This window comes from Enterobacter sp. N18-03635 (assembly GCF_004006055.1).
GTDB classification, from domain to species: domain Bacteria; phylum Pseudomonadota; class Gammaproteobacteria; order Enterobacterales; family Enterobacteriaceae; genus Enterobacter; species Enterobacter vonholyi.
Window position 1 is genome coordinate 4008589 of record NZ_CP034769.1, and the last position, 57186, is coordinate 4065774.

55 protein-coding genes, 2 tRNA genes and 1 pseudogene (2 of these 58 cut by a window edge) are annotated in these 57186 nt (G+C 54.4%); 24 read left to right on the top strand and 34 right to left on the bottom strand.

Translation table 11 applies throughout. The annotated features are described in order from the left end of the window. From ELK40_RS19935 to ELK40_RS19985, 10 genes and pseudogenes are all read right to left on the bottom strand, one after another. A protein-coding gene (locus ELK40_RS19935; RefSeq protein WP_111964959.1) for a DEAD/DEAH family ATP-dependent RNA helicase crosses the window boundary here: on the bottom strand, nucleotides 1-981 show its 5' portion. 915 nt of this gene lie to the left of the window's left edge; only the first 981 of its 1896 coding nucleotides appear in the window; it begins with the start codon at nucleotides 979-981; the stop codon falls past the left edge of the window. A gap of 180 nt (nucleotides 982-1161) precedes the next feature. Next, nucleotides 1162-2046 carry a lipoprotein NlpI gene (gene nlpI, locus ELK40_RS19945; protein ID WP_023309331.1) on the bottom strand — a complete coding sequence of 295 codons (885 nt, stop codon included), beginning with the start codon at nucleotides 2044-2046 and terminating at the stop codon, nucleotides 1162-1164. Nucleotides 2047-2096: 50 nt separating this feature from the next. Next, a pseudogene (gene pnp / locus ELK40_RS19950) lies at nucleotides 2097-4293 on the bottom strand (polyribonucleotide nucleotidyltransferase). Between the two features lie 242 nt (nucleotides 4294-4535). Next, on the bottom strand, nucleotides 4536-4805 hold the full coding sequence (rpsO, locus tag ELK40_RS19955) for a 30S ribosomal protein S15 (RefSeq protein ID WP_003861789.1): 270 nt from the start codon (nucleotides 4803-4805) through the stop codon (nucleotides 4536-4538). Nucleotides 4806-4959: 154 nt separating this feature from the next. After that, nucleotides 4960-5910, bottom strand: a complete 951-nt coding sequence (gene truB, locus ELK40_RS19960) for a tRNA pseudouridine(55) synthase TruB (protein WP_115876345.1) — start codon at nucleotides 5908-5910, stop codon at nucleotides 4960-4962. Further along, nucleotides 5910-6314, bottom strand: a complete 405-nt coding sequence (gene rbfA, locus ELK40_RS19965) for a 30S ribosome-binding factor RbfA (RefSeq protein WP_003024988.1) — start codon at nucleotides 6312-6314, stop codon at nucleotides 5910-5912. The genes truB and rbfA overlap by 1 nt, the downstream gene beginning before the upstream one ends. 89 nt (nucleotides 6315-6403) lie before the next feature. Continuing rightward, a complete protein-coding gene (gene infB, locus ELK40_RS19970; RefSeq protein ID WP_115876346.1) occupies nucleotides 6404-9091 on the bottom strand; it encodes a translation initiation factor IF-2 in 2688 nt (895 codons plus the stop codon). 24 nt (nucleotides 9092-9115) lie between these two features. Then, nucleotides 9116-10618, bottom strand: a complete 1503-nt coding sequence (gene nusA, locus ELK40_RS19975; RefSeq protein ID WP_003861798.1) for a transcription termination factor NusA — start codon at nucleotides 10616-10618, stop codon at nucleotides 9116-9118. A 28-nt stretch (nucleotides 10619-10646) separates the two neighbouring features. Then, nucleotides 10647-11099: a ribosome maturation factor RimP gene (gene rimP, locus ELK40_RS19980; RefSeq protein WP_014833432.1), complete on the bottom strand. Its 453-nt coding sequence runs from the start codon at nucleotides 11097-11099 to the stop codon at nucleotides 10647-10649. 207 nt (nucleotides 11100-11306) lie between these two features. Continuing rightward, nucleotides 11307-11383, bottom strand: a tRNA-Met gene (locus ELK40_RS19985). A gap of 287 nt (nucleotides 11384-11670) precedes the next feature. On the opposite strand from ELK40_RS19985, the gene argG reads away from it, so the two are divergent. Then, entirely contained in the window at nucleotides 11671-13017 is a 1347-nt protein-coding gene (argG, locus tag ELK40_RS19990) for an argininosuccinate synthase (RefSeq protein WP_127732399.1), read from the top strand. 187 nt (nucleotides 13018-13204) lie between these two features. On the opposite strand, the gene ELK40_RS19995 is transcribed toward argG, so the two are convergent. From ELK40_RS19995 to rlmE, 6 genes are all read right to left on the bottom strand, one after another. Further along, nucleotides 13205-13291 (bottom strand) — tRNA-Leu (locus ELK40_RS19995). A 9-nt stretch (nucleotides 13292-13300) separates the two neighbouring features. After that, the gene (gene secG / locus ELK40_RS20000; RefSeq protein WP_127732401.1) at nucleotides 13301-13633 is read right to left on the bottom strand and encodes a preprotein translocase subunit SecG; all 333 of its coding nucleotides are present in this window, start codon (nucleotides 13631-13633) and stop codon (nucleotides 13301-13303) included. 223 nt (nucleotides 13634-13856) lie between these two features. After that, a complete protein-coding gene (gene glmM / locus ELK40_RS20005; RefSeq protein ID WP_023309339.1) occupies nucleotides 13857-15194 on the bottom strand; it encodes a phosphoglucosamine mutase in 1338 nt (445 codons plus the stop codon). After that, entirely contained in the window at nucleotides 15187-16035 is an 849-nt protein-coding gene (gene folP, locus ELK40_RS20010) for a dihydropteroate synthase (protein ID WP_127732403.1), read from the bottom strand. The genes glmM and folP overlap by 8 nt, the downstream gene beginning before the upstream one ends. A 98-nt stretch (nucleotides 16036-16133) precedes the next feature. Continuing rightward, on the bottom strand, nucleotides 16134-18068 hold the full coding sequence (gene ftsH, locus ELK40_RS20015) for an ATP-dependent zinc metalloprotease FtsH (protein ID WP_010436002.1): 1935 nt from the start codon (nucleotides 18066-18068) through the stop codon (nucleotides 16134-16136). A 102-nt stretch (nucleotides 18069-18170) separates the two neighbouring features. Then, on the bottom strand, nucleotides 18171-18797 hold the full coding sequence (rlmE, locus tag ELK40_RS20020) for a 23S rRNA (uridine(2552)-2'-O)-methyltransferase RlmE (RefSeq protein WP_003861812.1): 627 nt from the start codon (nucleotides 18795-18797) through the stop codon (nucleotides 18171-18173). Between the two features lie 127 nt (nucleotides 18798-18924). On the opposite strand from rlmE, the gene yhbY reads away from it, so the two are divergent. Next, on the top strand, nucleotides 18925-19218 hold the full coding sequence (gene yhbY, locus ELK40_RS20025; RefSeq protein ID WP_003861814.1) for a ribosome assembly RNA-binding protein YhbY: 294 nt from the start codon (nucleotides 18925-18927) through the stop codon (nucleotides 19216-19218). A gap of 151 nt (nucleotides 19219-19369) precedes the next feature. On the opposite strand, the gene greA is transcribed toward yhbY, so the two are convergent. Next, the gene (gene greA / locus ELK40_RS20030; protein WP_014171793.1) at nucleotides 19370-19846 is read right to left on the bottom strand and encodes a transcription elongation factor GreA; all 477 of its coding nucleotides are present in this window, start codon (nucleotides 19844-19846) and stop codon (nucleotides 19370-19372) included. A gap of 228 nt (nucleotides 19847-20074) precedes the next feature. Between greA and dacB the strand changes: the two genes are divergently transcribed. Genes dacB through pmrB form a run of 3 tightly spaced genes read left to right on the top strand, consistent with a single transcriptional unit; the run spans nucleotide 20075 to nucleotide 23213 of the window. After that, nucleotides 20075-21508 (top strand): serine-type D-Ala-D-Ala carboxypeptidase, encoded by a 1434-nt coding sequence (gene dacB / locus ELK40_RS20035; protein ID WP_127732405.1) that lies wholly within the window; start codon nucleotides 20075-20077, stop codon nucleotides 21506-21508. 2 nt (nucleotides 21509-21510) lie between these two features. Beyond that, nucleotides 21511-22173, top strand: coding sequence for a two-component system response regulator PmrA (pmrA, locus tag ELK40_RS20040; protein WP_115876349.1), 663 nt, complete (start codon nucleotides 21511-21513; stop codon nucleotides 22171-22173). Next, nucleotides 22170-23213 (top strand): two-component system sensor histidine kinase PmrB, encoded by a 1044-nt coding sequence (pmrB, locus tag ELK40_RS20045; protein WP_127732408.1) that lies wholly within the window; start codon nucleotides 22170-22172, stop codon nucleotides 23211-23213. The genes pmrA and pmrB overlap by 4 nt, the downstream gene beginning before the upstream one ends. Before the next feature lie 33 nt (nucleotides 23214-23246). Here pmrB and cgtA read toward each other — a convergent pair whose 3' ends face one another. The 4 genes from cgtA to rplU all read right to left on the bottom strand — a co-directional run bounded on the left by cgtA (nucleotide 23247) and on the right by rplU (nucleotide 26088). Beyond that, nucleotides 23247-24422 carry an Obg family GTPase CgtA gene (cgtA, locus tag ELK40_RS20050; RefSeq protein WP_115876351.1) on the bottom strand — a complete coding sequence of 392 codons (1176 nt, stop codon included), beginning with the start codon at nucleotides 24420-24422 and terminating at the stop codon, nucleotides 23247-23249. 15 nt (nucleotides 24423-24437) lie between these two features. Beyond that, nucleotides 24438-25403 carry a DMT family transporter gene (locus ELK40_RS20055; RefSeq protein WP_111964967.1) on the bottom strand — a complete coding sequence of 322 codons (966 nt, stop codon included), beginning with the start codon at nucleotides 25401-25403 and terminating at the stop codon, nucleotides 24438-24440. Between the two features lie 96 nt (nucleotides 25404-25499). After that, complete coding sequence (rpmA, locus tag ELK40_RS20060; RefSeq protein WP_004385076.1) at nucleotides 25500-25757, bottom strand: 50S ribosomal protein L27; 258 nt, start codon at nucleotides 25755-25757, stop codon at nucleotides 25500-25502. 19 nt (nucleotides 25758-25776) lie between these two features. After that, entirely contained in the window at nucleotides 25777-26088 is a 312-nt protein-coding gene (rplU, locus tag ELK40_RS20065) for a 50S ribosomal protein L21 (protein ID WP_003025032.1), read from the bottom strand. 257 nt (nucleotides 26089-26345) lie between these two features. On the opposite strand from rplU, the gene ispB reads away from it, so the two are divergent. Then, nucleotides 26346-27317, top strand: coding sequence for an octaprenyl diphosphate synthase (gene ispB, locus ELK40_RS20070; protein WP_024906360.1), 972 nt, complete (start codon nucleotides 26346-26348; stop codon nucleotides 27315-27317). A gap of 229 nt (nucleotides 27318-27546) precedes the next feature. Then, a complete protein-coding gene (gene sfsB / locus ELK40_RS20075; protein WP_111964968.1) occupies nucleotides 27547-27834 on the top strand; it encodes a DNA-binding transcriptional regulator SfsB in 288 nt (95 codons plus the stop codon). Between the two features lie 61 nt (nucleotides 27835-27895). On the opposite strand, the gene murA is transcribed toward sfsB, so the two are convergent. From murA to mlaF, 7 genes are all read right to left on the bottom strand, one after another. After that, nucleotides 27896-29155 (bottom strand): UDP-N-acetylglucosamine 1-carboxyvinyltransferase, encoded by a 1260-nt coding sequence (gene murA / locus ELK40_RS20080; RefSeq protein ID WP_115876352.1) that lies wholly within the window; start codon nucleotides 29153-29155, stop codon nucleotides 27896-27898. A 50-nt stretch (nucleotides 29156-29205) separates the two neighbouring features. Continuing rightward, entirely contained in the window at nucleotides 29206-29460 is a 255-nt protein-coding gene (ibaG, locus tag ELK40_RS20085) for a BolA family iron metabolism protein IbaG (RefSeq protein WP_008501458.1), read from the bottom strand. A 126-nt stretch (nucleotides 29461-29586) separates the two neighbouring features. Beyond that, nucleotides 29587-29880 carry a lipid asymmetry maintenance protein MlaB gene (gene mlaB, locus ELK40_RS20090; RefSeq protein WP_127732410.1) on the bottom strand — a complete coding sequence of 98 codons (294 nt, stop codon included), beginning with the start codon at nucleotides 29878-29880 and terminating at the stop codon, nucleotides 29587-29589. Next, nucleotides 29880-30515 carry a phospholipid-binding protein MlaC gene (mlaC, locus tag ELK40_RS20095; RefSeq protein ID WP_127732412.1) on the bottom strand — a complete coding sequence of 212 codons (636 nt, stop codon included), beginning with the start codon at nucleotides 30513-30515 and terminating at the stop codon, nucleotides 29880-29882. The genes mlaB and mlaC overlap by 1 nt, the downstream gene beginning before the upstream one ends. A gap of 18 nt (nucleotides 30516-30533) precedes the next feature. Beyond that, nucleotides 30534-31082 (bottom strand): outer membrane lipid asymmetry maintenance protein MlaD, encoded by a 549-nt coding sequence (gene mlaD / locus ELK40_RS20100; protein WP_008501455.1) that lies wholly within the window; start codon nucleotides 31080-31082, stop codon nucleotides 30534-30536. Nucleotides 31083-31086: 4 nt separating this feature from the next. Further along, nucleotides 31087-31869, bottom strand: a complete 783-nt coding sequence (gene mlaE, locus ELK40_RS20105; protein ID WP_115876354.1) for a lipid asymmetry maintenance ABC transporter permease subunit MlaE — start codon at nucleotides 31867-31869, stop codon at nucleotides 31087-31089. A gap of 7 nt (nucleotides 31870-31876) precedes the next feature. Next, nucleotides 31877-32689, bottom strand: coding sequence for a phospholipid ABC transporter ATP-binding protein MlaF (gene mlaF, locus ELK40_RS20110; protein WP_024906354.1), 813 nt, complete (start codon nucleotides 32687-32689; stop codon nucleotides 31877-31879). A 227-nt stretch (nucleotides 32690-32916) separates the two neighbouring features. Between mlaF and ELK40_RS20115 the strand changes: the two genes are divergently transcribed. From ELK40_RS20115 to npr, 11 genes are all read left to right on the top strand, one after another. Then, a complete protein-coding gene (locus ELK40_RS20115; protein ID WP_039260412.1) occupies nucleotides 32917-33894 on the top strand; it encodes a calcium/sodium antiporter in 978 nt (325 codons plus the stop codon). Between the two features lie 13 nt (nucleotides 33895-33907). Then, complete coding sequence (kdsD, locus tag ELK40_RS20120) at nucleotides 33908-34894, top strand: arabinose-5-phosphate isomerase KdsD (protein WP_127732414.1); 987 nt, start codon at nucleotides 33908-33910, stop codon at nucleotides 34892-34894. Between the two features lie 14 nt (nucleotides 34895-34908). After that, entirely contained in the window at nucleotides 34909-35475 is a 567-nt protein-coding gene (gene kdsC, locus ELK40_RS20125; RefSeq protein ID WP_048981180.1) for a 3-deoxy-manno-octulosonate-8-phosphatase KdsC, read from the top strand. Next, nucleotides 35472-36047: an LPS export ABC transporter periplasmic protein LptC gene (gene lptC / locus ELK40_RS20130; protein WP_115876356.1), complete on the top strand. Its 576-nt coding sequence runs from the start codon at nucleotides 35472-35474 to the stop codon at nucleotides 36045-36047. Before kdsC ends, lptC begins: the two co-directional genes overlap by 4 nt. Beyond that, nucleotides 36016-36570, top strand: a complete 555-nt coding sequence (gene lptA, locus ELK40_RS20135; protein ID WP_033146750.1) for a lipopolysaccharide ABC transporter substrate-binding protein LptA — start codon at nucleotides 36016-36018, stop codon at nucleotides 36568-36570. Before lptC ends, lptA begins: the two co-directional genes overlap by 32 nt. Nucleotides 36571-36576: 6 nt before the next feature. Then, entirely contained in the window at nucleotides 36577-37302 is a 726-nt protein-coding gene (gene lptB / locus ELK40_RS20140) for an LPS export ABC transporter ATP-binding protein (RefSeq protein WP_023309359.1), read from the top strand. 47 nt (nucleotides 37303-37349) lie between these two features. Further along, nucleotides 37350-38783: an RNA polymerase factor sigma-54 gene (gene rpoN, locus ELK40_RS20145; RefSeq protein ID WP_111964974.1), complete on the top strand. Its 1434-nt coding sequence runs from the start codon at nucleotides 37350-37352 to the stop codon at nucleotides 38781-38783. Nucleotides 38784-38805: 22 nt separating this feature from the next. Next, nucleotides 38806-39093 carry a ribosome hibernation promoting factor gene (gene hpf, locus ELK40_RS20150; RefSeq protein WP_111964975.1) on the top strand — a complete coding sequence of 96 codons (288 nt, stop codon included), beginning with the start codon at nucleotides 38806-38808 and terminating at the stop codon, nucleotides 39091-39093. A gap of 82 nt (nucleotides 39094-39175) precedes the next feature. Beyond that, on the top strand, nucleotides 39176-39667 hold the full coding sequence (gene ptsN / locus ELK40_RS20155; RefSeq protein ID WP_008501443.1) for a PTS IIA-like nitrogen regulatory protein PtsN: 492 nt from the start codon (nucleotides 39176-39178) through the stop codon (nucleotides 39665-39667). A 45-nt stretch (nucleotides 39668-39712) separates the two neighbouring features. Then, nucleotides 39713-40567: an RNase adapter RapZ gene (gene rapZ, locus ELK40_RS20160; protein ID WP_008501442.1), complete on the top strand. Its 855-nt coding sequence runs from the start codon at nucleotides 39713-39715 to the stop codon at nucleotides 40565-40567. Beyond that, nucleotides 40564-40836, top strand: coding sequence for a PTS phosphocarrier protein NPr (npr, locus tag ELK40_RS20165; RefSeq protein WP_003861872.1), 273 nt, complete (start codon nucleotides 40564-40566; stop codon nucleotides 40834-40836). The genes rapZ and npr overlap by 4 nt, the downstream gene beginning before the upstream one ends. 39 nt (nucleotides 40837-40875) lie before the next feature. Here npr and mtgA read toward each other — a convergent pair whose 3' ends face one another. The 5 genes from mtgA to lptF form a co-directional block, all read right to left on the bottom strand. Next, the gene (gene mtgA, locus ELK40_RS20170; RefSeq protein WP_127732416.1) at nucleotides 40876-41601 is read right to left on the bottom strand and encodes a monofunctional biosynthetic peptidoglycan transglycosylase; all 726 of its coding nucleotides are present in this window, start codon (nucleotides 41599-41601) and stop codon (nucleotides 40876-40878) included. Continuing rightward, a complete protein-coding gene (elbB, locus tag ELK40_RS20175) occupies nucleotides 41598-42251 on the bottom strand; it encodes an isoprenoid biosynthesis glyoxalase ElbB (RefSeq protein ID WP_127732840.1) in 654 nt (217 codons plus the stop codon). The genes mtgA and elbB overlap by 4 nt, the downstream gene beginning before the upstream one ends. Before the next feature lie 233 nt (nucleotides 42252-42484). Next, nucleotides 42485-44818 (bottom strand): aerobic respiration two-component sensor histidine kinase ArcB, encoded by a 2334-nt coding sequence (arcB, locus tag ELK40_RS20180; protein ID WP_127732418.1) that lies wholly within the window; start codon nucleotides 44816-44818, stop codon nucleotides 42485-42487. Between the two features lie 135 nt (nucleotides 44819-44953). Next, nucleotides 44954-46036: an LPS export ABC transporter permease LptG gene (gene lptG / locus ELK40_RS20185; protein ID WP_115876359.1), complete on the bottom strand. Its 1083-nt coding sequence runs from the start codon at nucleotides 46034-46036 to the stop codon at nucleotides 44954-44956. Further along, complete coding sequence (lptF, locus tag ELK40_RS20190) at nucleotides 46036-47136, bottom strand: LPS export ABC transporter permease LptF (protein WP_047650945.1); 1101 nt, start codon at nucleotides 47134-47136, stop codon at nucleotides 46036-46038. The genes lptG and lptF overlap by 1 nt, the downstream gene beginning before the upstream one ends. A gap of 266 nt (nucleotides 47137-47402) precedes the next feature. Between lptF and pepA the strand changes: the two genes are divergently transcribed. The 5 genes from pepA to ELK40_RS20220 all read left to right on the top strand — a co-directional run bounded on the left by pepA (nucleotide 47403) and on the right by ELK40_RS20220 (nucleotide 54029). Continuing rightward, a complete protein-coding gene (pepA, locus tag ELK40_RS20200; protein WP_023309366.1) occupies nucleotides 47403-48914 on the top strand; it encodes a leucyl aminopeptidase in 1512 nt (503 codons plus the stop codon). Nucleotides 48915-49000: 86 nt separating this feature from the next. Beyond that, complete coding sequence (gene holC / locus ELK40_RS20205) at nucleotides 49001-49444, top strand: DNA polymerase III subunit chi (protein ID WP_008502815.1); 444 nt, start codon at nucleotides 49001-49003, stop codon at nucleotides 49442-49444. After that, on the top strand, nucleotides 49444-52299 hold the full coding sequence (locus ELK40_RS20210; RefSeq protein WP_023309367.1) for a valine--tRNA ligase: 2856 nt from the start codon (nucleotides 49444-49446) through the stop codon (nucleotides 52297-52299). Before holC ends, ELK40_RS20210 begins: the two co-directional genes overlap by 1 nt. A gap of 123 nt (nucleotides 52300-52422) precedes the next feature. Continuing rightward, a complete protein-coding gene (locus tag ELK40_RS20215) occupies nucleotides 52423-52926 on the top strand; it encodes a GNAT family N-acetyltransferase (protein ID WP_045403561.1) in 504 nt (167 codons plus the stop codon). An 83-nt stretch (nucleotides 52927-53009) separates the two neighbouring features. Continuing rightward, nucleotides 53010-54029 carry an NAD(P)-dependent alcohol dehydrogenase gene (locus ELK40_RS20220; RefSeq protein WP_021242270.1) on the top strand — a complete coding sequence of 340 codons (1020 nt, stop codon included), beginning with the start codon at nucleotides 53010-53012 and terminating at the stop codon, nucleotides 54027-54029. Between the two features lie 43 nt (nucleotides 54030-54072). On the opposite strand, the gene ELK40_RS20225 is transcribed toward ELK40_RS20220, so the two are convergent. Next, nucleotides 54073-55713 (bottom strand): dihydroxyacetone kinase subunit DhaK, encoded by a 1641-nt coding sequence (locus tag ELK40_RS20225; protein WP_127732420.1) that lies wholly within the window; start codon nucleotides 55711-55713, stop codon nucleotides 54073-54075. Nucleotides 55714-55850: 137 nt separating this feature from the next. Between ELK40_RS20225 and ELK40_RS20230 the strand changes: the two genes are divergently transcribed. Beyond that, nucleotides 55851-57186, top strand: the 5' portion of a protein-coding gene (locus ELK40_RS20230) for a helicase HerA-like C-terminal domain-containing protein (protein WP_115876361.1). 167 nt of this gene lie beyond the right edge of the window; the window shows 1336 of its 1503 coding nt (coding positions 1-1336); the start codon lies at nucleotides 55851-55853; the stop codon falls past the right edge of the window.

Consider the following 57186-nt stretch of genomic DNA (forward strand, 5'->3'; position numbering starts at 1 on the left):
CTCGGAATCCATCGGGATGTCATAGTTAACAACCAGGCTGATACGCTCAACGTCCAGACCACGTGCTGCCACGTCGGTTGCAATCAGGATATCCAGACGACCGTCTTTCAGACGCTCCAGAGTCTGCTCACGCAGAGCCTGGTTCATGTCGCCGTTCAGCGCTGCGCTGTTATAGCCGCTACGCTCCAGGGCTTCAGCCACTTCCAGGGTCGCGTTTTTGGTGCGAACGAAAATAATCGCCGCATCAAAATCTTCCGCTTCCAGGAAACGTACCAGCGCTTCGTTTTTACGCATGCCGTACACAGACCAGTAGCTCTGGCTGATGTCCGGGCGAGTGGTTACGCTGGACTGAATACGCACTTCCTGCGGATCTTTCATGAAGCGTTTGGTGATACGACGAATCGCTTCTGGCATGGTGGCAGAGAACAGCGCGGTCTGATGACCGTCCGGGATCTGCGCCATGATGGTTTCGACGTCTTCGATGAAGCCCATACGCAGCATTTCATCTGCTTCATCCAGCACCAGGCCGCTCAGTTTAGAGAGGTCCAGAGTACCGCGCTTCAGGTGATCCAGCAGACGGCCCGGCGTACCGACAACAATCTGTGGACCCTGGCGCAGGGCGCGTAACTGCACGTCATAACGCTGGCCGCCGTACAGGGCTACCACGTTTACGCCGCGCATATGTTTAGAGAATTCCGTCATTGCTTCTGCAACCTGAACAGCCAGTTCACGGGTTGGAGCCAGGACGAGGATCTGCGGTGCACGCAGGTCCGGATCAATGTTGTTCAGCAGCGGCAGCGAGAATGCTGCAGTTTTACCGCTACCAGTCTGGGCCATGCCCAGCACGTCACGACCAGAAAGCAGGTGTGGGATACACTCAGCCTGGATCGGAGATGGTTTTTCGTAACCCAGATCGTTAAGGGCTTCAAGGATAGGAGCCTTCAGGCCCAGATCTGCAAAAGTGGTTTCGAATTCAGCCATGTAGTACGAGTGCCTCAATGTCAATGGCGGCCAGTCTACTTAGCTCATCGTGAAAATGATTAGCAATTTTCATTGAAAAGTGTGAACCGGCTCAAAGTAGGTGTATTGACGAACAACAACGCCCTCACCAGTTAAGGTGATGGCAATCAAAAGATTACGGGCTGATGTTTATGTCGTCAGCTATTGCTGGTCCGATTCTGCCAGGTCGTCATGCTCCTGGCCCAAGAGCGATAATTCCAACAATGCATAACGGTGCTCAACGAAGTTGTGTACGTTGTTAGCAACCGCTAATTTGAACAGTGCCGTAGCGCTGTCCATATCCCCCAGACTTAGGTAGTACTTACCTAAATAGAAGTTGGTTTCACTGAGATGCTCAGCGAGCGAGGTGTTATCCGTTGCGTCCGCCTTGAGGCGTTCCATCAGCGTTGCTTCGCTAATGTTGCCCAGGTAGAACTCGACAATGTTCCATCCCCACTGTTCCTTGTCCGATTTATCGAAGCGCTGTTTCAGTGCCTCTTTTGCCTGCTTCTCATCGAGCTTCCGCTCAACGATGTAAAGCCACAGGCTACGGAAAGGATCATTAGGATCGTCTTGATAAAACGCCAGCAGATCATCTTGCGCTAACTTATCACGACCGCCGTAATACAATGCGATACCGCGATTCAAGTGCGCGTAGTTGTAAGTTGGATCAAGCTCAAGTACAGAATCAAACGCTTCATAGGCAGCATCAAAATTGCCTGCCTGCGTTAAATAAATGCCTAAGTAATTGAATACTTCAGGCATATCAGGTCGGATAGCCAGCGCTTGTGAAAAATCATTTCGCGCCAGTGCCCTCAGACCGAGACTATCATACAACACTCCGCGCTCATATAAAAGCTGTGCGCGTTCTTCATCGGTTAAAGCCCGACTGGCAAGTATTTGTTCCATGCGTGCCAGAATCACTTCTTGCTGCAAAGTCGGTTGCAATGGCACTGCGAGGACTTCGCTCTTACGCCAGGCAGAGTTGCTGCATCCTGCCAGCGTTAAAGCTGTCGCAACGAAACACCAGCGCAAAAAAGGCTTCATTTCCCACTCCCGAAGACAACTATTGGATGAACGTCCTGTCCCCCGGCGGCTTAACAAGGCGTCCTGCCTGATAATAGGCCCTCCGCAAAGCGGAGGGCAAATGGCAACTTACTCGCCTTGCTGTTCTGCTGCCTGTGCTTCAGGCGCAGCAGCTGGCTGAGACTGCTCGGTTGCTTCTTTAATGCTCAGACGGATACGGCCCTGGCGATCAACTTCCAGAACTTTAACCGGTACTTCCTGACCCATCTGCAGGTAATCGGTCACTTTCTCAACGCGCTTGTCAGCGATCTGAGAAATGTGAACCAGACCTTCTTTACCGCCACCGATGGCAACGAACGCGCCAAAGTCAACGATACGGGTCACTTTACCTGCGTAGACGCGGCCCACTTCGATCTCTGCAGTGATTTCTTCGATGCGACGGATCGCGAATTTCGCTTTCTCGCCGTCGGTTGCTGCGATCTTCACAGTACCGTCATCTTCGATTTCGATGGTGGTGCCAGTCTCTTCGGTCAGCGCACGGATTACGGAACCGCCCTTACCGATAACATCTTTGATCTTGTCTGGATTGATCTTGATGGTGTGGATACGTGGAGCGAACTGAGAAATGTCGCCACGCGGCGCGTTAATCGCCTGTTCCATCACGCCCAGGATGTGCAGACGCGCACCTTTAGCCTGGTTCAGAGCAACCTGCATGATCTCTTTGGTGATACCTTCAATTTTGATATCCATCTGCAGCGCAGAGATACCGTCGCGGGAACCCGCCACTTTGAAGTCCATATCACCCAGGTGGTCTTCGTCACCCAGAATGTCAGACAGAACAACGAAGTTGTCGCCTTCTTTCACCAGGCCCATTGCGATACCCGCAACGGCGGCTTTGATTGGCACGCCTGCATCCATCAGCGCCAGAGAAGCACCACATACGGAAGCCATGGAAGAGGAACCGTTGGATTCGGTGATTTCAGACACCACACGTACGGTGTACGGGAATTTGTCTGCTTCTGGCATTACTGCCAGCACGCCGCGCTTCGCCAGACGACCGTGACCAATTTCACGACGCTTCGGCGAGCCAACCATACCGGTTTCGCCTACGGAGTACGGAGGGAAGTTGTAGTGGAACAGGAAGCTGTCAGTGCGCTCGCCCATCAGTTCGTCGATGATCTGTGCGTCACGTGCCGTACCCAGAGTCGCGGTAACCAGCGCCTGCGTTTCGCCACGGGTGAACAGCGCGGAACCGTGAGTACGTGGCAGAACGCCAGTACGCACGTCAAGTCCACGGATCATGTCTTTTTCACGGCCATCGATACGCGGCTCGCCTGCCAGAACGCGGCTACGAACAACGTTTTTCTCGATTGCGTGCAGGATTTCGCCAATTTCGTTAGCGTCCAGCGTTTCGTCTTCGGCAACCAGGGTCGCGGTTACTTCAGATTTGATCACGTCAACCTGAGCGTAACGCTCCTGCTTGTCAGTGATGCGGTACGCATCGCTCAGACGAGATTCTGCCAGAGCTGCAACGCGTGCGTTCAGCGCGTCGTTTGCCGCTTCTGGCTGCCAGTCCCAACGTGGTTTACCGGCTTCTTTCACCAGATCGTTGATGTTCTGGATAACGATCTGCTGCTGGTCATGGCCGAAGACCACAGCACCCAGCATCTGGTCTTCGCTCAGCAGTTCAGCTTCGGATTCAACCATCAGCACAGCTGCTTCAGTACCCGCAACAACCAGGTCCAGCTTACTTTCTTTCAGCTCTTCCTGAGTTGGGTTCAACACGTACTGGTCGTTGATGTAGCCAACGCGCGCGGCACCGATTGGGCCATTGAATGGAATACCAGACAGTGACAGGGCAGCGGATGCGCCAATCATGGCAACAATGTCTGGGTTAACCTGTGGGTTAACGGAAACAACGGTCGCGATAACCTGTACTTCGTTAACGAAGCCTTCCGGGAACAGCGGACGAACCGGGCGGTCAATCAGACGCGCGATCAGGGTTTCGCCTTCGCTTGGACGGCCTTCACGACGGAAGAAGCCACCCGGGATTTTACCGGCAGCGTAGGTACGCTCCTGGTAGTTAACGGTCAGCGGGAAGAAGTCCTGACCTGGTTTAGCTTTTTTCTGGCCAACAACGGTAACGAATACCGCTGTGTCATCCATGCTTACCATAACGGCAGCAGTAGCCTGACGAGCCATCATGCCGGTTTCCAGCGTGACGGTATGTTGACCATACTGGAATTTACGAACGATCGGATTCAGCAAAGTTCTGTCCTTTCTTAAATGTTTGAAAGCACACCACCGGTGTGCTGTCGTTTTAACCCGACCTTCTTCGCATCCTCGCGACTAATGACAACCAACACCCCCATGGGTGAAGCCTCTCATTAGCCGCGCGAACCTCTGCAATGAAGATCATTTATAGCAACAATACAATAGTTTCCAGTGAATTGCTGCCGTCTGGTTGAAAAAAGGGGCCATCAGGCCCCCTTTTCTGAAACTCGCAAGAATTAGCGACGCAGACCCAGACGCTCGATCAGCGCGGTGTAGCGTGCAACATCTTTACGTTTCAGGTAGTCGAGCAGTTTACGACGCTGAGAAACCATACGCAGCAGACCACGACGGCTGTGGTGATCTTTTTTGTGCTCTGCAAAGTGACCCTGCAGGTGGTTAATCTGTGCAGTCAGCAGTGCAACCTGAACTTCGGTAGAACCGCTGTCGTTAGTACCACGACCAAACTCAGAAACGATTTTAGCTTTAGCTTCAACGCTTAGAGACATTTTCAAACTCCAAAGTATAAAGAATGTAAGGATGCCGATCTCTAATTCAGCGATCCCATGTACGCCCCGCAGATTGTTAAACAATTTACCAGGCGTTAAGCGGCGATATTCTACTCGTCTCCCCTGCTTATCGCAAGGTGAGCCGTTATCACCGTCACGCGTCGACCGGATATTCGACGACCAGACGACGCGGCGCAACGCGCCCTTCGCCATCCATTTCGCCCATACCGATGAATTTCCCTTCGTCACCTTCGGTCACACGTACCAGGCCTTCCAGCGGCGCTTCCGCCGTACGAACCGGGTTGCCGTTCTTAAAGTAAACGGACGATGTTAAAGGAAGATTAACGACCGGGAAGTCCGCTGCCGGACTGTCCATCGGCATTAGCAGTGGATCCAGCAAATCTGCCGGCGCGATCCCCTGCGCTTCCGCCTGTTCTAACAGCTCGCGCAGATGTTCCAGGGTCACCATCCGCTCCACCGGATACTTGCTCACCGCCAGACGGCGCAGGTAAATCACATGCGCGCCGCAGCCCAGCTTTTCACCGAGGTCGTCAATGATGGTGCGAATATAGGTCCCTTTCGAACAGTGTACTTCCAGCTCCAGCTCATCACCTTCGTGGCGAATAAACAGCAGCTCATACACGGTAATCGGACGGGCTTCACGCGGGACTTCAATGCCCTGGCGCGCATATTCGTAGAGTTTTTTTCCCTGATACTTCAGCGCCGAATACATCGACGGCACCTGCATCGTGTCACCACGGAAACTCTCCAGCGCAGCATCAAGCTGTTCCGCGCTGAACGTCACCGGGCGCTCTTCCACCACCTGACCATCCGCGTCGGAGGTATCCGTGCGCTGGCCCAGCTTAGCGATAACGCGGTAACGCTTATCGGAGTCGAGCAGGTACTGGGAAAACTTTGTCGCCTCTCCCAGGCAGACCGGCAGCATGCCGGTTGCCAGCGGATCGAGCGCTCCGGTGTGGCCCGCACGGTTGGCGTTATAAATACGCTTAACTTTTTGCAGCACGTCGTTGCTGGAAGCGCCCTGGGGTTTATCCAGCAGCAGCACACCATGCACGTCGCGACCACGACGACGAGGACGACTCATCAGTCCTCCTTGCTGTCGTCCGCCGGGTTAACACGACGCTCATCGTCATGTTTAACCACGCTGGTCACCAGGTTGGACATACGCATACCTTCAACCAGCGAGTTGTCGTAGAAGAAGGTAAGTTCAGGCACGATACGCAGGCGCATCGCCTTGCCAAGCAGAGAGCGGATGAAACCAGAAGCTTCCTGCAGCGCTTTAATGCCGTTTTTCACTGCCGCTTCGTCCTGATCGTTCAGGAAAGTAACGAACACTTTTGCATAGGCCAAATCGCGGGACATTTCGACACCGGAAACGGTGGTCATCATGCCGACGCGCGGGTCTTTGATTTCACGTTGCAGAATGAGCGCGATCTCTTTCTGCATTTCCTGCGCTACGCGCTGAGGGCGACCAAATTCTTTCGCCATAATAAATTCTCCAGACAAAAAAGGGGCTAAAGCCCCTTTTTGAAATTATTGCCGGGTGGCGCGAGGCGATCCCGGCTTACAATCGAAAATTAAGCGATGGTACGCTGAATTTCGATGATCTCGAACACTTCGATCATATCGCCAACGCGAACGTCGTTGTAGTTCTTCACGCCGATACCACATTCCATGCCGTTACGGACTTCGTTAACGTCATCTTTGAAGCGGCGCAGGGATTCCAGCTCGCCTTCGTAGATAACCACGTTGTCACGCAGTACGCGGATTGGGTTGTGACGCTTGATGTTACCTTCGGTAACCATACAGCCCGCGATTGCACCGAATTTCGGTGATTTGAACACGTCACGTACTTCAGCCAGACCGATGATCTGCTGTTTCAGCTCAGGAGACAGCATGCCGCTCATCGCTGCTTTCACTTCGTCGATCAGGTTATAGATGACGGAGTAGTAACGCAGATCCAGGCTTTCGGCTTCAATCACTTTACGCGCAGACGCATCCGCACGAACGTTGAAACCAACCAGGATAGCGTTGGACGCAGCAGCCAGGGTCGCGTCGGTTTCGGTGATACCACCTACGCCAGAACCGATGATCTTCACTTTCACTTCGTCGGTAGACAGTTTCAGCAAGGAGTCGGAGATCGCTTCCACAGAACCCTGAACGTCGGCTTTCAGAACGATGTTCACTTCGTGAACTTCGCCATCGGTCATGTTGGCAAACATGTTCTCGAGTTTAGATTTCTGCTGACGAGCCAGTTTAACTTCACGGAATTTGCCCTGACGATACAGTGCCACTTCACGCGCTTTCTTCTCGTCACGCACCACGGTCACTTCGTCACCAGCAGCCGGAACACCGGACAGACCCAGGATTTCAACTGGAATGGACGGACCTGCTTCCAGCACTTCCTGACCCAGTTCGTTACGCATCGCACGAACGCGACCGTATTCGAAACCGCACAGAACGATATCGCCTTTATGCAGCGTACCTTCGCGAACCAGAACGGTAGCAACCGGGCCACGTCCTTTATCCAGGAAGGATTCGATAACCGCACCGCTCGCCATACCGTTACGGATGGCTTTCAGCTCCAGAACTTCGGCCTGCAGCAGGATCGCGTCCAGCAGTTCGTCGATACCGGTACCCGCTTTCGCAGACACGTGTACGAACTGGCTTTCGCCGCCCCACTCTTCCGGCAGAATACCGTACTGGGAAAGTTCGTTTTTAACACGATCGGGATCCGCTTCTGGCTTATCGATCTTGTTCACTGCAACCACAACCGGCACACCCGCTGCTTTCGCGTGCTGGATAGCTTCGATGGTCTGCGGCATGACGCCGTCGTCTGCAGCAACAACCAGAACAACGATATCCGTCGCCTGAGCACCACGAGCACGCATTGAGGTAAACGCGGCGTGACCCGGGGTATCCAGGAAAGTGATCATACCGTTGTCAGTTTCTACGTGGTATGCACCGATGTGCTGGGTAATACCACCCGCTTCGCCAGAGGCAACCTTGGTAGAGCGAATGTAGTCAAGCAGAGAAGTTTTACCGTGGTCAACGTGACCCATGATGGTCACTACCGGTGCGCGCGGTTCTGCCGCAGCACCTGTGTCACGGTCGCTCATTACCGCTTCTTCCAGCTCGTTTTCACGACGCAGGATAACTTTGTGACCCATTTCTTCCGCAACCAGCTGTGCAGTTTCCTGATCGATCACCTGGTTGATGGTTGCCATAGCGCCCAGCTTCATCATCGCTTTGATGACCTGAGAGCCTTTAACCGCCATCTTGTTCGCCAGTTCGCCAACGGTAATGGTTTCGCCGATCACAACGTCACGGTTAACGGCCTGAGCTGGCTTCTGGAAGCCCTGCTGCAGAGCGGAACCTTTACGCTTGCCGCCTTTACCACCGCGAACAGCCGCGCGTGCTTCTTCACGGTCAGCTTTAGATTCAGCGTGCTTGTTGCCTTTTTTCGCCGGACGCGCTGCTTTTGCATTACGACCACGGCCACGACCGCCTTCAACTTCACGATCGTTATCATCTTCAGCCTGACGCGCGTGCTGAGAAGTGGTCACGTGATAGTCGCTGGTGTCTTCAGACTGCTCAACGGTATCAACACCGTTCTTCTCATTTTCTTCAGCCATACGACGCGCTTCTTCGGCGACGCGGCGAGCTTCTTCTTCCAGCTTACGGCGGGCTTCTTCTTCCGCTTTACGCTTCAGCTCGGCAGCTTCATTTTCACGGCGGGCTTTTTCAGCCTGGGCGGTTTTGGTCATTTCGTCTGTCTGTTGATTGCTCACTTTGTCTTTTTCCGCAGCGTCACGCTTCACTTTATCACTTGCGTCGCGTTTCGCTTTTTCTGCGGCCTCACGTTCAGCTTTTAATTCTGCTTCACGTTTGGCGGCTGCTTCCGCCTCACGCTGAGCTTGTTCTTCCGCTTCACGCTGTGCCTGCTCTTCCGCGGCAAGGCGTTCTGCCTCTTGCGGATCACGTTTTACAAAGGTGCGCGTCTTGCGGACTTCAATTTGTACCGATTTGCTTTTACCACCGGTACCAGGGATGTTTAACGTGCTACGCGTTTTGCGCTGCAGCGTTAACTTGTCAGGCGTAGAACCGTGTTCACGGTTCAGGTGCGTTAACAAGGTTTGTTTTTCTTGCGCGGTCACCGAGTCATCAGCGGACTTCGGGATCCCTGCATCAGCAAATTGCTGTACCAGGCGGTCCACGGAGGTCTGAATCTCAGCAGCCAGCGATTTTACAGTTACATCAGTCATGCTGTTCCTTCCTGCTACAGTTTATTACGCTTCGTCGCCGAACCAGCAAATATTACGTGCGGCCATGATGAGCTCGCCGGCTTTCTCGTCGGTTAAACCTTCGATATCAGCCAGGTCATCAACGCCTTGCTCAGCGAGATCTTCCAGCGTACAAACACCACGGGCAGCCAGCTTGAACGCAATCGCACGATCAAGACCTTCCAGATTCAGCAGGTCATCAGCCGGCTTCTTATCGCCAAGGCTTTCTTCCTGAGCCAGTGCCAGGGTGGTCAGTGCGTTTTTAGCGCGTTCACGCAGGGCTTCAACGGTTGGTTCATCCAGACCGTCAATTTCCAGCAGCTCTTTCATTGGCACATAGGCCAGTTCTTCCAGCGTAGAGAAACCTTCTTCTACCAGAACAGTGGCGAAATCTTCGTCAATATCCAGGTATTTGGTGAAGGTATCGATCGCCGCATGGGCTTCAGCCTGATGCTTAGCCTGCAGGTCATCAACGGTCATGACGTTGAGTTCCCAGCCGCTCAGCTGTGACGCCAGGCGTACGTTCTGACCGTTACGGCCGATTGCCTGCGCCAGGTTGCCCGCTTCAACAGCGATATCCATGGTGTGTTTGTCTTCGTCAACAACGATAGACGCCACATCAGCTGGAGCCATTGCGTTGATCACGAACTGCGCCGGGTTGTCATCCCACAGAACGATATCAATTCGTTCACCGCCCAGCTCAGTAGAAACAGCCTGGACGCGCGCACCGCGCATACCGACGCAAGCACCGACCGGGTCGATACGCTTGTCGTTGGTTTTCACCGCAATTTTCGCACGGGAGCCCGGATCGCGAGCCGCCGCTTTAATCTCAATAACTTCTTCACCGATTTCCGGTACTTCAATACGGAACAGTTCTACCAGCATTTCTGGTTTAGAACGGGTCACGAAGAGCTGTGCACCACGCGCTTCAGGGCGAACGGCGTACAGAACACCGCGAATACGGTCGCCTGGACGGAAGTTTTCACGCGGCAGCATATCTTCACGCAGGATCACGGCTTCAGCGTTACCCGGCAACCCTTCGGATTTGATCTCCAGGGAGATGTTGTCGCGGTTCACTTTCTTCACCACACCGGTGATGATCTCGCCTTCCTGATCGCGGAACTGATCGACAACCAGCGCGCGCTCGGCTTCGCGCACTTTCTGCACGATAACCTGTTTAGCGGTCTGGGTGGTGATACGGTCGAAGGTCACAGATTCAATCTGATCTTCAACGTAGTCACCCACGTTCAGACTTTCGTCTTCGAAACGGGCGGCTTCCAGCGTGATCTCTTTGGTCGGCTGGGTCACTTCTTCAACGATTACCCAACGACGGAATGTATCGAAGTCACCGCTTTTACGATCGATTTCTACGCGAACATCGATCTCTTGTTCGTATTTTTTCTTGGTTGCTGTAGCCAGTGCACTTTCCAGCGCTTCGAAAATCTTCTCACGCGGCAGTGATTTCTCATTGGAGACGGCTTCAACAACAGCCAAAATTTCTTTGTTCATCGCGGGCTTTTCACCTCAATCCAGACTGTTAAAAGTGGGGAACCAGGTTCGCCTTCTGGATATTACTCAGCGCGAACACTTCATCTTTGCCTTCGACTGTCACCGTGATCATTTCACCATCAACGGCTTTGATAATTCCCTGCCATTTACGGCGGTTCTGTACGGCCATACGCAGAACGAGAGCCACTTCTTCACCGGTAAAGCGCACATAGTGCTCGGCCGTGAACATCGGGCGATCGAGGCCAGGTGAGGAAACTTCCAGGTTGTACGCAACGGTAATTGGGTCTTCAACATCAAGAACCGCACTCACCTGGTGGCTGACATCAGCACAATCATCAACATTGATGCCATCTTCACTATCAATATAGATGCGCAGCGTCGATGTACGGCCGCGAACGAATTCGATGCCGACCAGTTCGTAGCCCAGTGCTTCGACCGGTGCAGTAATCATCTCTGTTAATTTTTGCTCTAATGTGGACAAGCCCACCCCCAAGACATAAAAAAAGGGCGTAAAGCCCAGTTATTCTGTAGTCAGATAACAAAAAACCCCGATAAATCGGGGCTTTAGATAACTGAACCCTATAGCCACAACTGTGGCCTGGAGCACTTTCCTAAAGAATTTTTTCAAATCCAGCTACGAAGGCTCTAAGTCTTCACAGTATATTTGAAAAAGAACTTTATGGGAAAGTGGTTGCGGGGGCCGGATTTGAACCGACGACCTTCGGGTTATGAGCCCGACGAGCTACCAGGCTGCTCCACCCCGCGCCTGAAACGTGGCAAATTCTACGCGTTTTGGACAGAATTTGCAAATAATGCTGGGATTTGGTACCGAAGACGGGACGTAAAATCGGCGTTTAGTATATTGATAGTTGACCCCACCTGTCAAGGCGACTTCCGCCAGATCGATCGGACCAAAATTTTTACAAAAAACGCACGAGTCTCTTCCGGTCTTCGCCAAAAGATGATTAAATGAATACTCACTTATTTTGCATAAAAATGCACAAGAGAGCGAAAGCGGTCTCTAATCAGTCAATCAAGCAGGGTTTTATTCTATGACGACGATTCTCAAGCATCTTCCGGTAGGACAACGTATTGGCATCGCTTTCTCAGGCGGCCTGGATACCAGCGCTGCACTGCTGTGGATGCGCCAGAAGGGAGCGGTTCCGTATGCTTATACTGCGAACCTGGGTCAGCCGGATGAGGACGACTACGATGCAATTCCTCGTCGCGCTAAAGAGTATGGTGCAGAGAACGCGCGCCTGATTGACTGCCGTAAGCAACTGGTCGCTGAAGGTATCGCAGCTATTCAGTGTGGTGCATTCCATAACACCACCGGCGGTCTGACCTATTTCAACACCACTCCGCTGGGCCGTGCGGTTACCGGCACCATGCTGGTTGCGGCGATGAAAGAAGACGGCGTCAACATCTGGGGTGACGGCAGCACCTATAAAGGAAACGATATCGAACGTTTCTATCGTTATGGCCTGCTGACCAACGCCGAACTGCAGATTTACAAACCGTGGCTGGATACCGACTTCATCGACGAACTGGGTGGACGCCATGAGATGTCCGAGTTTATGATCGCCTGCGGTTTTGACTATAAGATGTCAGTCGAGAAAGCCTACTCCACCGACTCCAACATGCTGGGTGCGACGCACGAAGCGAAAGACCTGGAATTCCTGAACTCCAGCGCGAAGATCGTTAACCCGATCATGGGCGTGAAGTTCTGGGACGAGAACGTCAAAATCCAGGCTGAAGAAGTTACCGTACGTTTCGAACGCGGCCATCCGGTAGCGCTGAACGGTAAAACCTTCTCAGACGATGTTGAGCTGATGCTGGAAGCTAACCGGATTGGCGGTCGTCACGGTCTGGGCATGAGCGATCAGATTGAAAACCGTATCATCGAAGCGAAAAGCCGTGGCATCTATGAAGCCCCGGGTATGGCACTGCTGCACATCGCTTACGAGCGTCTGCTGACCGGTATTCACAACGAAGACACCATTGAGCAGTATCACTCTCATGGCCGTCAGCTGGGCAAACTGCTGTATCAGGGCCGCTGGTTCGATCCACAGGCGCTGATGCTGCGTGATGCGCTGCAGCGTTGGGTGGCAAGCGCGATCACCGGTGAGGTGACCCTGGAACTGCGTCGCGGTAACGACTACTCCATTCTGAATACGGTGTCTGACAACCTGACCTATAAAGCAGAGCGTCTGACCATGGAGAAAGGTGAATCCGTGTTCTCACCGGACGATCGTATTGGTCAGCTGACCATGCGTAATCTGGACATTACCGATACCCGCGAGAAGCTGTTCAACTATGTTGAGAATGGCCTGCTCTCCGCGAATTTCGGTAACGGCCTGCCTCAGGTTGAAAACCTGGAGCATAGCGATAAGAAGTAATCGCTATTCAGAAATGTAGAAGGCACCCTAAGGGTGCCTTTTTTATGGTCTTCGTAGGCCCGGTAAGCGCAGCACCACCGGGCAAAACGGCGGGTGGCGCTGCGTTTACCCTACCCGCCCTACAAAATCACCACATAATATACAGACGAAAAAAAAGACGTCTTACGACGTCTTTTTTCTGGAATATTGGTACCGAGGATGGGACTCGAACCCACAAGCCCGTTAGGGCACTACCACCTCAAGGTAGCGTGTCTACCAATTCCACCACCTCGGTACAGAATACTTAGTGCGGGATATCGCTGGTTGGCTTAGCCGGTGCAGCTGGCTGACTCTGCTCAGTTTTCGCTGGCGCGCTCAGATTTTCCCACTCGCTTCCTTTGCTGGTCTTGTTGCTGTTGATATTACCAAGCACCAGGCTGATGATGAAGAACAGCGTAGCCAGAATCGCCGTAGTACGGGTCATGAAGTTCGCAGAACCACTTGAACCGAACAGCGTACCGGAAGCGCCTGCTCCGAAGGAGGCTCCCATATCAGCGCCTTTACCTTGCTGCAGCATAATCAGCGCTACGAGAGCGATGGCTACAATAAGGAAAACAACTAAAAGAGCTTCGTACATAATCAACCTGTTCCTTGCGGATTTGCCGCATACCAATGCTTCGACCAATTAGCAGGATTTCTGTTTCCCACTGAAGCGGGTGTGAATACTAACCAAAGCGAATCACCTTCGCAAGGGCATTTTCGACGCATTGTATCAACTGCGGAAAAAAACAGCAAAAAGCCATTAATTGCTTAAAACAAAGGCGGCAAACGCCGCCTTTTTAAACATTTAGCGTGCAAGATTATGCAGCTTTTACAGCATCCGCAATACGGTGCGCGAATTCGGTTACCTGCGCTTCGTCTTCACCTTCCACCATCACGCGGATCAGCGGTTCAGTGCCGGATTTACGCAGCAGCACGCGTCCACGATTGCCAAGGGCCGCTTCAACGTCAGCCATCACCGCTTTGACGTTCTCATTTTCCAGCGGATCGCCTTTACCGGCAGTAAAGCGTACGTTTACCAGGATCTGTGGGAACATTTTCATGCCGCTGCACAGGTCGTGCAGGCTCATATGATTGCGCGCCATAGCGGCAACCACCTGCAGCGCGGCCACAATACCGTCACCGGTGGTGGTTTTGTCGAGCAGGATCACGTGACCCGAGTTTTCTGCACCGATACGCCAGCCCTTCTCCTGCAGTTTTTCCAGCACATAGCGGTCACCCACCTTCGCGCGGACAAAAGGAATACCGAGCTGTTTCAGGGCCAGTTCCAGGCCCATGTTACTCATCAGCGTACCTACCGCACCGCCGCGCAGCTGGCCCTGACGCAGGCCCTCACGGGCAATAATGTAGAGGATCTGATCGCCGTCGACCTTGTTACCTTCGTGGTCGACCATGATCACGCGGTCACCGTCGCCGTCAAGCGCAATACCCAGATCGGCTTTTTCTGCCAGAACACGCGCCTGCAGGGCACGAACGTCAGTTGCCCCCACCTGCTCATTAATGTTCAGACCATCCGGCTCGCAGCCAATGGTGATTACTTTCGCACCCAGTTCGCGGAAGACATTCGGGGCGATGTGATAGGTCGCGCCATTTGCACAGTCCACCACAATTTTCAGATGAGCCAGGCTCAGCTCATTCGGGAAGGTACCTTTACAGAATTCGATATAGCGACCCGCCGCATCGACGATACGGTTCGCTTTACCCAGCTCTGCGGAATCAACACAGGTAATCTCTTTTTCCATCTCAGCTTCAATAGCTTCTTCCACGTCATCCGGCAGCTTGGTGCCATCAATGGAGAAGAATTTAATGCCGTTGTCGTAGAACGGGTTGTGAGAAGCTGAAATGACAATCCCCGCTTCCGCACGGAAGGTGCGCGTCAGATACGCGACTGCAGGCGTTGGCATTGGGCCCGTAAAGGAGGCGGACAGTCCCGCAGCCGCCAGACCCGCTTCCAGGGCGGACTCCAGCATATAGCCCGAAATACGGGTGTCTTTACCGATGATTATTTTACGTGAGCCATGACGCGCAAGCACTTTACCAGCAGCCCAGCCGAGCTTCAGGACAAAATCAGGGGTGATGGGAGCATCGCCTACGCGCCCACGGATACCGTCGGTACCAAAATATTTACGATTACTCATAGCGTTTGTTTTCCTTCGCTGCCAGTGTGGCTTCCACCACACGCATGGCTTCTACTGTTTCTTTGACGTCATGGACACGAATAATGTGCGCACCCTGCATCGCCGCAATCACCGCGCAGGCCAGGCTGCCGCTCAGGCGTTCGCTCGGCCCCACGTTCAGCAACTGCCCAATCATCGACTTTCTCGACATTCCCACCAGTAACGGCAGGCCAAAATGATGGAATTCCGATAAGCGCGCAAGCAACGCATAATTGTGGGAGAGATTTTTACCGAAACCGAACCCTGGGTCGAGCAGCAATTTCTCTTTTGGGATACCTGCACGTTCACAGCGTTCGATATGCTCAATAAAGAAGCGATTTACGTCGGCAAAGACATCGTCATACTTCGGCGCGTCCTGCATAGTTTTTGGTTGGCCCTGCATATGCATCAGGCAAACCGGCAGCCCCGTTTCCGCAGCCGCCTCAATCGCCCCCGGTTCGGTAAGTGAACGGATATCATTGATAATGTGAGCGCCTACTCTCGCCACTTCACGGATCACCTCTGGTTTGGAGGTGTCAACGGAGATCCACACTTCAAACCGCTGTGCGATTGCTTCAACGACCGGCACCACGCGCGCCAGCTCTTCTTCCACAGACACGTCCGCCGCGCCTGGACGCGTCGATTCGCCGCCAACGTCAATGATGGTGGCACCCGCATTAATCATTAAATTCGCGTGCTTAACCGCCTCGATAAGCGTGTTATGCGCACCGCCGTCAGAGAAGGAGTCAGGGGTAACATTCAGGATCCCCATCACGTGGGGATGTGAAAGATCGAGATGCGAGTCCTGAGCGAATAATTTCATGGCGAAATCCCTGGTATCTATATCGTTAAACAGAAATGAAAAACCCCGGAGCAAGCTCCAGGGTTTGAGGTACAGACAAACGCTTCAACAGCAGTGGCTTACTTATCGCCCAACTGTTCTGACATGGTGTTGCCCGGATTTGGCGTACGCGGTTCATCAACCGGACGCGGCGCACGCGGGGTGCCATTGTTGTCAGAATTATTGGAAGCGCCTGGGTCTTCCCAGCCTGCTGGCGGACGTACTTCGCGGCGCGCCATCAGGTCGTCAATCTGCGGTGCATCGATGGTCTCATATTTCATGAGCGCATCTTTCATCGAATGCAGGATGTCCATATTGTCGTTCAGGATCTGGCGCGCACGCGCATAGTTACGTTCTACCAGAGATTTAACTTCCTGGTCGATGATACGTGCCGTCTCATCGGACATATGTTTCGCTTTAGCCACAGAACGGCCCAGGAATACTTCACCCTCTTCCTCTGCGTACAGCAGCGGACCGAGTTTGTCGGAGAAGCCCCACTGAGTCACCATGTTACGCGCCAGGTTTGTCGCCACTTTAATGTCGTTGGACGCACCGGTAGAAACATGTTCCACACCGTAGATAATCTCTTCTGCCAGACGACCACCGTAGAGGGTAGAAATCTGGCTTTCCAGTTTCTGACGGCTGGCGCTGATCGCGTCGCCTTCAGGCAGGAAGAAGGTCACACCCAGCGCACGACCGCGCGGAATAATCGTCACTTTATGCACCGGATCGTGTTCCGGCACGAGGCGACCGATAATCGCGTGACCCGCTTCGTGGTATGCCGTGGACTCTTTCTGCGCTTCCGTCATCACCATGGAGCGACGTTCCGCACCCATCATGATTTTGTCTTTCGCTTTCTCAAATTCCACCATCGATACGACGCGCTTGTTACCGCGAGCGGCAAACAGAGCAGCTTCGTTGACCAGGTTAGCCAGGTCCGCACCGGAGAAGCCTGGAGTACCGCGCGCAATGATTGCCGCATCGATATCTGGCGCCAGCGGCACGCGACGCATGTGAACTTTCAGAATCTGTTCACGACCGCGAACGTCCGGCAGACCCACAACAACCTGACGGTCGAAACGGCCTGGACGCAGCAGCGCAGGGTCAAGTACGTCCGGACGGTTAGTCGCCGCGATAACGATGATACCTTCGTTACCTTCGAAGCCGTCCATCTCAACCAGCATCTGGTTCAGCGTCTGTTCACGTTCATCGTGACCACCGCCCAGACCTGCGCCACGCTGGCGGCCTACGGCGTCGATTTCATCGATGAAGATAATGCACGGTGCTGCCTTCTTGGCCTGCTCGAACATGTCACGCACACGAGATGCACCAACACCCACGAACATTTCGACGAAGTCAGAACCTGAAATAGTAAAGAACGGCACCTTCGCTTCGCCCGCGATGGCTTTCGCCAGCAGGGTTTTACCGGTACCCGGAGGGCCAACCATCAGCACCCCTTTCGGGATCTTACCGCCCAGCTTCTGGAAACGGCTCGGTTCACGCAGGTATTCAACCAGTTCACCGACCTCTTCTTTCGCTTCGTCACAACCGGCGACGTCAGCGAACGTGGTCTTGATCTGGTCTTCCGTTAGCATACGCGCCTTGCTCTTACCGAACGACATGGCACCTTTGCCACCGCCGCCCTGCATCTGGCGCATAAAGAAGATCCAGACGCCGATAAGAAGCAGCATCGGGAACCAGGAAATGAAGATAGAAGCCAGCAGGCTTGGTTCTTCTGGCGGCTCACCTACCACCTTGACGTTTTTGGTCAGAAGGTTATCAAGCAGCTTAGGATCGTTCACCGGGATGTAAGTCGTGTAACGGTTACTATCTTTCTTGGTAACGTTGATCTCACGTCCGTTGATACGCGCTTCGCGAACCTGGTCCTGATTGACCTCCTGCAGGAAGGTAGAATAATCCACCTTGCGGCCATTCGACTCGCTGGGCCCAAAGCTCTGGAATACTGACATCAGCACAACGGCAATGACCAGCCAGAGTATTAGGTTTTTCGCCATGTCACTCAAGGGATTAACCTCATATTACAACTGTGTTAAAAACAGCGTCAGGATACTCTATATCCAGTTTCATTCAAACTTTCGCCTGAAATCTACCGGTTATCATTTTCGCCCGGTCGCTACAATATACACTTCTCGGGAACGGGCCCGGGAAGAGTCCGGCTTACGAACTTTAACCTTCGCAAACAGGGAGCGAATTTCCTTAAGATACTCCTCGAAACCTTCGCCCTGAAACACCTTCACAACAAAACTACCACCAGGCGCTAGTACATCACGACACATTTCTAACGCTAGCTCCACCAGATACATGGCGCGGGGGATATCCACCGCCGGTGTTCCGCACATATTTGGTGCCATATCTGACATGACAACCTGGACCTTACTGTCACCTACACGATCAAGTAACGCTTTCAGCACTAATTCATCACGAAAGTCGCCCTGAAGGAAGTCGACACCGACGATGGGATCCATTGGTAAAAGATCGCACGCGATGATTCGGCCCGTTCCGCCGATCTGCGTTACCGCATACTGGGACCATCCGCCAGGTGCCGCACCGAGGTCTACAACCGTCATCCCCGGCTTAAAAAGTTTGTCACTTTGCTGTATTTCATCAAGTTTAAACCAGGCACGGGAACGCAACCCCTTTTTCTGTGCCTGTTGAACATATTTATCGCTAAAGTGTTCCTGAAGCCAGCGGCTGGAGCTGGCAGAACGCTTTTTACCTGTCATTTAACATTTCCGTCCTGGTTCATCGTTACCTGCCTGTGACGTAAATTTCTACGCAGCTATTTGGCGATATAAGGGAGATGGCGGTAGAATGAACCGTTTTCAATCCCAACGTAAGCAAAAATATACGATGAATCTTAGTACTAAACAAAAACAGCACCTTAAAGGTCTGGCACATCCGCTCAAGCCTGTAGTGATGCTTGGCAACAATGGTTTGACCGAAGGGGTGCTTGCCGAGATTGAACAAGCGCTGGAACACCACGAGCTGATCAAGGTGAAAATCGCCTCTGAAGACAGAGACACTAAAAACCTGATCGTGGAAGCCATCGTGCGCGAAACCGGCGCCTGTAATGTACAGGTCATCGGTAAAACGCTGGTGCTCTACCGCCCATCTAAAGAGCGTAAAATCTCGCTGCCACGCTAAGGATATCCTGAATTAAACACATTTTCTGTGTGAAACGAGGGATTTCTGTCAGCAGGCGAGCAAAATGCCATGCTCCTTGAGTTGATAAAAGGCCGCTATGCGGCCTTTTTCTTTTCTTTACAATGTATCAACATCTTACTAGAGAAGCGAATTACAGGTATTCAACCTTAATAATTTCGTATTCCACTTCACCGCCAGGGGTGCGGATGGTGACAACATCGTCCTGCTCTTTGCCAATCAGGCCGCGAGCAATCGGAGAGTTTACTGAAATCAGGTTCTGTTTGAAGTCTGCTTCATCATCACCGACGATGCGATAGGTCTGCTCTTCGTCGTTGTCCAGGTTCAGCACGGTCACGGTAGAACCAAAGATCACACGCCCATTGTTAGGCATTTTGGTGATATCGATAACCTGTGCATTGGACAGTTTTGCCTCGATATCTTTAATACGCCCTTCACAGAAACCCTGCTGCTCACGAGCGGCGTGGTATTCAGCGTTCTCTTTCAGGTCGCCATGCTCGCGCGCATCCGCGATAGCGGCGATGATTTCAGGACGACGCACGGATTTCAGGAAATCCAGCTCTTCGCGCAGTTTTTCGGCACCACGTAAGGTCATCGGAATAGCTTGCATTTGTTATACCTCTTAAACATTCCTGTTGGGAGCAGTGTTCCCTGCTCCTGCCCACCTAAGCGGGCAAGAAGCAAAAAGAAAACCGACCCGGGAGCAATGCCCCAGGTCAGCAGCAATTTTTCAATTTGATATGCATTTTACCGCGAAGTTCACTATGGGTCATCGTTTACTTTGCAGTGCTATGCACCGTAGTATGACGGTTTGTTTTCGGGTTGTTAGCGCGAGATTATGCGATTTTCCAGATTTATCATCGGATTGACTACCAGTTTAACGTTCACTGCCCAGGCCGCGAATGTTGATGAGTACATTAATCAGCTCCCCGCAGGCGCGAACCTTGCCCTGATGGTGCAGAAGGTTGGCGCACAGGCTCCCGAGATTGACTATCACAGTCAACAGATGGCGCTGCCTGCCAGTACCCAAAAGGTGATCACTGCCCTCGCCGCCTTGCTCCAGCTCGGTCCTGACTTCCGTTTTACGACCACACTCGAGACCAAAGGTAACGTCGAGGGTGGCGAACTGAAAGGCGATCTTATCGCCCGTTTTGGCGGCGATCCGACCTTTAAACGCCAGGATATCCGCAATATGGTTGCGGTACTGAAAAAATCTGGCGTGCAGAAAATTGATGGCAATGTGCTGATTGACACGTCCATCTTTGCCAGCCACGATAAAGCTCCTGGCTGGCCGTGGAACGACATGACCCAGTGCTTTAGCGCCCCACCCGCCGCCGCGATTGTTGACCGTAACTGCTTCTCGGTTTCACTTTACAGCGCGCCAAAGCCAGATGATTTAGCATTTATCCGCATAGCATCCTACTACCCGGTCACCATGTTTAGCCAGGTTCGCACGCTGGCGAAAGGTTCCCCGGATGCGCAATATTGTGAGCTGGACGTCGTGCCTGGCGATCTTAACCGCTTCACCCTTACCGGCTGCCTGACGCAGCGCGCCGATCCACTGCCCCTGGCCTTTGCGATACAGGATGGGGCAAGCTATGCGGGTGCAATTCTGAAAGATGAACTGAAGCAAGCGGGCATAACTTATACCGGCACGCTGCTTCGTCAGACGCGGGTCAACCAGCCCGGCACGGTCATCGCCAGCAAACAGTCTCCTCCGCTGCATGATTTACTGCGGATCATGCTGAAAAAATCGGACAACATGATTGCCGATACGGTGTTTCGCATGATTGGTCACGCGCGTTTCGGCGTGCCGGGAACCTGGCGCGCGGGTTCAGACGCGGTTCGGCAGATCCTGCGCCAGCAGGCCGGAATCGATCTGGGTAATACCATCGCCGTCGATGGCTCCGGACTATCGCGTCATAATTTGATCTCTCCGGCCACGATGATGCAGGTGCTTCAGTACATTGCACAGCACGACACTGAGCTAAACTTTATTTCAATGCTGCCGCTGGCCGGGCATGACGGTTCTCTGCAGTACCGTGCCGGGCTTCACGCTGCCGGTGTGGATGGTAAAGTCTCCGCGAAAACAGGCTCACTGCAGGGGGTTTACAACCTTGCAGGCTTCATCACTACCGCCAGCGGACAACGCATGGCATTCGTGCAGTATCTTTCCGGCTATGCCGTCGAACCGACCGACCAGCGCAATCGTCGTATTCCGCTTGTTCGCTTCGAAAGCAGGCTTTATAAGGACATCTATCAGAATAACTAGCGATGAAACTACTCATAGTTGAAGACGATCTGTTATTGCAGGAGGGGCTGGCGCTAGGTCTGGCCAATGAAGGGTACGCCCTCGACTGTGCTGGCACCGCAGCGGAGGCGGACTCTCTGATTCAGAGCGGCGAATACAGTCTGGTGATCCTCGATTTGGGCTTGCCTGATAAAGACGGCGCCACGCTGCTCGGCCAGTGGCGACGTCGCGGCATCGCCAACCCGGTATTGATCCTGACGGCACGAGATGCCCTTGAAGACCGTATCGCTGGCCTCGATGCAGGCGCTGATGATTACCTGGTGAAGCCTTTTGCGCTCGCGGAGCTGCAGGCTCGGGTGCGAGCGTTGATTCGCCGCTATCAGGGCCATAGTGATAACTTACTGACCGACGGCGATATTACGCTGAATTTGCAAACCCAGCAGGTGCTGCGCCAGGATCAGGCCGTAGAGGTGACGCCAAAAGAGTTCGCCTTGCTTACGCGTCTGATCATGCGGAGCGGGCAAACGGTACACAGAGAAACGCTCCAGCAGGATATTTACTCCTGGCAGGACGATCCCGGCTCAAATACCCTTGAGGTCCACATCCATAACCTGCGGCGTAAACTCGGCAAAGACAGGATCAAAACCGTTCGCGGCGTCGGCTATCGTCTGGAGAGCCAGAAATGAACAGCATGCGTCGGCGTTTGATGGTGCTGCTGGCGGTGATTCTCCTGTTTTTCCAGCTGATAAGCGTTATCTGGCTATGGCATGAAAGCCGTGAACAGATTGGTTTTCTGGTCAACGAAACGCTGTCAGCAAAAGCGCGCAATAATCACGTCGAGAAAGAGATCCGTGAAGCGATTGCCTCGCTGCTGGTTCCTTCCCTGGTGATGGTCGGCTTTACCCTGCTCTTCTCCTTCTGGGCGGTAACCTGGATAACCCGACCGCTGAATAAACTCCGCGACAGTCTCGCTAACCGTTCGGCCGATAACTTAACCCCGCTTCCTATGTATTCCGACATGGAAGAAATTGGCGCGGTGACGACCTCCCTGAACCAGCTATTGGCACGACTGGATAACACCATTCAGCAGGAGCGTCTCTTCACCGCAGACGCCGCACACGAGCTGAGAACGCCTCTGGCCGGCATCCGGCTTCATCTTGAGCTCATGGCGCAGTCAGGCGCGCCTCAGGCCGCGACGTTAATTAGCCGTATCGATCAGCTCATGCATACCGTCGAACAGCTACTAATGCTGGCCCGTGCCGGACAGGCAATGGCGAGCGGGCACTACGAAACCGTGAACTGGACGGAAAATATCATTGAACCTCTCGGCCTGGGCCATGAAGCCAAAGAGCATACGGTGATTTGGCCCGCTAAAAGCGCGCTCACGGTTCAGGGAGACGCTGTACTCCTGCGCCTGATGCTGCGCAACCTGCTGGAGAATGCAGGGCGCTACAGCCCGCCAGAGACAACGATTACAGTGACATTAACCGAGGTCGACGGGGGGACGCAGATCAGCGTTATCGATCAGGGTCCAGGGATTGATGAAGCGCACCGAGTGTCAATCACCGAGCCATTCCGCCGCCTTGACCAGCGCTACGGAGGGAGCGGTCTGGGCCTGAGTATCGTGCAGCGCATCGTCCAGCTACACCACGGCAGGCTGACCCTTGAAAATGGCGCTGAAGGCGGTTTAATCGCCAGCTGCTGGCTGCCCACAACGCTTCAATAAAAAAGCCCCCATAATGGGGGCTTTGAACAGATATTAGTGCTTGTAGATGAACTCGACGCCTTCTTCGTCGTCTTCATCCCAGTCATCGTCCCAGTCTTCATCGTCTTCTTCCGCTTCCAGCTCTTCGAGCTGCTGACGGTGGTAGTCATCCCACATGAATTCGACTTTTTCAGGCTGTTTGACTTCTTCCGCCTGAACAATTGGGTTCTCAATGATGAATGTCATCACATCCCAGCACAGATCCTTCACGCCAACCTGGCTTGCTGCAGAGATCAGGTAGTACTTATCTTCCCAACCCATCGCTTCAGCAATGGCTTTCGCTTTTGCTTCCGCTTCGGTTTTGTCCATCAGGTCGATCTTGTTGAAGACCAGCCAGCGTGGTTTATTCGCCAGTTTTTCGCTGTATTTTTCCAGCTCGCCCACGATGATACGGGCGTTTTCAACCGGATCGGAACCGTCGATAGGATCGATATCGATAAGGTGCAGCAGTACGCGGCAGCGCTCAAGGTGCTTCAGGAAGCGAATCCCCAGACCGGCCCCTTCCGCGGCGCCTTCAATCAGACCCGGGATATCGGCAACCACGAAGCTCTTCTCGTTATCCATACGGACAACACCCAGGCTTGGTACCAGCGTGGTAAACGGATAGTCTGCTACTTTTGGCTTGGCCGCAGAGACGGCGCGAATGAACGTCGATTTACCGGCGTTTGGCATACCCAGCATGCCCACGTCTGCCAGAAGCATCAGCTCCAGCTGCAGGTCGCGCTTATCGCCCGGCGTACCCATCGTTTTCTGACGCGGCGTACGGTTAACGGAAGATTTGAAACGGCTGTTACCCAGACCGTGCCAGCCGCCTTTCGCCACCATCAGGCGCTGACCGTGTTTGGTCATGTCACCCATGGTTTCACCGGTCCCCTGGTCAATCACGCGCGTACCGACCGGAACTTTAATGGTGACGTCTTTACCGCGTTTCCCGGTACAGTCACGGCTTTGGCCGTTTTGGCCACGTTCAGCGCGGAAGGATTTTTCGAAACGGTAGTCGATCAGCGTGTTGAGGTTCTCATCCGCCTCCAGCCACACGTCACCACCATCCCCGCCGTCGCCGCCATCAGGACCGCCACGTGGGATATACTTTTCACGGCGGAAGCTCACGCAACCGTTGCCGCCATCACCAGCCACGACCAGGATCGTCGCTTCATCAACAAACTTCATTTTACTCTCCGTAACTCATTCGCCTGAGCGGGGGACTACTACAACCGCTTCATTTTTGCGCCAACGTCCCCAAAGACGATGACCAATGGCGGAATACATCGCGCCCGCAACCACGACAAACGCACCGAGATAACCCAACAGGTTGAGCATCGGTCTGACGAAGACATCGGGCCAGGCCATTGATAACAAATCTGAAAATAACAGCGTAAACAGCGGAGTAAGCGTAATTAACGCGCTCACCTGTGCTGCCTGCCAGCGCGCCATCGCTTCGGCCAGCGCGCCATAGCCGACCAGCGTGTTCAGCCCACAAAAAATGAGGCACGCCAGTTGCCAGTCGCTAAGCTGAGAAATCACTCCCGGCTTTGCTAATGGCAGCAATGCTATTGTACACAAAGTGTACAGCAAAAAGAGGATCTGCTGTGAGGCAAGACGACGCAATAACACCTTTTGTGCGACGCCATAGCTCACCCAGACCGTTGCTGCCCCCACACCGAAAATTACACCCCATGTGTAATCCGTCAGGCGAGTGAAAATCTCAATCAGACTGGTGTTGAAGAACATCACCAGACCGCATAGCAGCATGCTCGCCCCGATAATCTGCGTACCACGCATCTTTTCCTTGAGGATAAAGACGCTGGCGATCATCATGCCAACCGGTGAAAGCTGACCTATCACCTGCGACGCCGTGGGGCTGAGATATTGCAGGGAAGAGCTGAACAGGATGAAGTTACCGAACAGACCGCCCGTCGCGATAGCCAGCAATACCAGCCAGCGCGGTTTACGAAAGAGCCGCAAGGGTGGAAGCTTACCTTTGATTGCCAGAATGGCCCCGAGGCCGATGCTTGCCATCAGAAAGCGATAAAAAACCACCGTAGGCGGCTCCATCACTTCCAGTACCTGCTTCATTGCAATTGGCAGCGCACCCCAGCACATTGCGGTAGTGAGCGCCAAAAGAATACCAATGCCGGCCTGCTGCTTCATGCCCGTTTTCCCTACAGAAAAAATTACCGGGTTTCCAATGTAAAAAGCCCCGCAACAGGTTGCGGGGCTTTAATCCGTTACCGGACCGAGAAAACCTTACTCAGCAACGATGCTGATGTATTTACGGTTGTTCGGGCCTTTAACTTCAAATTTCACTTTACCGTCTGCTTTAGCAAACAGAGTGTGGTCACGACCGCAACCTACGTTGTTGCCAGCGTGGAATTTGGTACCACGTTGACGAACGATGATGCTACCCGCCAGAACGGATTCGCCACCGAAACGCTTAACGCCCAGGCGTTTAGCTTCTGAATCGCGACCGTTACGTGTGGAGCCGCCAGCCTTTTTATGTGCCATTTAAATCTCTCCTCAGGTCTTAGGCGCTGATGCCAGTAATTTTCACATCAGTGAACCACTGACGGTGGCCCTGCTGCTTACGGTAGTGCTTACGACGACGAAACTTAACGATTTTAACTTTCTCGCCACGACCGTGTGCAACAACTTCAGCTTTGATAACGCCGCCATCAACGAAAGGAACGCCGATTTTGACTTCTTCACCGTTTGCGATCATCAGAACTTCAGCGAACTCAACAGATTCGCCAGTTGCGATGTCCAGCTTTTCCAGGCGAACGGTCTGACCTTCGCTTACTCGGTGTTGTTTACCACCACTTTGGAAAACCGCGTACATATAAACTCCGCTTCCGCGCACGTCCTCGTATGAATCAGAGTGCGCTATAAATATTCACAATAGGGCGCGAATATTACGCAAAACGCGAGCCTTTGACAAGTGCTACCGTCAATACATGAAGAAAAAAAACACAACACGTACGGTAACGTTTATCTGAGCCGTTTTTTCAGTACAATCAGCACTACTATTGATAAACCGAAACCCTTCGTTACCCCATTGAAGATGGGATCAACAGGATAAAAAGCCCGGCTTTTGCGATGAATTTAGAAAAAATCAACGAGTTAACCGCGCAAGATATGGCGGGTGTGAATGCAGCAATCCTGGAGCAACTCAACTCTGACGTTCAACTGATCAATCAGTTGGGTTATTACATCGTCAGCGGCGGCGGTAAACGCATTCGTCCGATGATTGCCATTCTGGCTGCCAGAGCCGTTGGCTATCAGGGAAATGCCCACATCACTATCGCAGCGCTCATCGAATTTATCCACACTGCGACGCTTCTGCATGACGATGTGGTGGATGAATCGGATATGCGTCGTGGCAAAGCCACGGCAAACGCCGCTTTCGGGAACGCAGCCAGCGTCCTGGTGGGGGATTTTATTTATACCCGCGCCTTCCAGATGATGACAAGTCTGGGCTCCCTTAAAGTGCTGGAAGTAATGTCCGAAGCCGTAAACGTCATTGCTGAAGGTGAAGTGCTGCAGCTTATGAACGTGAACGACCCTGACATCACCGAAGAAAACTACATGCGCGTCATCTACAGCAAAACCGCGCGCCTGTTTGAAGCGGCGGCCCAGTGTTCCGGCATTCTGGCTGACTGTACCGAAGCACAGGAAAAGGGCCTGCAGGACTATGGCCGCTATCTGGGTACGGCATTCCAGCTGATCGATGATTTACTGGACTACAGTGCGGACGGCGAGACGCTCGGCAAAAACGTGGGCGATGACCTGAACGAAGGCAAACCGACCCTGCCGCTGCTGCATGCAATGCGGAACGGAACAGCCGACCAGGCGAAAATGATCCGCGAAGCGATTGAGCAGGGAAATGGTCGCCATCTTCTGGAACCTGTACTGGAAACCATGGCTATCTGCGGATCGCTGGAATGGACGCGTCAGCGTGCGGAAGAAGAAGCCGACAAAGCCATCGAAGCGCTTCAGGTTATTCCAGACAGTCCGTGGCGCGAGGCACTGATTGGTCTTGCCCACATCGCCGTCCAGCGCGACCGTTAATCCCCTTGTTTCTCCCCGCAGCGATAGCGGGGAGTTCCAGTACACACCTGTAAATTCCGTGTTCATGTAAATTCATCGGTTTAGAGACCGCATGAATAAAGCCGTGTCTTATTCTGAATATCCCATCAAGTAACGCGAACTTTTTAGAACAAGAAGTTGAAATGGGTATAGTAAACCCCGTCGTTTCAGAAGAAACGGCGTAGGTGAATCCGAACTTAAGGACGGCGTTATGGATACGAAATTTATCGACTGGCACACGGCTGATATTATTGCCGCACTGCGCAAAAAAGGCACTTCACTGGCAGCAGAGTCCCGCCGCCATGGACTGAGTTCTTCAACTCTGGCAAACGCCCTCACCCGCCCCTGGCCCAAAGGAGAATTAATTATCGCAACGGCGCTGGATACGCATCCGTGGGTGATTTGGCCTTCACGCTACCACGATCCCATTACCCATGAATTTATCGACAGATCGCGCATGATTCGCCAGAGAAGAGTAAAAAGAGAACCGCAGGAATAACGCGTTTTTTGACAGGAACAGCAACCCCCCGGTCATTTCTGGCAGGGGGCTGCCGGAACGATTACTCGCCCTTCACACGCTCGATGTTGGCACCCAGCGCGCGCAGTTTATCTTCGATACGCTCATAGCCACGATCGATGTGATAGATACGATCCACAATCGTTGTACCTTCCGCGATACAACCCGCCAGCACCAGGCTTGCAGACGCACGCAGATCGGTTGCCATCACCTGAGCGCCGGACAGCGTCTCAACGCCATGGCAAATCACGGTATTACTTTCGATCTCAGCACGTGCACCCATACGGATCAGCTCCGGTACGTGCATAAAGCGGTTCTCGAAAATGGTTTCTGTGATGAAGCCAGTACCCTCGGCGACCAGGTTCAGCAGGGTGAACTGCGCCTGCATGTCAGTTGGGAACGCCGGGTGTGGCGCCGTACGCACATTGACTGCTTTTGGACGCTGGCCATGCATATCGAGGCTGATCCAGTCTTCACCGACTTCAATATCCGCACCCGCATCGCGCAATTTCGCCAGCACCGCATCCAGGGTATCTGGCTGCGCGTTGCGACAAACAATCTTACCGCCAGAAATCGCCGCTGCGACCAGGAATGTACCGGTTTCGATACGGTCCGGCAGAACGCGATAGACACCACCGCCCAGACGCTCAACGCCTTCGATGGTGATACGGTCGGTACCCTGGCCGGAGATCTTCGCACCCAGCGCCACGAGGAAGTTGGCGGTATCCACAATCTCCGGTTCACGCGCGGCGTTTTCGATGATGGTGGTGCCTTCTGCCAGCGTCGCCGCAGACATAATGGTGACCGTTGCGCCCACGCTCACTTTGTCCATGACAATGTGCGCGCCTTTCAGACGACCATTAACGGACGCTTTAACGTAACCTTCTTCCAGCTTGATCTCTGCGCCTAGTTTTTCCAGACCAAAGATGTGCAGGTCAACCGGACGCGCACCGATGGCGCAACCGCCCGGCAGAGAAACCTGACCCTGACCAAAACGCGCCACCAGCGGGCCAAGCGCCCAGATGGATGCACGCATAGTTTTCACCAGATCGTAAGGTGCTGAGAAGTTGTTCACCTTGCTGGCGTCGATCCAGACGGAACCGTTACGCTCAACTTTCGTGCCCAGCTGGGTGAGCAGCTTCATGGTGGTGTCGATATCTTTCAGCTTCGGTACGTTCTGAATTTCTACCGGCTCTTCAGCCAGCAGCGCAGCAAAGAGGATTGGCAGCGCGGCGTTTTTCGCGCCAGAAATTGTGACTTCGCCCTGGAGACGCGTTGGCCCCTGTACACGAAATTTATCCATTGTGTGCTCTCTTATAAATTCAACCGTGCTGCGGGCCTGTCGCCCTCAGCTCAAAAACCGTTTAGTTTGCGATCGCGTGCCCACTCTTGCGGGGTGAACGCTTTAATCGACAGGGCGTGGATGCGGTTATCCGCAATATATTCCATCAGCGGCGCGTACACAGCCTGCTGTTTCTTCACGCGGCTCATACCGTCGAACATCTCACCCACAGCAATAACCTGGAAGTGACTGCCATCGCCAGTGACGTGGGCTTCCTGAAGGGAGAGTGCATTCATCAGCACTGTCTGGATTTCATGATTTTCCATGGGTTCTTAATCATCTGATAGTGAAAACAAGCCCAACATCTTAGAGCAAAGTGGCGTTGTCTTAAACAAGCAAAAAGCCCTGACGATGAAACTGTCAGGGCTTTCGGAAGTAACGCACTGAAAATATTAACGAGGCAATACGTCCTGAGGAAGATTGTAGAGCTGAGCAAGGGTCACGACATTCTCGCTCGCGCCGCGAAGCGTGACGCTAGCCCCCTGCTTTTTCCCTACAGCAATCAGATGGGCAAGCAGCGCAACCCCGGCCGTATCCACCCGCGTGACCTCGGTTAAGTCGATAAGCGTCACGCCCTGCATCACTTCATGGCGTTTGTCCCACAGTGGGTTCAGCAGATCCTGATCCAGTTCACCGGACAGCTTTAACGTCTCGCCTTCACGCGACCAGCTGAGTTGCTGTGACATTACTTCTTCTCGTCCAGCGTGATTTTCTGACGAGCAATGGACTGCAGCTGAGCGGTCAGGCCATCAATGCCTTTGGTGCGCAGCAGATCGCTCCATTCGTTCTGTTTGGTGGTGATCATGCTTACGCCTTCGGCGATCATGTCATACGCCTGCCAGTGACCGGTCTGGCTGTTTTTACGCCACTGGAAATCCAGACGAACCGGCGGTCGACCGTTAGGATCGTTGATCGTCACACGGATAGGGACGATGGTCGCATCGCCCAGCGGCTGCTCGGGCGCAATCTGATAGGTCTGACCGTGGTACATCGCCAGCGCCTGGCCATAGGCCTGTTTCAGGTATTCACGGAACGCGGCAAAGTAGGCCTCACGCTGCGCAGGAGTCGCGTCTTTGTAATAGCGGCCCAGCACCAGCGCACCCGCATATTTGATCTGCACGTACGGCAGCAGCTCCTGGTCAACCACGTCACGCAGGTAATCAGGATTAGAACGAATCTTAGGCTGTTCGTTTTTAAGACGGTTGAATGTCTTCTTCGCCGCTTCGTCCATCAGTTTGTACGGGTTACTCTGATCCGCAGCGTGGGCGGCGGTAAGAGGGGCGATGACCAGCATGGCAACCATTAACAGTCGTTTAAACATGAGTGACTTCTCCTGATATTAATTCGCAGCACCTGGGGTCGGCGCGGCATTGGTATGGTCTTCGCTCTGCGCAGGGGCATTGTCAGACTTTTTATCATCCCCTTTACTGTTGTAAAGGAACTGACCAATCATATCTTCCAGAACCATGGCGGACTTGGTGTCCTGGATCACGCTCCCGTCCTTAAGGATAGTCGTTCCCAGCTCGGGGTCTTCAAAACCGACGTTAAGCGCCAGATATTGTTCGCCCAGCAGACCGGAAGTCCGGATAGACAGGGAGCTGGTGTCCGGAATGTGGTTGTAACGCTCTTCGATATCCATCGCGACGCGAGGCAGATAGGTCTTCTCATCCAGCGTAATGTCGGATACGCGCCCGATCACCACGCCGCCGATACGGACCGGTGAACGCGCCTTCAGCCCGCCGATGTTATCGAAGGTGGCATAGATGCGATACGTCGGTTCTGTGCGCACAGACGTGATATCCGCCGCTCTCAGGCAGATAAACAACGCGGCCAGCAGCGCCAGCAGCAGGAATACACCGACCCAAATTTCATTTTTTCTCGTTTGCATGAACTCAATTCCCAAACATCAGTGCGGTGAGCACAAAATCCAGACCCAGTACGGCCAGCGACGAATGAACGACTGTACGTGTAGTTGCGCGGCTAATGCCCGCCGACGTAGGGATGGCATCGTAACCATTGAACAATGCAATCCAGGTGACCGTAATGGCAAATACCACGCTTTTAATCAGGCAGTTAACCAGATCCATTCGCAGGTCAATGGCGTCCTGCATCGCGGACCAGAAGAAACCGGCATCGATGCCTTTCCAGTGCACGCCAACCAGCGAGCCGCCCCAGATACCCACGGCGACAAACAGAATAGTCAGTAACGGTAAAGAGATCACCCCAGCCCAGAAACGCGGCGAGATCACGCGACGCAGCGGATCGACCGCCATCATCTCCATGCTGGAAAGCTGCTCGGTCGCGCGCATCAGGCCAATTTCAGCCGTTAAGGCCGACCCCGCGCGCCCGGCGAAAAGCAGCGCCGCCACAACGGGCCCCAGCTCGCGCAGCAGCGAGAGCGCCACCAGCATCCCGAGGCTAGTTTCCGCACTGTAGGTTGTCAGAACAAGATAGCCCTGCAGCCCAAGCACCATACCGATAAACAGACCGGAGACAATGATGATGAGCATCGACAGTACGCCGACATTATAAAGCTGGCGCACCAATAGCGGCGCGTGCTTACGGAATTCCGGCCTGCCAACCAGGGCGTTGAATAACATCAATCCGGCACGCCCGAACGTCCTGATGGTTTTTATGCCACGGTGTCCGAGAGCGGCCAACGCATTTAACAGCATGAGTGGCTTAACTCCCTATTCCCAGTAAATCGTCACGATAGTCGCCTGCCGGGTAGCGGAACGGCACAGGGCCATCAGCAATACCGTCGAGGAACTGTCTAACACGCGGATCGCAATTTTCCTGCAGCGCCTGAGCGCTACCGTGTGCGACGATCTTTTTGTCCGCCACGATATAGGCGTAATCGGCAATGCTCAATACTTCCGGTACATCGTGAGACACCACAATGCAGGTGACACCAAGCGCGCTGTTCAGTTCAGAGATGAGCTTCACCAGCACGCCCATCGTAATGGGATCCTGTCCAACAAACGGTTCGTCGAACATGATTAAATCAGGTTCTAATGCAATGGCTCTCGCCAGCGCGGCGCGGCGCGCCATGCCGCCGGACAGCTCCGAAGGCATCAGCTTCGCGGCTCCCCGCAAGCCAACGGCTTCGAGCTTCATCATCACCGTGCTTTTCAGCAGTTCAGGTGGCAGACTGGTATGCTCGCGCAGCGGATAAGCCACGTTATCAAAGACGTTCATGTCGGTGAACAAGGCGCCCGACTGAAAGAGCATGCTCATGCGTTTGCGGACAGTATACAGGCGCGAGCGCGACATCTCCGGGATGTTTTCGCCATCAAAGAGGATTTCACCGCTATCCGGTGGGATCTGCCCACCAATAAGGCGAAGCAGGGTCGTTTTACCGATCCCGGACGGCCCCATAATGGCAGTGATCTTGCCACGCGGAACGGTCAACGAAATATCATCAAATATCAATCTGTTGGCGCGAGAAAAACTCACCCCGCGGACATCGACTAAATTCGCCATGGTTTGGCTCATTTATAGTTCCTTTCTTATCCTGCTCACGTTAAGGCATGTAGCCTGAATCAGCCCTAAACTCAGCATTTTTACAGAATAATAACCGTAGAGGTTAGCGAAAGCTGGCATTTGTTTTACTTTTCCGGCGCATAAAGTCAAAATTAGGAATTCGTTACGCCTCAGACTGTATGCAGTCCAGCCGTTCACGCGCGATGGACCGACGAGTATACCTGAAGAAAGGACTTTTGATGCTTTTAGCAACAGCACTGTTAATAATTGGTTTACTTTTGGTCGTCTACAGTGCTGACCGTTTAGTATTTGCTGCATCTATCCTGTGTCGCCTGACGGGCGTACCGCCTGTCGTCATCGGGATGACCGTGGTCAGTGTGGGAACGTCACTTCCTGAAATCATCGTCTCTGTCTCGGCATCGCTGCATGGTCAGTTAGACCTTGCAGTAGGCACCGCGATTGGCTCTAACATCGTCAATATACTCTTGATTTTAGGCCTGGCCGCACTGCTCCATCCATTTCGCGTGCATTCTGATGTTCTGCGCCGTGAATTGCCGCTAATGTTAATCGTAAGCCTGTTGGCAGGCTGCGTATTTTACGATGGCGTACTGAGCTATAGCGACGGCATTTTCCTGCTGGCGCTGGCCGTCATTTGGTTGCTGTATAGTGTTAAAATCGCCCGTCAGGCGGAAAAACAGGGTCAGGATAGCCTCACGCGTGAGCAGGTCGCCGAACTTCCGCGAGAAGGCACGCTGCCTGTTGCCCTGCTCTGGCTTGGTGTTGCGCTGATCATCATGCCGATGGCAACGCGTATGGTCGTGGATAACGCGACGGTGCTGGCGAACTATTTCGCCATCAGTGAACTTACCATTGGTCTGACGGTGATTGCCATCGGTACCAGCCTGCCGGAGCTGGCCACGGCCATTGCGGGGGCACGTAAAGGCGAAGATGACATTGCCATTGGTAATATCATCGGTTCCAACATATTTAATATCGCCATTGTGATGGGCCTTCCGGCCCTCATTACGCCAGGGCCCTTTAATCCCCTGGCGTTCTCGCGTGACTACGGCGTGATGTTATTGGTCAGCGTGATATTTGCCCTGCTCTGCTGGCGGCGGCAACGACAGATCGGCAAAGGCGCAGGCGCGCTGCTGACGGGTGGATTTATCGTATGGATGGCGATGCTGTACTGGCTCTCGCCTCTTCTCTCTGGGTAAACGGAAACGCATTATGTCGCAAATAGAATTGCAGCCGGGTTTTGACTTTCAGAAAGCAGGCAAAGAGGTTCTGGAGATTGAACGTGAAGGTCTGGCGCAGTTAGATCGGTACATTAATCAGGATTTTAGTCTGGCATGTGAGAAGATGTTCTACTGTGCTGGCAAAGTCGTGGTGATGGGGATGGGTAAGTCCGGCCACATTGGACGTAAAATGGCGGCAACATTTGCCAGCACCGGAACCTCTTCCTTCTTTGTACACCCGGGGGAAGCCGCGCACGGCGACCTGGGTATGGTCACGCCGCAGGATATCGTCATCGCACTGTCTAACTCCGGTGAGTCCAATGAAATTCTGGCGCTGATCCCGGTACTGAAACGACTGCAGGTGCCGCTTATTTGCATGACCAGCCGTCCGGAAAGTAGCATGGCGCGTGCGGCCGATATTCACCTGTGCGTGAAGGTTCCCAAGGAGGCCTGTCCGCTCGGCCTGGCGCCAACGTCCAGCACCACCGCAGCGCTGGTCATGGGTGATGCGCTTGCCGTCGCACTGCTTGAAGCCCGCGGTTTTACGCCGGAAGATTTCGCGCTTTCCCATCCGGGCGGCGCGCTGGGGCGCAAGCTGCTGCTTCGGGTAAACGATATTATGCACACCGGGGATGAGATCCCTCACGTCAGCAAAGAGGCCTCCCTACGTGATGCGCTGCTGGAAATCACCCGTAAGAATCTGGGTATGACGGTCGTGTGCGACGATCTGATGAAAATTCAGGGGATCTTCACCGATGGCGACCTGCGCCGCGTGTTCGACATGGGTGTTGATGTCCGTACCCTGGGCATTGCCGACGTGATGACGCCGGGCGGTATCCGCGTGCGTCCGGGTACGCTGGCCGTGGATGTGCTGAACCTGATGCAGTCCCGCCATATCACCTCCGTTATGGTTGCCGATGGCGAGCAGTTGCTCGGTGTGGTACATATGCATGATCTGCTGCGCGCAGGCGTAGTGTAATGAAGGATAAGACAATGAGTAATGCGGGTGCATCCCTTGCAACCTGTTATGGCCCGGTCAGTACCCAGATGATGGCAAAGGCGAAAAACATTCGTCTGCTCATCCTGGATGTGGATGGCGTACTCTCCGATGGCCTGATTTACATGGGCAATAATGGTGAAGAGCTGAAAGCATTTAACGTCCGCGACGGCTATGGTATCCGCTGTGCGCTCACCTCGGGTATTGAGGTGGCTATCATCACCGGGCGAAAAGCTAAACTGGTAGAAGACCGCTGTGAAACCTTAGGAATTACCCATCTGTATCAGGGGCAGTCCGATAAGATGGCGGCGTTTAAGGATTTACTGGGTAAACTGGCTATCGCACCGGAAAACGTGGCCTACGTTGGGGACGATCTGATTGACTGGCCCGTGATGGCTGAGGTCGGGCTGAGCATCGCCGTTGCCGATGCGCATCCGCTGCTGATCCCGCGCGCTGACTACGTTACCCACATCAACGGGGGCCGTGGTGCCGTCCGTGAAGTCTGCGATCTGCTCCTGCTGGCGCAGGGCAAGCTTGATGAGGCCAAAGGGCAATCGATATGAGTAAAACCAGACGCTGGATTATCATTTTGCTTTCGCTAGTCGCACTGGTATTGATTGGCGTGAACCTTGCCGATCGCGACGATACGCAAACAGAAGTGGTTAACAATAGCGATCCAACCTATAAAAGCGATCACAGCGAAACCGTGGTCTACAGCCCGGAAGGCGCGCTGAACTATCGCCTGATTGCCCAGCATGTTGAATATTTTTCAGATGACGGTATTTCGTGGTTTACCCAACCGGTGATGACCACATTCGATAAAGACAAAGTGCCGACGTGGTCAATTAAGTCAGATCGGGCCAAACTGACAAATGACCGTATGCTTTATCTGTACGGCCACGTTGAAGTCAACGCCCTGACCGCTGACTCGCAACTGCGAAAAATTACGACGGATAATGCCCAGATCAACCTGGTAACCCAGGACGTGACGTCACAGGATCTGGTCACACTGTATGGCACAACATTTAATTCCAGCGGTTTGAGAATGCGCGGGAACTTACGCAGCAAGAACGCCGAGCTGATTGAAAAGGTTAGAACCTCCTATGAAATTCAAAACAAACAAACTCAGCCTTAAAGTAATTATCGCCAGCGCGATGCTGGCGACCAGTCTCCCCGCGCTTGCTGTAACGGGCGATACCGACCAGCCGATTCATATCGAGTCCGACACCCAGTCTCTCGATATGCAGGGTAACGTCGTCACCTTCACGGGTAACGTCGTCATGACCCAGGGCACCATCAAAATTAACGCTGACAAAGTGGTCGTTACCCGTCCGGGTGGCGAGCAGGGCAAAGAGATCATTGATGGTTATGGCAACCCGGCAACCTTTTACCAGATGCAGGACAATGGCAAGCCGGTAAAAGGCCGCGCCTCGCATATGCACTACGAGCTGGCGAAGGACCTGGTAATCCTGACCGGAAACGCGTATCTGGAACAGCTGGACAGCAACATTACCGGCGACCAAATCACCTATCTGGTGAAAGAGCAAAAAATGCAGGCCTCCAGCGAGAAAGGTAAACGCGTCACGACCGTACTGGTTCCGTCGCAGCTGCAGGACAAAGGCAAGGGCCAGGCCCCGGCACAGAAGAAGAGTAACTAATCCGTTATGGCAACATTAACTGCAAAAAACCTCGCGAAGGCCTATAAGGGCCGCCGTGTCGTAGAAGATGTCAGTTTGACCGTCAACTCCGGCGAAATCGTGGGGCTGCTTGGCCCTAACGGTGCGGGTAAAACGACAACCTTCTACATGGTCGTTGGCATTGTGCCGCGCGATGCCGGCAACATAATCATTGACGATGAAGACATCAGTCTTCTGCCGCTTCACGCGCGCGCGCGTCGCGGGATCGGCTATCTGCCGCAGGAAGCCTCCATTTTCCGTCGTCTTAGCGTTTACGACAACCTGATGGCGGTCCTGCAAATTCGTAACGATCTGACCAGCGAACAGCGTCAGGATCGTGCCAACGAGCTGATGGAAGAGTTCCACATTGAGCATCTGCGCGACAGCCTCGGTCAGGCACTCTCCGGGGGCGAACGCCGTCGCGTTGAGATTGCGCGTGCGCTGGCCGCAAACCCTAAGTTTATCCTTCTGGATGAACCGTTTGCGGGTGTTGACCCGATCTCGGTTATCGACATTAAACGTATCATTGAACACCTGCGCGACAGCGGGCTTGGCGTACTGATCACCGACCACAACGTCCGTGAAACGCTGGCCGTATGTGAACGCGCGTATATTGTGAGCCAGGGCAATCTGATCGCCCACGGTACGCCACAGCAGATCCTCGAAGACGATCATGTTAAGCGCGTCTATCTTGGGGAAGACTTCAGACTCTGATAGGGTAGAGGTAACGTAACGCCGAACCGGAGAAAAATGCTCTGAACATGAAGCAAGGTTTGCAATTAAGGCTCAGCCAACAACTGGCGATGACGCCGCAGCTACAGCAGGCAATTCGCCTGTTGCAACTGTCCACGTTAGAACTTCAGCAGGAGCTCCAGCAGGCGCTGGACAGCAACCCCCTGCTGGAACAAACCGATCTTCATGACGAGGTAGATACTCAGCAGTCACAGGACACTGAAGCGCTTGATACCGCCGACGCACTCGAACAAAAAGAGATGCCCGACGAGCTTCCGCTGGATGCCAGCTGGGATGAAATCTACACCGCCGGAACGCCTTCCGGTACGCGTGCGGACTACCAGGATGATGAGCTACCGGTCTATCAGGGAGAAACCACCCAGTCGCTGCAGGATTACCTGATGTGGCAGGTGGAACTCACTCCCTTCTCCGATACCGACCGCGCGATTGCCACCTCAATTGTCGATGCCGTTGACGACACCGGCTATTTGACCGTCACGCTTGACGATATTCTGGAAAGCATGGGCGACGAAGAGATAGAGCTTGAGGAAGTTGAAGCCGTTCTGAAGCGCATCCAGCGTTTCGATCCGGTAGGCGTAGCCGCAAAAGATCTGCGCGACTGCCTGCTAATCCAGCTTTCTCAGTTCAGCAAAGAGACGCCATGGCTCGACGAGGCGCGCGTGATTATCAGCGATCACCTGGATCTGCTGGCGAACCACGATTTCCGCACCCTGATGCGCGTCACGCGCCTGAAAGAAGATGTGCTGAAAGAAGCGGTGAATCTGATCCAGTCACTCGATCCACGCCCGGGACAGTCAATCCAGACCAGCGAGCCTGAGTACGTTATTCCGGACGTGCTGGTCAGAAAACACAATGGCCGCTGGGTCGTTGAACTGAATTCAGACAGCATCCCTCGCCTGCAAATCAACCAGCAGTATGCCTCCATGTGCACCAGCGTGCGTAACGACTCCGACAATCAATATATTCGTAGCAATCTTCAGGAAGCGCGATGGCTGATCAAAAGTCTTGAGAGCCGAAATGATACGCTGCTACGCGTCAGCCGCTGTATTGTCGAACAGCAGCAGGCTTTCTTTGAGCAGGGCGAAGAGTATATGAAACCGATGGTGCTGGCGGATATCGCCCAGGCCGTCGAGATGCATGAATCAACCATTTCCCGTGTCACCACGCAGAAGTATCTGCATAGTCCACGCGGTATTTTTGAGCTTAAGTATTTCTTCTCCAGCCATGTGAATACCGAGGGCGGCGGCGAAGCGTCGTCAACGGCCATTCGTGCCCTGGTGAAGAAGTTGATCGCCGCGGAGAACCCCGCGAAGCCGCTAAGCGACAGTAAGTTAACCACCATGCTGTCCGATCAGGGTATTATGGTGGCACGTCGTACTGTTGCGAAGTATCGAGAGTCTTTATCCATTCCGCCGTCCAACCAGCGTAAACAGCTGGTCTGACACAACCGATAAGGAAGACACTATGCAGCTCAACATCACTGGACAAAACGTCGAAATTACTGAGGCTTTACGCGAATTCGTGAACGCGAAGTTTGCAAAACTCGAGCAGTATTTCGAAAGGATCAATCAGGTCTATATTGTGTTGAAAGTGGAGAAAGTGACTCATATCTCGGATGCCACCCTGCATGTTAACGGGGGTGAACTGCATGCCAGTGCGGAAGGGCAAGACATGTACGCTGCTATCGACGGCTTGATTGATAAGCTTGCGCGACAGCTCAATAAACATAAAGATAAACTGAAACAACACTAATTGTCCGGGCAGTTAACGGGTGCAGGACGGCCTGTTGTGAAACACAACAGGCCATTTGTACAGTTAGCGCTTAGGTGAAATTATGATGAACAACGATTCCGCTCTTCAACTGAGCAATGTCCTTAACCAGGAATGTACCCGCAGTGCGGTTCACTGCCAGAGCAAAAAACGTGCGCTGGAGATCATCAGTGAACTGGCTGCTAAACAGCTGGGCCTGCCGCCGCAGGTGGTGTTCGAAGCGATTCTGACCCGTGAAAAAATGGGCAGTACCGGTATCGGCAACGGCATCGCGATCCCACACGGCAAACTGGAAGAGGATACCCTGCGTGCCGTTGGTGTGTTTGTGCAGCTTGAAACACCCATCGCCTTCGATGCCATTGATAACCAGCCCGTCGATCTCCTTTTCGCGCTGCTGGTGCCTGCCGATCAGACGAAAACCCACCTGCATACGCTGTCGCTGGTCGCAAAACGTCTGGCCGATAAAACCATTTGCCGTCGACTGCGCTCGGCCCAAAGTGATGAAGAGCTCTACCAAATTATCACTGAAGCAGAAGGCAATCAGGATGATGCATAACCAGGAGATGGCCTTCACATCTGTTGTCCTGAGGAGAAACGGAACATGGTGCTGATGATTGTCAGTGGCCGTTCAGGGTCGGGGAAATCCGTTGCTCTGCGCGCGCTGGAAGACATGGGTTTTTACTGCGTTGATAACCTGCCGGTCGTGTTGTTGCCCGATCTGGCGCGCACGCTTGCGGAGAGACAAACCTCTGCAGCCGTCAGTATCGACGTCCGTAACATGCCTGAATCGCCAGAGATCTTCGAACAGGCAATGAGCAACCTGCCTGACACGTTCTCGCCTCAGCTGCTGTTCCTTGATGCAGACCGCAATACGCTAATCCGTCGCTACAGCGATACCCGTCGCTTGCACCCGCTTTCCAGTAAGAACCTCTCTCTGGAGAGTGCTATCGATGAAGAGAGCGACCTGCTGGAGCCGCTGCGTTCTCGTGCCGACCTGATTGTCGACACCTCTGAGATGTCCGTTCACGAGCTGGCAGAAATGCTGCGCACCCGGTTATTGGGTAAACGCGAGCGTGAACTGACGATGGTGTTCGAATCCTTTGGCTTCAAGCACGGTATCCCGATTGATGCGGATTATGTTTTCGACGTGCGCTTCCTGCCGAACCCGCACTGGGATCCGAAGCTGCGTCCCATGACCGGCCTGGACAAACCCGTCGCGGCCTTCCTCGACCGGCACACAGAAGTACACAATTTTATCTACCAGACGCGAAGCTACCTTGAGCTATGGTTACCTATGCTGGAGACAAACAATCGTAGCTACCTGACGGTAGCGATTGGCTGTACCGGTGGTAAACATCGTTCGGTTTATATCGCCGAACAGCTGGCCGACTATTTCCGCTCGCGCGGTAAGAACGTTCAGTCCCGTCATCGCACGCTGGAAAAACGTAAAACATGACCGTAAAACAGACCGTTGAGATCACCAATAAGCTGGGCATGCATGCACGCCCGGCGATGAAGCTGTTTGAGCTGATGCAGGGTTTCGATGCAGAGGTTCTGCTGCGAAATGACGAAGGCACCGAAGCGGAAGCGAACAGCGTGATCGCGCTGCTGATGCTGGATTCCGCCAAAGGGCGCCAGATTGAAGTCGAAGCCACCGGACCTCAGGAAGAGGAAGCGTTGGCAGCTGTGATTGCGCTGTTTAATGCAGGGTTTGACGAAGATTAAGGTCAGCTATTAAGGCGGGTAGCGCTGCGCTTACCCGCCCTACATTAATTTATTGCTCTCCATAAACCCTTCCCCTCCCAACTGACGCATCTGGCGCATGATCCACGCCTGACGGCTACGCACGTACCCTGACGGGGCACTGGCTTTAAAACGGATGGGATTAGGCAGAACAGCCGCGAGCAGCGCCGCCTCCGACATGCTCAGCTTGCTGGCGGGTTTATTAAAATAGCGTTGAGATGCAGCTTCGACACCAAATACCCCGTCACCAAACTCGGCAACGTTGAGATACACGGTCAGAATGCGTTTTTTGCTCCAGACCGTTTCCATCCCCAGGGTCAACCCCGCTTCCAGCCCCTTTCGCACCCAGCTGCGGCCGTCCCACAGAAACAGATTTTTGGCCGTCTGCTGCGACAAGGTTGACGCACCGCGCACGCGGTTTTCATGGCGTTCATTATGGGCTAGCGCCTTCTCAATGGCCGCAACGTCGAATCCCCAGTGCTCCGGGAATTTCTGATCCTCCGCTGCGATGACCGCCAGCCCCATGAACGGCGAGATCTCGTCCATGCTCACCCAGTCAGAATGGGCAACATAGCCGAAATCACCGCTGAGCCACGCGCCGAGCTGACGCTCAACCATCACAGCGGAGAACGGGACCGGCATAATGCTGAACAGGGCGAGTCCACCGCCCCAAAACACCGCCAGCACCAGAACGATGCGCAACAGGATACGTTTTACCCACGCGCCAGCACCGGATTGACGACTCATTCAGCCAGCACCAGCACTCGGGCGACCAGCTTTTCGATCCCCATAGCCGCTTCTGCAATATTCTGCGCCAGCATATACGCAGGCGTGGTGACTATTTTGTTATCTTCATCAACCACAATGTCATCCACCGGGCACGGAACGTGTTCGCCCCCCATTTCCTCTACGATTTCCGCGGTATCAATATCCGTCCCGATGGTCAGGCGCAGCGGGAAATCAAAAATCCTGGGCAACATCGCCGGTGCGATACAGATAAAGCCCAGCGGTTTCCCTGCCGCATGCATGGCCTGCGACAGCGCTTTGAGATGAGGATCGATCTGACACTCCGCGCCCTGCTCGGCAAAGGTACTGAGATTTTTGGCCGCGCCAAACCCACCCGGCACAATGAGCGCATCAAGCTCTGCAGGGTCTGCCTGAATAAGAGGATGGATATCACCTCGCGCAATACGCGCGGCTTCAACCAGCACATTACGGGTTTCCGGCATCGGCTCACCGGTCAGATGATTGATCACATCCGACTGATTTTTGTCTGGCGCAAAACAAATAACCTCCGCTCCCTGCTTAGCCAGGGCCAGCAGCGTGATTACGGCTTCATGTATCTCAGAACCATCGTAAACACCGCATCCGCTCAGCACGACACCAATCTTTTTCATCATGACAATCCTTTTCTGCAACTTGCTGAAGCACATTAATAATTTTGATTAAAACGCTATGCTTCACACATTTCACTGATTCATGTAACAAATCATTTAAGATTTGCTATCTTATCTGCGTGCGGCCTAAATTTTTCAGGCAGCGCCCTTTCGAAAATAACTTTAAAAAAACAGGCGCAGCCACGATTTCCCTGGTGTTGGCGCAGTATTCGCGCACCCCGGTTAAGCCGGGGTCATTTTTTTCTGGCGTCGACCCAGGCTTTAAGCACCGCAACATCGTTTTGCCACTCTTGTTTCATCTCTTCAACCCAATCACCCACGTTATCTTCCCATGCAGGTAAATCAGGCGACTGAATCTGTTGACCCAGCTGCTGAAGATGGCGCAAACCGACCGAGCCGGCGGCACCTTTAATTTTATGTCCTTCTTCGACGATGCCTTTCTGGTCCCGGGCCGTCAGGTTTGATTCCAGAACGCTCAGATAGCCCGGCATCATTTTTTCGAAGACCGCCAGACCATCGGTAATCAGTTTCGGGCCTACCAGATCGATATACTGCTCCAGCATCGCGGTATCGAGTATCGTTTGGGCTTTTGCGCTATCAACAGACGTCATGGTGCTCTCCTCTTCATCACGGGTATCCCAGAACTTCTTAATCATGGCGGTCAGAGCAGGCACCGCCAGCGGCTTACTGAGTACATCGTCCATACCGGCATCGAGATACTCTTTTTTATCTTTTAGCACGTTCGCCGTCAGCGCCACCAGCGGCGGCAGTTCGTCGGCCGCGTACTGACGCGTCAGCTCACGCGAGATATCCAGCCCGGTCATATCCGGCAGCTGGATATCAAGCAGCACAAGGTCGTATTCGCCCGGTTTAAACATCTCCAGTGCGGCCTTACCGGTCATCGCGACATCCACGCTGTTGCCCAGTTTTTCCAGCACCGAGCGAGCCACAATCACGTTCAGCTCAATATCCTCCACCAGCAGAACGTGCAGGGCAGGCAGCGGCATATCGTCATTTTCGAAGGTATCTTCTACCTCTTCCGCCACCGCCGGCGCATGGACCGTCAGCGTGAAGGTTGACCCTTTGCCCGGCTGGCTGGCAACGGTGATATCGCCGCCCATGCTCTTCGCCAGACGTTTAGAGACCGCCAGGCCAATGCCTGTTCCGGTCGCCGGTTTTCCGCCGTTGCTGTCCTTCACCTGGTAGTACATGGCAAAGATTTTGTCCTGCTCCTCCTGCGGAATACCAATCCCGGAATCCTCCACCTCGAAGTGCAGCATATCTCCTTCGTCATAGCGTATGCGCACCGCCACCAGCCCCTTCTGGGTAAATTTCACCGCGTTGCTGATAAGGTTCCACAGGATCTGGCGCAGACGCGTGCCGTCAGTCACCACTTTATGCGGCAGCGGCAGGGTTGGCTCCATGACAAAACTCAGTCCCTTCTGCTGCGCCTGCAGGCCGGACAGGTTTTCGAGATCGGCAAGGAAGCTGGTGAAATCAACAGGCTGATTATCAAGCTGAACTTTACGGCGCTCCATCTTATCCATATCAATAATATCGTTGAAGATATTACCCAGCGTGACCGCTGAGACATGAATAGTCTTGAGGTATTTTTCCTGCTCTGCGGTCAGGTCGGTATCCAGCAGAATACGGCTCAGCCCGACAATGCCGTTAAGCGGCGTGCGCAGCTCGTGGCTGATGGTGGAGATAAAGGTGGTCTTGTCGCGACTGGCGCGCTCCAGGGCATCCTGATAGCGCTTACGCTCGGTGATATCGCGGCCAAAGCCCATCAGGCCGTGGCGTTTGCCCACGCGGTCATAGTACGGCACCTTACGGATCTCAAAACAGGCTTTGCGTCCGTCCGGGTAATCCAGCCACTGTTCATAGGTCAGCGAGACGTTATGACGGAAGACTTTTTCGTCGGTCTCCATGACCTTGGCCGCCGCCTCTTCAGAGTAAACGTCCTGCGGCTTCAGGTGAATCAGCTGCTTCTCGCTTTTCCCGGTGAGTAACTCCATCGCCCGGTTACAGCCGGAAAACTCTTTATCTTCATTGCGGTAAAACACCAGGTCCGGCGACGCATCGAGGAACGACCGCAGGAAAGAGGATTGCTGCTCAAGCTGGATCTGCGTGACCTCGCGCTCTTTCATTTCGATTTTCAGCTGCTCCAGCGTGGCCTGACGTTCGGCTTCCGCCTTCTCACGATCGGAGATCTCCTGATTCAGCTGCGCAATGTTGTCTTTGAGCTGGACGTTGAGCTTCAGGTCGCGCTCACGCATCTCTTCCAGTTTATCGACCAGCTTAGACAAACGCTGACGGGACTCTTCCAGCTGTTCAACCACCACGGAAAGGAAATAGACCGCCCAGGGGGTAATGAGCAAGCCAAAGAAGATGGAGCGGATGACGTCGATACTCTCGACCTGACCATGCAGAACCATAGTAACGGCCATTTGCACGACAATGGCCAGAACGACCAGCGCCAGCGCAAGCAGCATGGAGAAACGCACCAGCCCAAGCTTCATCATCAGGTCGACGTAATACTGGGCAAGCATTCGAATTTGCTTCATAGAGGATCCCTTCACGACGTTATCGCTCAATAATACTCAAATTCGCGGCGGGACGTTGAAGGTTGTGAGAAAAAGTGCGGGATGAAACAGGAGATTAGCCTCGCTCCCGGGTAACCGGAAGCGAGGAGAGGTCCTTCAGGAGCGTTTCAACATCAGCCAGAGGCTGATCAGGAGGAAGCTGGCGCTTGGCAGCAGCGCACCAATTATCGGCGGAATGCCATAAACCAGCGTCAGCGGACCGAAGATCTGATCGAGCACGTAGAACACAAAGCCGAAGCTGATGCCGGTCACGACGCGAACCCCCATCGGCACGCTGCGCAACGGACCGAAGATAAACGACAGCGCCATCAGCATCATTACCGCCACGGACATTGGCTGGAAGATTTTGCTCCACATGTTGAGCTGATAACGTCCCGCATCCTGTCCGCTCGACTTCAGATATTTCACATAGTTGTGCAGACCGCTGATAGAGAGCGCGTCAGGATCCAAGGCAACAACACCGAGCTTGTCAGGCGTCAGGTTGGTCTTCCACGTGCCGGTTACCGTCTGAGAACCCGTAATCTGTTTCGGATCGGTCAGGTCGGATTCATCAACCTGGGACAACCGCCACTGCTTATGTTCGGCGTCAAATTTCGCCGAAGAGGCGTGGCGAACGGACTGCAGACGGCGCTGGTCATCGAAAGCGTAGATGCTCACCCCGCCCAGTTCATCATTCCCCTTCACCCGTTCGATGTAGACGAAGTTTTTACCGTCTTTAGCCCATAAACCTTGCTGAGTCGAGAGCAGTGAACCACCGTACATGGCCTGAGCACGGTAGTTACGCGCCATCTGTTCACCCTGAGGCGCAACCCATTCGCCAATCGCCATGGTCAACAGCACCAGTGGGATTGCGGTTTTCATCACCGACAGCGCAACCTGCATGCGGGTAAAACCCGAGGCCTGCATTACGACCAGCTCGCTGCGCTGCGCCAGCATTCCCAGCCCCAGCAGCGCACCCAGCAGGGCCGCCATCGGGAAGAAGATCTGCACATCTTTCGGCACGCTGAGCAGGGTATACATCCCCGCGCCCAGCGCGTCATAGCTCCCCTGCCCGGCTTTTTTCAGCTGATCGACAAATTTGATAATGCCGGAGAGCGACACCAGCATGAACAACGTCATCATGATGGTGGTAAAAATGGTTTTACCGATATAGCGATCAAGAACGCCAAACGCCTGCATTAGATGGCTCCTTTACGCGAGAATCGGGCACGTATACGGCGCACAGGCACCGTATCCCACAGGTTTAACCCCAGCGCCAGTAAGATGTACAGGCTGTTGACGAACCATGTCCAGACCATAGGGTCCAGCTTACCCTTCGCGCCGTTGGAACGAATCGAGGTTTGCAGCAGGAAATAGATCAGGTAAAGCAGCATCGCCGGCAGCATAGAGAGCACGCGCCCCTGACGCGGGTTCACCACACTCAGCGGAACGACAATCAGCGCCATCATAAACACGGTGAAGACGAGCGTGATACGCCAGTGGAACTCAGCGCGCGCCCGGTCAGTATCGGTATTCCAGAGGGTACGCATGTCCATTTGCTCGGTATCCGTTGGATCGAGCGCCACGGTCTGATGGCCGATAATGGCCTGATAGTTCTGGAAATCCGTAATACGGAAGTCGCGCAGCATCGCGGTGCCTTCGAAACGGGTACCTTTGTTCAGCGTCACGACCTGTGAACCATCTTTGCGCTGAGCAAGCTGACCGGAGTCTGCAACCACCACTGAAGGACGCGCGTTTCCTTTGGGACGCAGCTGCGCAAGGAAGACGTCGTTGAATTTACTGCCGTCAACGCTCTCAATAAACAGCACTGAGTTTCCGTCGGTTGCCTGCTGGAACTGCCCCTGGGCTAACGCCGCCATGCCGGGGTTGGCTTTCGCTTCGGCCAGCACTTCGTCCTGATGGCGGGAAGACATGGGCCCCGCCCACATCACATTCACCGCCGCAACGATACCCGTGAACAGCGCCAGTATCATGGCGGCTTTCACCAGCACCGCTTTGCTCAGGCCGCAGGCGTGCATCACCGTGATTTCACTCTCGGTGTAGAGTTTCCCAAGCGTCATGAGAAGGCCAAGGAAAAGACTTAGCGGCAGGATAAGCTGCGCCATTTCCGGGATCCCTAAACCAAGCAGGGAAAGTACCAGATTTGTTGGAATTTCGCCGTCAACGGCCGCACCGAGGATCTTAACCAGCTTCTGACAGAAAAAAATCAGCAGCAGGATGAAAAGGATCGCCAGTTGGCTTTTGAGCGTCTCCCGCACCAGATATCTTATGATTATCACTTTAAATACGCCCGTAAAAACCCGTCTCTTTGCTGGAAAATCGCTTGTTTCATGGCTTAAACGTCATTTATTCTCTTGAGTCGTCGAAATCATCGCTAAGATTAAAACATCCGGCGGATTCACGCTTCAGGATTGTTTCTGACGTGTCGAAACCGTAGTAACGTAAGATTAACACGAAGTCACCACAACAGCGGACATGAGTTACGAAAGGTTTCAATTCTATCCGTAGCTGCCGCCGTTGTCTTTAAGATTCAGGAGCGTAGTGCATGGAGTTCAGTGTAAAAAGCGGTAGCCCGGAGAAACAGCGGAGTGCCTGCATCGTTGTGGGCGTCTTTGAACCACGCCGACTCTCCCCGATCGCCGAGCAACTCGATAAAATCAGTGACGGCTATATTAGCGCCCTGCTGCGCCGTGGCGAACTGGAAGGCAAACCTGGGCAGACGCTGTTACTGCACCATGTTCCGAACGTACTGTCAGAACGTATTCTGCTGATTGGCTGCGGCAAAGAACGCGAGCTGGATGAACGTCAGTATAAGCAGGTGATTCAGAAAACAATCAATACGCTGAATGATACTGGCTCAATGGAAGCCGTCTGCTTCCTGACCGAGCTGCACGTCAAAGGGCGTAACACCTACTGGAAAGTGCGTCAGGCGGTTGAAACGGCAAAAGAGAGCCTGTACAGCTTCGATCAGCTGAAAACCAATAAAAGCGAGCCGCGTCGTCCGCTGCGTAAAATGGTCTTTAACGTGCCAACCCGTCGTGAACTGACCAGCGGTGAACGCGCCATTCAACACGGTCTGGCCATTGCAGCCGGCATTAAAGCGGCTAAAGATCTCGGCAACATGCCGCCGAACATCTGTAACGCGGCTTACCTGGCTTCTCAGGCGCGTCAGCTGGCCGACGCCTACAGCAAAAACGTCATTACCCGCGTCATCGGCGAACAGCAGATGAAAGAGCTGGGGATGCACTCTTATCTGGCGGTCGGTAACGGCTCGCAAAACGAATCCCTGATGTCGGTCATTGAGTACAAAGGCAACCCGTCCGAAGACGCACGCCCGATTGTGCTCGTCGGTAAAGGCCTGACCTTCGACTCCGGCGGTATCTCCATCAAGCCTGCCGAAGGCATGGATGAGATGAAGTACGACATGTGCGGTGCGGCGGCGGTTTACGGCGTGATGCGGATGGTTGCGGAACTTCAGTTGCCTATCAACGTGATCGGCGTTCTGGCGGGCTGCGAAAATATGCCTGGCGGCCGCGCCTATCGTCCGGGGGACGTTCTGACCACCATGTCCGGCCAGACCGTTGAAGTGCTGAATACCGACGCCGAAGGCCGTCTGGTACTCTGTGACGTGTTGACCTACGTTGAGCGCTTCGAGCCGGAAGCGGTGATTGACGTCGCCACGCTCACCGGAGCCTGTGTGATTGCGCTGGGCCATCACATTACCGGCCTGATGTCGAACCACAATCCGCTGGCGCACGAGCTGATTGGTGCGTCAGAGCAGGCCGGGGACCGCGCATGGCGTCTACCGCTGGGTGACGAATATCAGGATCAGCTGGAGTCTAACTTTGCGGATATGGCGAACATCGGCGGACGTCCTGGCGGGGCGATCACCGCGGGCTGCTTCCTGGCGCGCTTCACCCGCAAGTACAACTGGGCGCACCTGGATATCGCGGGCACCGCGTGGCGCTCCGGCAAGGCCAAAGGCGCAACCGGTCGCCCGGTAGCGCTGTTGTCGCAGTTCCTGCTCAATCGTGCGGGTTTTAACGGCGACGAGTAAGTCAAAACGGCAGTAAACCGTAGGCCGGGTAAGGCGAAGCCGCCGCCCGGCTTAAGCATTTAAAGTGAGCACAAGAAGCCCCATATATGAAGAATGCAACGTTCTACCTTCTGGACAACGACACCCATCAGGATGGCCTCAGCGCCGTCGAACAGCTGGTGTGTGAAATTGCCGCAGAACGTTGGCGCGCAGGCAAACGCGTGTTGATAGCCTGTGAAGATGAGCAGCAGGCGATTCGTCTCGATGAAGCGCTGTGGGCCCGCCCGCCGGAGAGTTTTGTTCCGCATAACCTGTCAGGCGAAGGTCCGCGCGGCGGGGCACCGGTTGAAATTGCCTGGCCGCAAAAGCGCAACAGCAGCGCGCGCGACATTCTGATTAGCCTGCGGATAGATTTTGCAGATTTTGCCACCGCTTTCACAGAAGTGGTAGACTTTGTCCCTTACGAAGAATCTTTGAAACAACTGGCGCGCGAACGCTACAAAGCGTACCGCCTGGCTGGTTTTAACCTGAATACGGCAACCTGGAAATAATGGAAAAGACATATAACCCACGCGATATCGAACAGCCGCTTTACGAGCACTGGGAACAGCAGGGCTATTTCAAGCCTAACGGCGACGAAAGCAAAGAGTCCTTCTGCATCATGATCCCGCCGCCGAACGTCACCGGCAGTTTGCATATGGGTCATGCTTTCCAGCAGACCATCATGGACACCATGATCCGTTACCAGCGCATGCAGGGCAAAAACACCCTGTGGCAGGCGGGGACTGACCACGCGGGTATCGCGACCCAGATGGTGGTTGAGCGTAAAATTGCCGCTGAAGAAGGAAAAACCCGCCACGACTACGGTCGCGACGCTTTTATCGACAAAATCTGGCAGTGGAAAGCGGAATCTGGCGGCACCATTACCCGTCAGATGCGTCGTCTCGGCAACTCTGTGGACTGGGAGCGCGAGCGCTTCACCATGGATGAAGGCCTGTCCAATGCCGTTAAAGAAGTCTTCGTTCGCCTGTATAAAGAAGACCTGATTTACCGCGGCAAACGCCTGGTAAACTGGGATCCGAAACTGCGCACCGCCATCTCTGACCTGGAAGTGGAAAACCGCGAGTCTAAAGGCTCCATGTGGCACATCCGCTATCCGCTGGCCGACGGTGCAAAAACCGCCGACGGCAAAGATTACCTGGTGGTCGCGACCACCCGTCCGGAAACCCTGCTGGGCGATACCGGCGTGGCCGTTAACCCAGAAGATCCGCGTTATAAAGATTTGATCGGCAAATTCGTGGTGCTGCCGCTGGTAAACCGCCGTATTCCGATTGTGGGCGACGAACACGCCGACATGGAAAAAGGCACCGGCTGCGTGAAAATTACCCCGGCGCACGACTTCAATGACTATGAAGTGGGTCGTCGTCACGCCCTGCCGATGATCAACATTCTGACCTTCGACGGCGATATCCGCGAAAGCGCAGAAGTGTACGACACCAAAGGCAACGAATCCGACGTTTATTCCAGCGACATCCCGGCGGAGTTCCAGAAGCTGGAACGTTTTGCCGCGCGTAAAGCGATCGTGGCTGCCGTTGACGCACTGGGCCTGCTGGAAGAGATCAAGCCTCACGACCTGACCGTGCCGTACGGCGACCGTGGTGGCGTGGTAATCGAGCCAATGCTGACCGACCAGTGGTACGTGCGTGCCGACGTGCTGGCGAAACCGGCTGTTGAAGCGGTTGAGAACGGCAGCATTCAGTTCGTGCCGAAGCAGTACGAAAACATGTACTTCTCCTGGATGCGCGATATTCAGGACTGGTGTATCTCTCGTCAGCTGTGGTGGGGTCACCGTATCCCGGCATGGTACGACAATGAAGGCAACGTCTACGTTGGCCGTAGCGAAGACGAAGTGCGTCAGGAAAACAATCTGAGCGCAGACGTTGCGCTGCGTCAGGACGAAGACGTGCTGGACACCTGGTTCTCCTCCGCGCTGTGGACTTTCTCCACCCTCGGCTGGCCAGAAAACACCGACGCGCTGCGTCAGTTCCATCCAACCAGCGTGATGGTGTCCGGTTTCGACATCATCTTCTTCTGGATTGCCCGCATGATCATGATGACCATGCACTTCATCAAAGACGAAGACGGCAAGCCGCAGGTTCCGTTCCATACCGTCTACATGACCGGTCTGATCCGCGACGACGAAGGCCAGAAGATGTCCAAATCCAAGGGTAACGTCATTGACCCGCTGGACATGGTTGACGGTATCTCTCTGGAAGATCTGCTGGAAAAACGCACCGGCAACATGATGCAGCCGCAGCTGGCTGAGAAAATCCGCAAGCGCACCGAGAAGCAGTTCCCGAACGGGATTGAGTCTCACGGTACCGACGCCCTGCGCTTCACCCTGGCGGCGCTGGCCTCTACCGGCCGTGACATCAACTGGGACATGAAGCGTCTGGAAGGTTACCGTAACTTCTGTAACAAGCTGTGGAACGCCAGCCGCTTCGTGCTGATGAACACCGAAGATCAGGATTGTGGCTTCAACGGTGGCGAAATGACGCTGTCTCTGGCTGACCGCTGGATCCTGGCGGAATTCAACCAGACGGTGAAAGCGTTCCGCGAGGCGCTGGACAGCTACCGCTTCGACATCGCGGCGGGCATCCTGTATGAATTCACCTGGAACCAGTTCTGCGACTGGTATCTGGAGCTGGCGAAGCCGGTCATGAACGGCGGCACTGAAGCGGAACTGCGCGGCACGCGCAACACGCTGATTACCGTTCTGGAAGGCCTGCTGCGCCTGGCGCACCCGGTTATTCCATTCATCACCGAGACCATCTGGCAGCGCGTGAAGGTGATTGCTGGCATCAACGCAGATACCATCATGCTGCAGCCGTTCCCGGAATTCGATGCGGCGAAAGTCGATGAAGCGGCATCAGCGGATACCGAGTGGCTGAAGCAGGCGATCGTTGCAGTACGTAACATCCGTGCTGAAATGAACATTGCCCCTGGCAAACCGCTGGAGCTGCTGCTTCGTGGCTGCAGCGAAGCTGCCGTTCGTCGCGTCACAGAGAACAACACCTTCCTGAAAACCATGGCGCGTCTGGAAAGCATCACCGTGCTGCCTGCGGATGACAAAGGTCCGGTTTCCGTGACCAAAATCATCGACGGCGCCGAGCTGCTGATCCCGATGGCGGGTCTGATCGACAAAGACGCCGAGCTGGCTCGTCTGGCGAAAGAAGTGGCGAAAGTCGACGTGGAAATTGGCAAAATCGAAAGCAAGCTGGCGAACGAAGGCTTTGTCGCCCGCGCGCCGGAAGCGGTCATCGCGAAAGAGCGTGAGCGTCTGGTTGCCTTCGCCGATGCGAAGACCAAGCTGATTGAGCAGCAGGCGGTTATCGCTGCCCTGTAATGCTTTTACCCCTTACGCTTCAGAGCGTAAGGGGTATCCTTCCTGAAAACTCCTCGCTTGCACTCCCCTTTCTGCGGTGCTATTAACAGCAGTTATGTGTCAATTTTTGTAATGAGTAATGCTATGAGCGTGATTACCCCCGTCGCGACGACGATGCGCCGGATCGCTGAGCAGGATAACCCGGCTATCGCCGCCGTTATCCGCACCGTTTCTGCCGAATATGGCCTGACGGCTGACAAAGGCTACACGGTTGCCGACCCGAACCTGGACGCGCTTTACCAGCTCTACAGCCAGCCAGGGCACGCCTACTGGGTAATCGAGCAGAACGGCCAGGTTGTCGGAGGCGGCGGCGTGGCGCCCCTCAGCTGCAGCGAGCCGGATATCTGCGAGCTGCAGAAAATGTATTTCCTGCCAACGGCGCGCGGGCAAGGACTGGCGAAAAAGCTGGCGCTGATTGCTCTGGATCATGCGCGCAAGCAGGGTTTTACCCGCTGCTACCTTGAAACGACCGCCTTCCTCAAAGAGGCCATCGGCCTGTATGAACATCTGGGCTTTGAGCATATCGATGCGCCGCTGGGCTGTACCGGCCACGTTGATTGCGAAGTCAGAATGCTGAAAAGTCTGTAACTTTCGTTCCTGCCCTCTTCTGTTAAGCGGCTGTAAACTGAATGCTCTACACTCTCAGTTCACACCACAACGGGGGAAACACGATGTCGAAGATAAAAAGCTACGCCGCACCGCAGGCGGGTGCAGAACTTGAGCTGTACGAGTACGATGCGGGCGAACTAAAAGCAGAAGACGTCGAAGTACAGGTTGATTACTGCGGGATCTGCCACTCGGATCTCTCGATGATCGACAACGAATGGGGCTTCTCCAGCTATCCGCTGGTTGCCGGACACGAAGTCATTGGCCGCGTCGTGGCGCTCGGTAGCGCCGCGCAGGACAAAGGGCTGAAAGTGGGCCAGCGCGTGGGCATTGGCTGGACGGCACGCAGCTGTGGTCACTGCGATGCCTGTATCAGCGGCAATCAAATCAACTGCCTCGAAGGCGCCGTTCCCACCATTCTCAACAAAGGTGGTTTTGCCGATAAACTGCGCGCCGACTGGCAATGGGTCATCCCGCTGCCGGACAGCATTGATATCGAATCCGCCGGTCCGCTGCTGTGCGGCGGTATCACCGTCTTCAAACCGCTGCTGATGCACCATATCACCGCTACCAGCCGCGTCGGCGTCATTGGTATCGGCGGACTGGGGCATATTGCCATTAAGCTGCTGCACGCGATGGGCTGTGAAGTCACGGCGTTCAGCTCGAACCCGGCCAAAGAGAAAGAAGTGCTGGCGATGGGGGCGGATAAAGTGGTGAATAGCCGCGATCCGCAGGCGCTGAACGCGCTGGCGGGCCAGTTTGATCTGATCATCAACACCGTTAACGTGGATCTCGACTGGCAGCCGTACTTTGAAGCGCTGGCCTACGGCGGTAACTTCCACACCGTGGGTGCGGTGATGAAGCCGCTGCCGGTTCCGGCGTTTACCCTGATCGGTGGGGATCGCAGCATATCCGGTTCTGCTACCGGTACGCCGTACGAGCTGCGCAAACTGATGAAATTCGCCGGACGCACCAAAGTGGCGCCGACCACCGAACTGTATCCAATGTCGAAAATCAACGAAGCGATCCAGCACGTGCGCGACGGTAAAGCCCGCTACCGCGTGGTGCTGAAAGCGGATTTCTGATGTGAGTTTGCCGGGTGGCGGCTTCGCCTTACCCGGCCTACTTTCACTGCTGCGCCAATACGTTAAATACTTCCGCTACCGCGACCGCTCCCGGATCCATTACCCCATCCAGGTTCTCTTTATTGACATACGACGAGCGTCCCGCGCCGGCTTTCGCCATTTTCGCCGTTGCTTCGGCACCGTGCTGTGCTGCCTTCGCCGCTGCCTCGATATCTCCCTTCAGCAACGCCTCCAGCGCCGGTTGCAGCGCGTCGATCAGCGTGCGATCGCCGAGATCTGCCCCACCGTACTGCTTCATCTGCGCCAGTCCGCTGAGCAAGGCCTCAGGGAGTGGCTGACCATCGTGAAGCTTTTGCCCGGCCGCAGTGAAGAAGATCGACATCAGCACCCCGCTCGACCCGCCCATCACCGTCGCCAGCCGCTCGCCAACCAGCAGCAGCAGCTTAGACACATCATTAAGCGGGAGCGTGTTCTCCTCCAGTCGCTGCGCAATATCCCGCGCCCCTTGCGCAAAGGTGGAGCCGGTATCGCCATCACCCACTTTCGCATCCAGCGCGTTCAGGCGGTTTTCCAGCTGGATCAGCGTTTTTGTCACTGAGAAGACACACGCTCCTACCTGCGGATTGTCCGATGAGGTATATTCCACTCGATCATGAATGGCGCTGTGCTCAACGGTACGCAGTGGCGCAAACGCCACGGGCTTCTGCCAGCCCAGCGTCTCGACATCGGCGTAAATCGCCTTTTCGAAGAAATCAGTGAGCTTCAGCAGCGTCAGCGAAAAGCCTTTCATATCCAGCGCGCTGACCAGCGGCGCTGGGCCAATCAGGTACGCGATGTTCTCTTTCAGCGCCGAGTGCGCCAGCTCTTTGGTCAGCAGCGCCATCTCCAGCGCCGATACGCCGCCAAGATTGTTAATCAATACCGCAAAACGCCCCTCGCCCGCCTGCGCGCGTAACGGCGTCACCAGGGTGTCGATAATGGCTTTGCTGTTTTGCGTATCCACCACGGAAGCCCCGGGCTCGCCGTGAATGCCCAGGCCCAGCTCGACATGGCCTTGTTTAATCCGCCCCTCTTCATCGTCGCTGCCCGGCAGGTTGCACGTTTGCATCGCCACGCCCAGGCTCCAGAGGTTATCGCAGGCCTGTTGCGCAATATCCCGCACCTCGCTCAGCGATTTCCCCTGCTCCGCCGCATAGCCCGCAATCTTGTGCACCAGTGCCGTACCGGCAATACCGCGCGGCTGCTTGTTATCCGGCAGCGCGATATCGTCCGCCACGATCACCATCTCCACCTTAAGACCGTAACGTTTAGCCTTTTCCGCCGCCAGACCAAAGTTCAGGCGATCGCCGGTGTAGTTTTTTACGATCAGCAGACAGCCCCGGTCGCCCGTGACCGCCACAATGGCATTCAGCACCGCATCCACGCTCGGCGAAGCAAAAAGATCACCACACACTGCCGCCGTCAGCATCCCTTTGCCGACAAACCCGGCGTGCGCGGGTTCGTGGCCTGAGCCGCCGCCGGAGATCACCGCCACGCGGCTTTTGTCCCAGTCGCCGCGTGCGACGATCCTGATGGCCGGATCGATATCAAGCTTGACGAGATTAGCGTGTGGTGCAGAAAGCAGTATGCCTTCAATGGCATCGTTGACCAGCTGTTTGCGATCGTTAAAGAAGAATCTGGACATAGTTTCCCACTATTTTGTGAACCGTATGCAAAAGCATAGTCCGCGCTGGATAATGCGCCGCAAAGTCAGGAATTTACTCAACCAAATTGCGGCCAGGTTGCCTATACTCCACCCAGGACTAAGAGAGGAAGCGCATCATGAGTACACCATTGTTAATTGCCAGGACGCTGGAAAAAGAGCTGTATTTACTGCCCGCGATGGCGAACCGCCACGGTCTGATCACCGGAGCGACCGGGACGGGGAAAACCGTCACCCTGCAAAAGCTGGCGGAGTCGCTTTCAGAGATTGGCGTACCGGTCTTTATGGCTGACGTGAAAGGCGATTTAACCGGTGTGGCTCAGGATGGGACGGCATCTGAAAAACTGCTCGAGCGGCTGAAAAATATTGGCATCACGGACTGGACCCCGCACGGTAACCCGGTGGTGGTGTGGGATATCTTTGGTGAGAAAGGCCACCCGGTGCGCGCCACCGTCTCCGATCTCGGCCCGCTGCTGCTGGCCCGTCTGCTTAACCTCAACGACGTGCAGTCCGGCGTGCTGAATATTATCTTCCGCATTGCCGACGATCAGGGACTGCTGCTGCTTGATTTCAAAGATCTACGCGCCATTACGCAATACATCGGCGATAACGCCAAATCCTTCCAGAACCAGTACGGCAATATCAGCAGCGCCTCGGTGGGCGCTATTCAGCGCGGTCTACTGACGCTTGAGCAGCAGGGCGCTGAGCATTTCTTTGGTGAACCCATGCTGGATATCAAAGACTGGATGCGCACCGACAGCAGTGGCAAAGGCATTATTAACATTCTGAGCTCCGAGAAGCTCTATCAGATGCCGAAACTCTATGCCGCCAGCCTGCTGTGGATGCTCTCCGAACTGTACGAACAGTTACCGGAAGCGGGCGATCTGGAAAAACCGAAGCTGGTGTTCTTCTTTGACGAAGCGCATCTGCTGTTTAACGACGCGCCGCAGGTATTGCTGGATAAAATTGAACAGGTCATTCGCCTGATCCGCTCCAAAGGCGTCGGCGTCTGGTTTGTCTCGCAAAACCCGTCCGATATCCCCGACAACGTGCTCGGGCAGCTCGGCAACCGCGTGCAGCATGCCCTGCGCGCCTTTACGCCAAAAGATCAGAAAGCGGTGAAAGCCGCCGCGCAAACCATGCGCGCCAATCCTGCCTTTGATACCGAAGCGGCGATTCAGGCGCTAGGCACCGGTGAAGCGCTGATCTCGTTCCTGGATGCGAAGGGCAGCCCGTCTGTGGTAGAACGCGCCATGGTGATCGCGCCTTGCTCGCGCATGGGGCCGGTGACCGACGATGAGCGCAACGGCCTGATTAACCACTCTCCGGTTTATGGGAAATACGAAGACGAGGTGGATCGCGAGTCCGCGTTCGAGATGCTGCAAAAAGGGGTCCAGGCGACAACGGAATCGCAGGATGCGCCTGCCGCTAAAGGGCAATCTGTCGCCGTTGATG

Bases quoted from the DNA above. Each gene is read 5' to 3' on its own strand.
- nlpI (WP_023309331.1), bottom strand. From the start codon at position 2,046: ATGAAGCCTTTTTTGCGCTGGTGTTTCGTTGCGACAGCTTTAACGCTG.
- rpsO (WP_003861789.1), bottom strand. From the start codon at position 4,805: ATGTCTCTAAGCGTTGAAGCTAAAGCTAAAATCGTTTCTGAGTTTGGT.
- truB (WP_115876345.1), bottom strand. From the start codon at position 5,910: ATGAGTCGTCCTCGTCGTCGTGGTCGCGACGTGCATGGTGTGCTGCTG.
- rbfA (WP_003024988.1), bottom strand. From the start codon at position 6,314: ATGGCGAAAGAATTTGGTCGCCCTCAGCGCGTAGCGCAGGAAATGCAG.
- infB (WP_115876346.1), bottom strand. From the start codon at position 9,091: ATGACTGATGTAACTGTAAAATCGCTGGCTGCTGAGATTCAGACCTCC.
- nusA (WP_003861798.1), bottom strand. From the start codon at position 10,618: ATGAACAAAGAAATTTTGGCTGTTGTTGAAGCCGTCTCCAATGAGAAA.
- argG (WP_127732399.1), top strand. From the start codon at position 11,671: ATGACGACGATTCTCAAGCATCTTCCGGTAGGACAACGTATTGGCATC.
- secG (WP_127732401.1), bottom strand. From the start codon at position 13,633: ATGTACGAAGCTCTTTTAGTTGTTTTCCTTATTGTAGCCATCGCTCTC.
- glmM (WP_023309339.1), bottom strand. From the start codon at position 15,194: ATGAGTAATCGTAAATATTTTGGTACCGACGGTATCCGTGGGCGCGTA.
- folP (WP_127732403.1), bottom strand. From the start codon at position 16,035: ATGAAATTATTCGCTCAGGACTCGCATCTCGATCTTTCACATCCCCAC.
- ftsH (WP_010436002.1), bottom strand. From the start codon at position 18,068: ATGGCGAAAAACCTAATACTCTGGCTGGTCATTGCCGTTGTGCTGATG.
- rlmE (WP_003861812.1), bottom strand. From the start codon at position 18,797: ATGACAGGTAAAAAGCGTTCTGCCAGCTCCAGCCGCTGGCTTCAGGAA.
- yhbY (WP_003861814.1), top strand. From the start codon at position 18,925: ATGAATCTTAGTACTAAACAAAAACAGCACCTTAAAGGTCTGGCACAT.
- greA (WP_014171793.1), bottom strand. From the start codon at position 19,846: ATGCAAGCTATTCCGATGACCTTACGTGGTGCCGAAAAACTGCGCGAA.
- dacB (WP_127732405.1), top strand. From the start codon at position 20,075: ATGCGATTTTCCAGATTTATCATCGGATTGACTACCAGTTTAACGTTC.
- pmrA (WP_115876349.1), top strand. From the start codon at position 21,511: ATGAAACTACTCATAGTTGAAGACGATCTGTTATTGCAGGAGGGGCTG.
- pmrB (WP_127732408.1), top strand. From the start codon at position 22,170: ATGAACAGCATGCGTCGGCGTTTGATGGTGCTGCTGGCGGTGATTCTC.
- cgtA (WP_115876351.1), bottom strand. From the start codon at position 24,422: ATGAAGTTTGTTGATGAAGCGACGATCCTGGTCGTGGCTGGTGATGGC.
- ELK40_RS20055 (WP_111964967.1), bottom strand. From the start codon at position 25,403: ATGAAGCAGCAGGCCGGCATTGGTATTCTTTTGGCGCTCACTACCGCA.
- rpmA (WP_004385076.1), bottom strand. From the start codon at position 25,757: ATGGCACATAAAAAGGCTGGCGGCTCCACACGTAACGGTCGCGATTCA.
- rplU (WP_003025032.1), bottom strand. From the start codon at position 26,088: ATGTACGCGGTTTTCCAAAGTGGTGGTAAACAACACCGAGTAAGCGAA.
- ispB (WP_024906360.1), top strand. From the start codon at position 26,346: ATGAATTTAGAAAAAATCAACGAGTTAACCGCGCAAGATATGGCGGGT.
- sfsB (WP_111964968.1), top strand. From the start codon at position 27,547: ATGGATACGAAATTTATCGACTGGCACACGGCTGATATTATTGCCGCA.
- murA (WP_115876352.1), bottom strand. From the start codon at position 29,155: ATGGATAAATTTCGTGTACAGGGGCCAACGCGTCTCCAGGGCGAAGTC.
- ibaG (WP_008501458.1), bottom strand. From the start codon at position 29,460: ATGGAAAATCATGAAATCCAGACAGTGCTGATGAATGCACTCTCCCTT.
- mlaB (WP_127732410.1), bottom strand. From the start codon at position 29,880: ATGTCACAGCAACTCAGCTGGTCGCGTGAAGGCGAGACGTTAAAGCTG.
- mlaC (WP_127732412.1), bottom strand. From the start codon at position 30,515: ATGTTTAAACGACTGTTAATGGTTGCCATGCTGGTCATCGCCCCTCTT.
- mlaD (WP_008501455.1), bottom strand. From the start codon at position 31,082: ATGCAAACGAGAAAAAATGAAATTTGGGTCGGTGTATTCCTGCTGCTG.
- mlaE (WP_115876354.1), bottom strand. From the start codon at position 31,869: ATGCTGTTAAATGCGTTGGCCGCTCTCGGACACCGTGGCATAAAAACC.
- mlaF (WP_024906354.1), bottom strand. From the start codon at position 32,689: ATGAGCCAAACCATGGCGAATTTAGTCGATGTCCGCGGGGTGAGTTTT.
- ELK40_RS20115 (WP_039260412.1), top strand. From the start codon at position 32,917: ATGCTTTTAGCAACAGCACTGTTAATAATTGGTTTACTTTTGGTCGTC.
- kdsD (WP_127732414.1), top strand. From the start codon at position 33,908: ATGTCGCAAATAGAATTGCAGCCGGGTTTTGACTTTCAGAAAGCAGGC.
- kdsC (WP_048981180.1), top strand. From the start codon at position 34,909: ATGAGTAATGCGGGTGCATCCCTTGCAACCTGTTATGGCCCGGTCAGT.
- lptC (WP_115876356.1), top strand. From the start codon at position 35,472: ATGAGTAAAACCAGACGCTGGATTATCATTTTGCTTTCGCTAGTCGCA.
- lptA (WP_033146750.1), top strand. From the start codon at position 36,016: ATGAAATTCAAAACAAACAAACTCAGCCTTAAAGTAATTATCGCCAGC.
- lptB (WP_023309359.1), top strand. From the start codon at position 36,577: ATGGCAACATTAACTGCAAAAAACCTCGCGAAGGCCTATAAGGGCCGC.
- rpoN (WP_111964974.1), top strand. From the start codon at position 37,350: ATGAAGCAAGGTTTGCAATTAAGGCTCAGCCAACAACTGGCGATGACG.
- hpf (WP_111964975.1), top strand. From the start codon at position 38,806: ATGCAGCTCAACATCACTGGACAAAACGTCGAAATTACTGAGGCTTTA.
- ptsN (WP_008501443.1), top strand. From the start codon at position 39,176: ATGATGAACAACGATTCCGCTCTTCAACTGAGCAATGTCCTTAACCAG.
- rapZ (WP_008501442.1), top strand. From the start codon at position 39,713: ATGGTGCTGATGATTGTCAGTGGCCGTTCAGGGTCGGGGAAATCCGTT.
- npr (WP_003861872.1), top strand. From the start codon at position 40,564: ATGACCGTAAAACAGACCGTTGAGATCACCAATAAGCTGGGCATGCAT.
- mtgA (WP_127732416.1), bottom strand. From the start codon at position 41,601: ATGAGTCGTCAATCCGGTGCTGGCGCGTGGGTAAAACGTATCCTGTTG.
- elbB (WP_127732840.1), bottom strand. From the start codon at position 42,251: ATGAAAAAGATTGGTGTCGTGCTGAGCGGATGCGGTGTTTACGATGGT.
- arcB (WP_127732418.1), bottom strand. From the start codon at position 44,818: ATGAAGCAAATTCGAATGCTTGCCCAGTATTACGTCGACCTGATGATG.
- lptG (WP_115876359.1), bottom strand. From the start codon at position 46,036: ATGCAGGCGTTTGGCGTTCTTGATCGCTATATCGGTAAAACCATTTTT.
- pepA (WP_023309366.1), top strand. From the start codon at position 47,403: ATGGAGTTCAGTGTAAAAAGCGGTAGCCCGGAGAAACAGCGGAGTGCC.
- holC (WP_008502815.1), top strand. From the start codon at position 49,001: ATGAAGAATGCAACGTTCTACCTTCTGGACAACGACACCCATCAGGAT.
- ELK40_RS20210 (WP_023309367.1), top strand. From the start codon at position 49,444: ATGGAAAAGACATATAACCCACGCGATATCGAACAGCCGCTTTACGAG.
- ELK40_RS20215 (WP_045403561.1), top strand. From the start codon at position 52,423: ATGAGCGTGATTACCCCCGTCGCGACGACGATGCGCCGGATCGCTGAG.
- ELK40_RS20220 (WP_021242270.1), top strand. From the start codon at position 53,010: ATGTCGAAGATAAAAAGCTACGCCGCACCGCAGGCGGGTGCAGAACTT.
- ELK40_RS20225 (WP_127732420.1), bottom strand. From the start codon at position 55,713: ATGTCCAGATTCTTCTTTAACGATCGCAAACAGCTGGTCAACGATGCC.